General features: G+C 55.6%; 39 protein-coding genes and 1 tRNA gene. 17 read left to right on the forward strand and 23 right to left on the reverse strand.

Annotation, left to right across the window (positions count from 1 at the left end):
* Positions 1-110: 110 nt before the first annotated feature.
* The 18 genes from HQL65_10100 to HQL65_10185 form a co-directional block, all read right to left on the reverse strand.
* On the reverse strand, positions 111-902 hold the full coding sequence (locus HQL65_10100) for an enoyl-ACP reductase (protein ID MBF0136581.1): 792 nt from the start codon (positions 900-902) through the stop codon (positions 111-113).
* A gap of 86 nt (positions 903-988) precedes the next feature.
* Positions 989-2,155: an SAM-dependent methyltransferase gene (locus HQL65_10105; GenBank protein ID MBF0136582.1), complete on the reverse strand. Its 1,167-nt coding sequence runs from the start codon at positions 2,153-2,155 to the stop codon at positions 989-991.
* A 97-nt stretch (positions 2,156-2,252) separates the two neighbouring features.
* A complete protein-coding gene (locus tag HQL65_10110; GenBank protein ID MBF0136583.1) occupies positions 2,253-3,140 on the reverse strand; it encodes a HEPN domain-containing protein in 888 nt (295 codons plus the stop codon).
* Positions 3,141-3,244: 104 nt separating this feature from the next.
* Positions 3,245-4,696 carry an NADH-quinone oxidoreductase subunit NuoN gene (gene nuoN, locus HQL65_10115; GenBank protein ID MBF0136584.1) on the reverse strand — a complete coding sequence of 484 codons (1,452 nt, stop codon included), beginning with the start codon at positions 4,694-4,696 and terminating at the stop codon, positions 3,245-3,247.
* 92 nt (positions 4,697-4,788) lie between these two features.
* Entirely contained in the window at positions 4,789-6,276 is a 1,488-nt protein-coding gene (locus tag HQL65_10120; protein ID MBF0136585.1) for an NADH-quinone oxidoreductase subunit M, read from the reverse strand.
* Positions 6,277-6,343: 67 nt separating this feature from the next.
* Positions 6,344-8,254, reverse strand: a complete 1,911-nt coding sequence (nuoL, locus tag HQL65_10125) for an NADH-quinone oxidoreductase subunit L (protein MBF0136586.1) — start codon at positions 8,252-8,254, stop codon at positions 6,344-6,346.
* 27 nt (positions 8,255-8,281) lie between these two features.
* The gene (gene nuoK / locus HQL65_10130) at positions 8,282-8,587 is read right to left on the reverse strand and encodes an NADH-quinone oxidoreductase subunit NuoK (protein MBF0136587.1); all 306 of its coding nucleotides are present in this window, start codon (positions 8,585-8,587) and stop codon (positions 8,282-8,284) included.
* Between the two features lie 2 nt (positions 8,588-8,589).
* Positions 8,590-9,183 carry an NADH-quinone oxidoreductase subunit J gene (locus tag HQL65_10135; GenBank protein MBF0136588.1) on the reverse strand — a complete coding sequence of 198 codons (594 nt, stop codon included), beginning with the start codon at positions 9,181-9,183 and terminating at the stop codon, positions 8,590-8,592.
* Between the two features lie 15 nt (positions 9,184-9,198).
* Positions 9,199-9,711 (reverse strand): NADH-quinone oxidoreductase subunit NuoI, encoded by a 513-nt coding sequence (nuoI, locus tag HQL65_10140; protein ID MBF0136589.1) that lies wholly within the window; start codon positions 9,709-9,711, stop codon positions 9,199-9,201.
* Complete coding sequence (nuoH, locus tag HQL65_10145) at positions 9,708-10,742, reverse strand: NADH-quinone oxidoreductase subunit NuoH (protein ID MBF0136590.1); 1,035 nt, start codon at positions 10,740-10,742, stop codon at positions 9,708-9,710. The genes nuoI and nuoH overlap by 4 nt, the downstream gene beginning before the upstream one ends.
* Before the next feature lie 50 nt (positions 10,743-10,792).
* Positions 10,793-13,195: an NADH-quinone oxidoreductase subunit NuoG gene (nuoG, locus tag HQL65_10150; GenBank protein ID MBF0136591.1), complete on the reverse strand. Its 2,403-nt coding sequence runs from the start codon at positions 13,193-13,195 to the stop codon at positions 10,793-10,795.
* Positions 13,196-13,210: 15 nt separating this feature from the next.
* Positions 13,211-14,497: an NADH-quinone oxidoreductase subunit NuoF gene (nuoF, locus tag HQL65_10155; protein MBF0136592.1), complete on the reverse strand. Its 1,287-nt coding sequence runs from the start codon at positions 14,495-14,497 to the stop codon at positions 13,211-13,213.
* 23 nt (positions 14,498-14,520) lie between these two features.
* A complete protein-coding gene (gene nuoE, locus HQL65_10160; protein MBF0136593.1) occupies positions 14,521-15,036 on the reverse strand; it encodes an NADH-quinone oxidoreductase subunit NuoE in 516 nt (171 codons plus the stop codon).
* A gap of 40 nt (positions 15,037-15,076) precedes the next feature.
* A complete protein-coding gene (locus tag HQL65_10165) occupies positions 15,077-16,258 on the reverse strand; it encodes an NADH-quinone oxidoreductase subunit D (GenBank protein MBF0136594.1) in 1,182 nt (393 codons plus the stop codon).
* Positions 16,259-16,270: 12 nt separating this feature from the next.
* The gene (locus tag HQL65_10170) at positions 16,271-16,867 is read right to left on the reverse strand and encodes an NADH-quinone oxidoreductase subunit C (GenBank protein MBF0136595.1); all 597 of its coding nucleotides are present in this window, start codon (positions 16,865-16,867) and stop codon (positions 16,271-16,273) included.
* Positions 16,864-17,367: an NADH-quinone oxidoreductase subunit B gene (locus HQL65_10175; GenBank protein MBF0136596.1), complete on the reverse strand. Its 504-nt coding sequence runs from the start codon at positions 17,365-17,367 to the stop codon at positions 16,864-16,866. Before HQL65_10175 ends, HQL65_10170 begins: the two co-directional genes overlap by 4 nt.
* Positions 17,364-17,720 carry an NADH-quinone oxidoreductase subunit A gene (gene ndhC, locus HQL65_10180; protein MBF0136597.1) on the reverse strand — a complete coding sequence of 119 codons (357 nt, stop codon included), beginning with the start codon at positions 17,718-17,720 and terminating at the stop codon, positions 17,364-17,366. The genes HQL65_10175 and ndhC overlap by 4 nt, the downstream gene beginning before the upstream one ends.
* Positions 17,721-18,043: 323 nt before the next feature.
* Positions 18,044-18,235: a hypothetical protein gene (locus tag HQL65_10185; GenBank protein MBF0136598.1), complete on the reverse strand. Its 192-nt coding sequence runs from the start codon at positions 18,233-18,235 to the stop codon at positions 18,044-18,046.
* 133 nt (positions 18,236-18,368) lie between these two features.
* Between HQL65_10185 and HQL65_10190 the strand changes: the two genes are divergently transcribed.
* From HQL65_10190 to HQL65_10220, 7 genes are all read left to right on the forward strand, one after another.
* On the forward strand, positions 18,369-19,562 hold the full coding sequence (locus tag HQL65_10190; protein MBF0136599.1) for a response regulator: 1,194 nt from the start codon (positions 18,369-18,371) through the stop codon (positions 19,560-19,562).
* A 124-nt stretch (positions 19,563-19,686) separates the two neighbouring features.
* Entirely contained in the window at positions 19,687-20,511 is an 825-nt protein-coding gene (locus HQL65_10195) for a response regulator (GenBank protein MBF0136600.1), read from the forward strand.
* A 408-nt stretch (positions 20,512-20,919) separates the two neighbouring features.
* Positions 20,920-21,945: a substrate-binding domain-containing protein gene (locus tag HQL65_10200; protein ID MBF0136601.1), complete on the forward strand. Its 1,026-nt coding sequence runs from the start codon at positions 20,920-20,922 to the stop codon at positions 21,943-21,945.
* Entirely contained in the window at positions 21,942-25,817 is a 3,876-nt protein-coding gene (locus HQL65_10205; protein MBF0136602.1) for a response regulator, read from the forward strand. The genes HQL65_10200 and HQL65_10205 overlap by 4 nt, the downstream gene beginning before the upstream one ends.
* A complete protein-coding gene (locus tag HQL65_10210; GenBank protein MBF0136603.1) occupies positions 25,814-26,983 on the forward strand; it encodes a response regulator in 1,170 nt (389 codons plus the stop codon). Before HQL65_10205 ends, HQL65_10210 begins: the two co-directional genes overlap by 4 nt.
* 176 nt (positions 26,984-27,159) lie before the next feature.
* A complete protein-coding gene (locus tag HQL65_10215; protein MBF0136604.1) occupies positions 27,160-27,357 on the forward strand; it encodes a type II toxin-antitoxin system HicA family toxin in 198 nt (65 codons plus the stop codon).
* 274 nt (positions 27,358-27,631) lie between these two features.
* Entirely contained in the window at positions 27,632-27,808 is a 177-nt protein-coding gene (locus HQL65_10220) for a hypothetical protein (protein MBF0136605.1), read from the forward strand.
* A gap of 17 nt (positions 27,809-27,825) precedes the next feature.
* On the opposite strand, the gene HQL65_10225 is transcribed toward HQL65_10220, so the two are convergent.
* A tRNA-Pro gene (locus HQL65_10225) sits at positions 27,826-27,902 on the reverse strand.
* Between HQL65_10225 and HQL65_10230 the strand changes: the two genes are divergently transcribed.
* Complete coding sequence (locus HQL65_10230; GenBank protein MBF0136606.1) at positions 27,869-28,291, forward strand: hypothetical protein; 423 nt, start codon at positions 27,869-27,871, stop codon at positions 28,289-28,291. The two genes, HQL65_10225 and HQL65_10230, sit on opposite strands and share 34 nt — an antisense overlap.
* Positions 28,292-28,331: 40 nt before the next feature.
* Here the strand turns inward: HQL65_10230 and HQL65_10235 are convergent, their stop codons facing one another.
* Both HQL65_10235 and HQL65_10240 read right to left on the reverse strand, forming a co-directional pair.
* Complete coding sequence (locus tag HQL65_10235) at positions 28,332-28,550, reverse strand: hypothetical protein (protein MBF0136607.1); 219 nt, start codon at positions 28,548-28,550, stop codon at positions 28,332-28,334.
* 263 nt (positions 28,551-28,813) lie between these two features.
* The gene (locus tag HQL65_10240; protein MBF0136608.1) at positions 28,814-29,089 is read right to left on the reverse strand and encodes an integration host factor subunit beta; all 276 of its coding nucleotides are present in this window, start codon (positions 29,087-29,089) and stop codon (positions 28,814-28,816) included.
* Positions 29,090-29,306: 217 nt separating this feature from the next.
* On the opposite strand from HQL65_10240, the gene HQL65_10245 reads away from it, so the two are divergent.
* The 5 genes from HQL65_10245 (at position 29,307) to HQL65_10265 (ending at position 37,146) form a co-directional block, all read left to right on the forward strand.
* On the forward strand, positions 29,307-30,350 hold the full coding sequence (locus HQL65_10245) for an SUMF1/EgtB/PvdO family nonheme iron enzyme (protein ID MBF0136609.1): 1,044 nt from the start codon (positions 29,307-29,309) through the stop codon (positions 30,348-30,350).
* A 64-nt stretch (positions 30,351-30,414) separates the two neighbouring features.
* The gene (locus HQL65_10250; GenBank protein ID MBF0136610.1) at positions 30,415-33,126 is read left to right on the forward strand and encodes a hypothetical protein; all 2,712 of its coding nucleotides are present in this window, start codon (positions 30,415-30,417) and stop codon (positions 33,124-33,126) included.
* Positions 33,123-33,923, forward strand: coding sequence for an ATP-binding cassette domain-containing protein (locus tag HQL65_10255; protein MBF0136611.1), 801 nt, complete (start codon positions 33,123-33,125; stop codon positions 33,921-33,923). Before HQL65_10250 ends, HQL65_10255 begins: the two co-directional genes overlap by 4 nt.
* On the forward strand, positions 33,920-35,821 hold the full coding sequence (locus tag HQL65_10260; GenBank protein MBF0136612.1) for a hypothetical protein: 1,902 nt from the start codon (positions 33,920-33,922) through the stop codon (positions 35,819-35,821). Before HQL65_10255 ends, HQL65_10260 begins: the two co-directional genes overlap by 4 nt.
* 59 nt (positions 35,822-35,880) lie before the next feature.
* A complete protein-coding gene (locus HQL65_10265; GenBank protein ID MBF0136613.1) occupies positions 35,881-37,146 on the forward strand; it encodes a formylglycine-generating enzyme family protein in 1,266 nt (421 codons plus the stop codon).
* A 15-nt stretch (positions 37,147-37,161) separates the two neighbouring features.
* Here HQL65_10265 and HQL65_10270 read toward each other — a convergent pair whose 3' ends face one another.
* Complete coding sequence (locus HQL65_10270) at positions 37,162-37,920, reverse strand: Fic family protein (GenBank protein ID MBF0136614.1); 759 nt, start codon at positions 37,918-37,920, stop codon at positions 37,162-37,164.
* Positions 37,910-38,698, reverse strand: coding sequence for a toll/interleukin-1 receptor domain-containing protein (locus HQL65_10275; GenBank protein ID MBF0136615.1), 789 nt, complete (start codon positions 38,696-38,698; stop codon positions 37,910-37,912). Before HQL65_10275 ends, HQL65_10270 begins: the two co-directional genes overlap by 11 nt.
* A 158-nt stretch (positions 38,699-38,856) precedes the next feature.
* Here HQL65_10275 and HQL65_10280 point away from each other — a divergent pair, with 158 nt between their 5' ends.
* The 4 genes from HQL65_10280 (at position 38,857) to HQL65_10295 (ending at position 41,288) form a co-directional block, all read left to right on the forward strand.
* On the forward strand, positions 38,857-38,994 hold the full coding sequence (locus HQL65_10280) for a hypothetical protein (protein MBF0136616.1): 138 nt from the start codon (positions 38,857-38,859) through the stop codon (positions 38,992-38,994).
* A gap of 419 nt (positions 38,995-39,413) precedes the next feature.
* On the forward strand, positions 39,414-40,355 hold the full coding sequence (gene era / locus HQL65_10285; protein MBF0136617.1) for a GTPase Era: 942 nt from the start codon (positions 39,414-39,416) through the stop codon (positions 40,353-40,355).
* Positions 40,342-41,100 carry a DNA repair protein RecO gene (recO, locus tag HQL65_10290; protein ID MBF0136618.1) on the forward strand — a complete coding sequence of 253 codons (759 nt, stop codon included), beginning with the start codon at positions 40,342-40,344 and terminating at the stop codon, positions 41,098-41,100. Before era ends, recO begins: the two co-directional genes overlap by 14 nt.
* 14 nt (positions 41,101-41,114) lie before the next feature.
* A complete protein-coding gene (locus HQL65_10295; GenBank protein ID MBF0136619.1) occupies positions 41,115-41,288 on the forward strand; it encodes a Trm112 family protein in 174 nt (57 codons plus the stop codon).
* The last annotated feature ends 5 nt before the right edge of the window (positions 41,289-41,293 follow it).

Genomic DNA, 41,293 nt, shown 5'->3' on the forward strand with positions numbered 1-41,293 from the left:
CTTCCTCCTGGCGGGGTTTGGGGCGGAGCCCCAATAAAATCTTCCTTTCCAATTTCTTTTCCAAGAGTTAATGGACAGCCTCTCAGGAAAAAGAATGCGTACTGAAACGATCAATCATCCGGAATATCTTCGGCCCGCATGCCTACGACATGGTATCCCGCATCGACATGCAACACTTCGCCCGTCACGCCCCGTCCCATGGAGGAGAGCAAAAAAACGGCGGCTTCTGCCACTTCGGTGGTATCGACGTTGCGGCGCATGGGGGCATTGTCCCGGTTCCAATTGAGGATTTCCTTGAAGTCGCCGATGCCCGAAGCGGCCAGGGTTTTGATGGGACCTGCCGAGATGGCATTGACCCGGATCTGGCGGGGACCCAGATCCACGGCCAGATAGCGGACACTGGCTTCCAGGGCCGCCTTGGCCACGCCCATGACGTTATAATGGGGCATCACCCGTTCGGCTCCGAGATAGGAGAGGGTCAACACGCTGCCCCCTGCCGACATCAGGGGGGCCGCATGGCGGCACATGCTGACCAGTGAATAGACCGAGGTCTCCATGGCGATCCGAAATCCCTCGGCGGTGGTTTGGTAAAAATGTCCTTTCAGTTCTTCCTTGCGGGCGAAGGCCACCGAGTGAACCAGGTAGTCGATGCCGCCCCACTCTTCCCGCACCCGGGCGAAGACGGCCGCCATTTCCTCTTCGACCGTCACGTTGCAGGGCACGACAAATTGCGAGCCCAACCCGTCGGCCAGAGGCCGCACCCGTTTTTCCAGGGCACTGCCCAGATAGGTAAACCCCTGAATGGCCCCTTCCCGATGGCAGGCCTGGGCAATGCCCCAGGCAATACTCCGTTCATTGGCCACGCCGAATATCAAGCCCCGTTTTCCATCCAGAATGCCCATGCCCACCCTCATCCATCTGATGCAACCGTCCACCCTTCAGGCAGAGACCCCTGCCCAAACCTGGTCGAAAAATCAAACCGGGTATTCTATAGGCGTTGGCACTGATCATTCAACCTGAAACCTGCCAAAAGCGACCCGGGGGGCAACCCGGTCCCCTGGGCCAACACCTTGAACCGCTCACCCATGGCATCAGGCATGACCAGGCGTTGCACGGCACCTGGCAACTGTTTCTTGATTGCGGGCGGCACCTTGTCGCCTGCCAGCAATTTTTCCAGGCGGGTCAGAATACCCAACCCCATCAGAAACCATCCCTGACTCGTAAAACCCAAGGTTTCCAACCCGGAGGCCCTGCCCATTCTGGCCAGGGCCGAAAAATCCACATGGGCAGTCAAATCCATCTCCCCCGGAAAGGCCAGGGGATCATCCACCCGCTCATGGTGCCGATGACCGACCAGACGTCCGGCTGGCCGGTGCGGATGGTGGTATTCCCGTTCCGGATATCCGTAGTCAATAGTCAGGATCACACCCCGTCGCAGCATTTTGCCCAGACGCTGCATCCAGGCCTGCCCTTCCAGACCAAGCTCGGTGCGATACCCTGCCGTCACCTGCAATCCGCGTCGGGAAAAATAGTCCGGATCCACTGCCGGAGTCAGGGGAATTGTGACCGCCTGCCAGGCGTCACCCGTCCATGCGGCACCCAATTCGCGCCATCCGTCCGCCGTCATTTCCAACCAGTGGACCGGCAGGGCATCAAAAAATTCATTGGACAAAATGCCCCCCACCAACCCCTGCTCCAGAGAGGCCGATAACGACTCTAACGATGCCTGCCAGGAGACCTGACCCTGTGCACCGGCACGGGTCAGCATGCGTTCCTGCACGGCCTGAAAATCCGGGCTGCGTTCCACGATGACATAGTGCAAGGCACGGGCAAACCCTGGAATGTGTCTGGCGGTGGTCAACAAATCAACGGCCAGTTGTCCGGTTCCCGCCCCCAACTCCACCAGGTCGAACCGTTCCGGACAACCCAGAAGTTCCCACACCTCAAACCACTGCAAGGCCAGCAGTTCGCCAAAGAGGGAGGTCACCTCCGGGGCAGTCACAAAATCCCCACTCCGGCCAATGCGGGACCGCTGCTGCATGTAATATCCCTGTTCCGGATGGTACAGGGCCAATTCCATGAACCGGACAAACGGCAACGCACCCCCGGCCTCGGCTGCCGCACGCAGCAGGATTGTATGCATGGACTCAATCAAGAATACTACCTGGATTTGCGACCAAATTGAGGATTATTCATTTGCACTTCCCGGACATGCGCGTCAATCTCTTCAGCAGAAGGACCTGATAACCCTCTCACTTTCGAGGTACATTGGCCAAAATGCGGTCCACATGTTCAAGAAACCGCCCCACCAAAACAACAACCTGGTTCCGATCCATCTCATCCTCCAATTCAGGGCAGGAATCATAACGAAACATGGAGGCAAAATTAGTATATTCCATCAAAGGCATATATTCATCCGGAACCGTCGCACCATTCTGCTTCAAAAGAGAAGCCAGTTCGCCAAGATCATGTTTTTTTGGGAACTGCACATTCAGGATACTCAACCACGCCTTCACTCCTTTCTCGACGGCTTGCTGCACATGAAACCCGAAAATTTCCACATCAAACTGCATAGGATCCTGCATTCTCAGAAGGGCGCGGTAATCCTTGTCCGCCATACGCCGCAACATCTCTGACTGGTCTCCGGTGTTCATTGCATGAGCCACTTCAAAATAGTTTATAGCAGGTTGAAATTGGTGAAAACCGAGCCTGCGATATGTTGATTCCAAATGGTTCGCATGTTCCAGAAGCAGTCGATTTGAATTTATTGCAGGAGACTCATAGAGCAACACCCCCTCCCGCACAGCCTCGGCAACGACGTGATTCAAGGCATCTTTCCAGTGCATCACCTCGTCATGACTGTACAGTAAAATGTCCTTTGACATGGGAAACCCGGCCAGAAGCTCTCGAATCCGCACCAACTCCCGCCAGCGGCTCCGCTCCTTCGAAAACCCTTCCTTCTCTACCACCAGCAGGTCGATATCGGAATCTGCGGTCGCTTCGCCACGCGCCATGGAACCAAAGAGGATGATCTGCTCCGGCTGCACGGCATCCACCAGGACGTGGACCATGGCATCCAGAATCTCCGGGGTCATGGGAACCACACTGTCTTTCAGAAACCCTGGCGTGATGGGAACCATAGTGTCACCAGGCAGGTTTCAAAAATACTGGAGATGAAGATTTTGCAACAAAGGCAGAATCGTTGTCTACAGGAACGGCGTGATCAAAGCCGCAGAATCGTTGTCTACAGGAACGGCGTGATCGATGCCTCGGCCCAGGCCAGCAATCTGCCCGGCTGGATCCCCCAGAGCAGAATGAGGAACGTACTGAGGGCGAGGACCACACCACTGAACCCCCCCACCTGCATCCGGAATCCGGCTTCGGGTTGCTCGAAGTACATCACCTTGACGACCCGCAGATAGTAGTAGGCAGCGATGGCTGAAAAGAGAACGCCCACCAGGGCCACACCGACATATCCCCCCCGCACGGCGGCCATGAAAACCTGCAATTTGCCGATAAACCCGGCCAGGGGTGGAATGCCGGCCATGGAAAACATGCAGAGGGCCATGACAGCGGCCAGAACGGGCCGTTTATGGGCAAGGCCGCGATAATCCTGGATGGATTCACCGATGCCATCCCGTCCGAGAACCAGGATCAGGGCGAAGGTTCCCATGTTCATGAACAGGTAGATGGCCAGATAGATCAGGATACTCCGATAGCCCATGGCCGTGCCGGGAACCAGACCGATCAGGGCATACCCCACATGGCCGACCGAGGAGTAGGCCAGCATGCGCTTGATATTGGTTTGCGGGATGGCGGCAAAAGCCCCAACCGCCATGGAGAGGATACCCAGAAATTGCACAACCGGTCCCCACTGCCCGTGCAGGGATTCAAACGCCCCGGGCAGAATCCGAAACAGGGCAGCAAATCCGGCAATCTTGGGCAGGGAGGTCATGAACGCGGTTACGGGCGTCGGGGAGCCTTCATAAACATCCGGAGACCACATGTGGAACGGGGCCGCTGCCACCTTGAAAGCCAGGCCGGAAATGACCAGAATCACCCCCAACCGGATTCCCAGATGCTCTTTCCCGCCAACCGCCATGGCCTCCTGCACTCCGGTGAAGGTGATCCCACCCGTTCCTCCATAGATCAGGCTGACACCATACAAGAACAGCCCCGAAGCCATGGAACCCAGGACGAAATATTTCAAACCGGCCTCATTGGACAAGGTATCGTCGCGACGATAGCCCGCCAGCACATAGATGGCCAGCGACATCATTTCCAGACCGAGGTAGAGGGAGAGGAAATCCCCACTGGAGGCCATGATCATGCCGCCCAGGAGGGCAAACAGGATCAGGACAAAATATTCGCCACTCAGCAAGCCAAGGCGCTGGATGGCATCCCAGGCCATGAGGATGGGAAACAACGCCCCCACATACATGAGCATTTTCATGAAGGAGGCAAATGCATCCCCGACAAACATGCCGCCGAACGTTTCGACCGGATCATCACCCATGCCGCTCCAGGTAATGTAGGCGGCCAGGAGGATGGCCAGCAGGGATCCGTAACCGACCAGACTGCCGCCATCCAGTTTGTCACGCCAGGCTCCGGCGAGCAGCAGACCCAGGGCTGCAAGGGCAATGACGATTTCCGGCAACAGTGGAACCAGGTTGATCTCCGGCATGGGAACGGACATGGGCTCAACGTCTCCGATTCAATCCAGGGAACACAAAGCACAGGCGGACCAACCAAAACTCCAATCCCCTGTGGACCGGAGCCGGTGCATGGTCAATGCATGGCCAGGGTCGTATGACCCCCTACCGCCTTGCCGGCAGACACTTGCGTCAGCAAATTTTCCACAGAAGCATGCATCACTTTCAGGAACGGGTCCGGATTGAAGCCGATCCAGAAGACCAGGATCAGCAAGGGGACAAAGAGGGCCAGTTCCCGGGGAGTGACATCGGTCATGGTCTGGACATCGGCATGCCGGATGTCGCCGAACAGGACCTTTTTGAACATCCATAACATATAGGCCGCACCCAGGACCACGCCGGTTGCCGCCACCACCGTCACACCCTTGCTGGTGGCAAACATGCCCAGCAGGATGAGAAATTCGCCGACGAAACCATTGGTCCCCGGCAGCCCCACCGAGGCCATGGTAAAGACCATGAAGAGGGTCGCATAGACCGGCATGCGCAGGGCCAGGCCGCCAAACCGGGCAATTTCCCGGGTGTGCAGTCGGTCATACACCACGCCGACCAGCAGGAAGAGCGCTCCAGAGACCAGACCATGATTGACCATTTGCAGGATGCCCCCTTCAATACCCAGTTGATTGAAGGCAAACAATCCCAGGGTCACAAAACCCATATGGGAGACCGAGGAATAGGCAATCAATTTTTTCAGGTCGGTCTGCATCAGGGCCACCAGGGCGGTATAGACCACCGCCACCAGGGAAAGGCCATAGATGAACGGCGCAAAATAATGGGCAGCATCCGGCAGCATGGGGAGCGAAAAGCGCAAAAACCCATAAGCCCCCATTTTCAACAAAACCCCGGCCAGGATCACTGAACCCGCAGTCGGGGCTTCCACGTGAGCATCCGGCAGCCAGGTATGGACCGGCCACATGGGCACCTTGACGGCAAAGGAGATCATGAATCCCAGAAAGATCCATATTTGCATCTCCACGGGGAGGTGCAGTTTCATCAGTTCCGGAATGCTGAAAGTCTGTCCCTTGGTGGCCAGGACCAGCACGGCGATGAGCATGACCACGGATCCGGCCAGGGTGTACAGGAAAAACTTCAAGGCCGCATACACCCGGCGGGGACCACCCCACACGCCGATGATCAGAAACATCGGGATCAGCATGGCCTCCCACAGAATGTAGAAGAGCATGAAATCCAGGGCGCAGAACACGCCGACGACAAAGCTTTCCAGGGCCAGAAAGGCCATCATGTACTCGCGGACACGAATCTTGACCGATTCCCAGGAGGCCAGGATGCAGATGGGGGTCAACAGGGTGGTCAGCAGCACCAGGGGCAGACTGATCCCATCCACGCCCATCCGGTAGGCGATACCGAGTTCCGGCAGCCAGACGGACTCTTCGAGAAACTGGAATTGCGCTGTGGTGATGTCAAAGCCGGCATAGAGGCGCAGGCTTAACAGGAAGGTCACCAGGGAGACACCGAGGGCGATGAGTTTTGCGGACGCATCACTCCGGATCACCAGCAATATGGCTACGGCACCTGCCAGGGGAAGAAAGGTCACCAGACTCAACATTGCCACGATCCCCGCTCTTGTCTCCTGCGTTTTGCCAACTGACACGCCATCCGGAAGGAGATCCGGATCAGACGTACCAGGTCACCAGGACCACCACACCGATCAACATGGCGAAGGCATAGTGATAGATATAACCCGTTTGCAACTGCCGCACCCAGCCAGCCATCCGTTCCACGAGCCCGGCCAGGCCATTGACTCCATAACCATCGATGATGGTCTCATCCCCGGTCCGCCACAACCCTGCACCGATCAGGCGGGCCGGTTGCACGAACAGGCGGTCATAGAGCCGGTCGAAATACCAGGCATTGACCAGAAACTGGTAAAGTTTTTGCCATTTTCCTGCCAGACGGGCCGGCAGATCCGGCTGTTGGACGTACATTTTCCAGGCCAGACCGAGGCCCAGCAGAAACATGCCAAAGGGCAGCCATTTGATCACCCCGCCGACATGGTGGGCATTGGCCAGGGCATGATGGTTGGGAGCGACGAACACGGCATCCTTGAACCATCCCGCTTCCACCATGGGTGATCCCACGTAACCGGCGATGACGGCACCAACCGCCAGCAACATCAGAGGTCCGCGCATGCTCCAGGAAGGATCATGGGCATGCTCCCAGGCATGATGATCGACCGGGTGGCCATGAAACGTCATGAAGAGCAGTCGGAAGGAATAAAACGTCGTCATGGCTGCCGACAGGATGCCCAATGCCCAGGCCAGGGTTCCGGTCAGGGTATGCGCGGCATAGGCCGACTCCAGGATGACATCCTTGGAGTAGAATCCGGCCAGGAACGGAAAGCCTGTCAGGGCCAGGGTGCCGATCATCATCAGGCCATAGGTGAGAGGAATTTTGCTTTTCAGACCACCCATGCGCCGCATGTCCTGTTCATGGTGCATGGCGCTGATGACCGCGCCGCACCCCAAAAAGAGCAGGGCCTTGAAAAAGGCGTGGGTCATCAAATGAAACATGGATGCCGCATAGGCTGAAACACCGGCGGCAAAAAACATGTACCCCAACTGCGAACAGGTGGAGTAGGCCACCACCCGCTTGATATCGTTTTGGACCAGGCCGACGCTGGCGGCAAAGAAGGCCGTGACGGCCCCCACCACCGTGACCACGGTCAGGGCCGTTTCCGACAGTTCGAACAGGGGCGAGGCGCGACAGACCATGAAGACTCCGGCTGTCACCATGGTGGCGGCATGGATCAAGGCCGAAACGGGTGTCGGACCTTCCATGGCATCCGGCAGCCAGGTATGCAACCCGAGCTGGGCCGACTTGCCCATGGCACCGATAAAGAGCAGCAGGCAGATCAGGGTCATGGTATCGACCGGACCCCAGAAGAGAAACTCCACCGTCCGGACGAACTGCCCGGTTCCGGCCAGATGGAACACCTTCTGGTAATCCAGGGTACCGAACACCATGTAGATGGTGAAAATACCCAGGGCAAAGCCGAAATCGCCCACCCGGTTGACCAGAAACGCCTTGATGGCAGCGTTGCAGGCCGACTCTTTCTTGAACCAGAAACCGATCAGGAGATACGAGGCCAATCCCACCCCTTCCCAGCCGAAGAAGAGCTGCAAAAAATTGTCTCCGGTCACCAGCATGAGCATGGCAAAGGTGAAGAAGGAGAGGTAGCTGAAAAAGCGGGAGTGATCCGGATCCTCTTCCATGTAGCCGATGGAGTAGATGTGGACCATGCAGGAGACGCCGGTCACCACGATCAACATGACGGCGGTCAGGCGGTCGATCAGCAGGGCAAAGCTCACGTGAAAATTGCCGGCCACGATCCAGGAGATGATCTGGGTATGTTCCGTGGCTCCATCGCCGACGGCCACCCGGAAGAATGCCGAGATTGACAGAAGCAGGGCAATGGCCACGCCCAGGATGGTCACCTGCTGGCTCAAATGTTTGCCGATCCGGTGTCCGAACAAACCGGCAATCAGGGCACCGGCCAGGGGTGCGAGGAGAATCAACAGGTTCATGCTCATGGTGCAAATACCGTCCGCATATCATCCCTTCAGGGAGTCGATTTTTTCCACATCGATGGTGGCACGATTGCGGAAAAAAGTGACCAACAAGGCCAGACCAATGGCCGCCTCCGCCGCTGCCACCGTCATCACAAAAAAGGTGAACACCTGTCCGGTTTCTCCGCCCAGAAATCTGGAGAAGGCCACGAAATTGATGTTGACCGCCAGCAGGATCAATTCAATGCTCATGAGAATGATGATGACATTTTTCCGGTTCAGAAAAATGCCGAACAGTCCAATGATGAAGAGAATGGCACCCAGGACCAGATAATGGTTCAGACCGACCACGGTTACGCTCCTTCGCCGGGGGATTTCTTGATGAGAGTCACGGCTTCCTCGCGGGTACGCGCCACCTGACTGGAGATGCATTGTTTTTTGATCATGCGCCGCTGACGCAGGGTCAGGACGATGGCCCCCACCATGGCCATCAACAGCAGCAGGGAGGCGATTTCGAACGGATAGAGATACCGGGTATACAACACCCGCCCCAGGACCTGGGTATTGGACACGCCACCCAAACCGGCGACGACTGCTGCGGGATGGAAGGTCAGCAGGATGGCCACCAGTTCCACCAGGATGACGGCCCCGATGGCCAGACCCAGAGGAAGATGGGCCAGCGCCCCCCGGCGCAGCTCGGCAAAATCCACATCCAGCATCATCACCACGAACAGGAACAGGACCGCCACGGCCCCCATATAGACCATCACCACCACAGCGGCCAGAAACTCCGCTCCCAGCAACACGAAGAGGCCGGCTGCCGAAAAAAAGGTCAATACCAGAAACAGGGCCGAATGCACCGGATTGCGGGCCGTAATGACCCGCGTGGCAGCGACCAGCAGTATGGCTGCAAACAGGTAGAATACAAAATCCGCCACCGAAGACATGGATTCCTTACCCCGCTAGCGATATTTGGCATTGATTCCAAGGTTGTCATCGACCTGCCGTTTCCAGATTTCCCCGTTGGCAAGCAATTTTTTCTTGTTGAAAATCATCTCATGGCGCTGCTCGGCATGAAACTCGAAATTCGGACCCATGACGATGGCATCCACGGGGCAGGCCTCCTGGCAGAATCCGCAATAGATGCATTTGGCCATGTCGATATCATACACCCGGGTCAGTCGTTGCGTCGCCGAGGAGGTCGGGTCGATCTCGATGTAGATCGCCTGCGCCGGGCAGACGGCTTCACACAATTTGCAAGCCACGCACCGCTCCGAACCGTCGGCATGTCGCCGCAGCACATGTTCTCCCCGGAAGCGGGGGGAGAGTGGCGTGCGTTGCTCGGGATACTGCACAGTAATCTTCGGCTTGAACATATACTTCAGGGTCACGCCCATCCCGGCAAAGAGTTCCAGGAGGGCAAAGTTGGCAAGCAACTCTTTTATGTTCAGATTCAAGCCCATGATCATCCTCATCCAGGAATCTGTCCGGTCAGGTGCAGCACGACCCCGGTCAGGAATATCCAGAACAGGGACAACGGCAGGAACACCTTCCACCCCAATCGCATCAATTGGTCATAGCGGTAACGGGGAAAGGTGGCCCGGATCCAGAGAAATATGAACAGCAGCAGGCCGATTTTCAAGATCAACCAGACAATGCCGGGCACGAATCCCAGGATGCCCAGCGGCGGCAACCATCCCCCGAGAAACAGGAGGGCACCCAGGGCCGAGACCAGGATCATGTTGGCATATTCCCCAAGGAAAAACATGCCATAGGCCATGGCTGAATAGTCCGTGGCGAAGCCTGACACCAGCTCTGCTTCCGCCTCCACCATGTCGAACGGGGCGCGGTTGGTTTCGGCCACCCCGGAGATGAAATAGATGACGAACAGGGGCAACAGGGGAATCACATTCCACATGTCGCTCTGGGAGGCCACCACATCCTTGATGCTGAGGCTGCCAGCCAGCATGATGACCGGGATCAGGGTGAAGCCGAGAGAAATTTCGTAGGAGACCATTTGCGCGGCGGCGCGCATGGAACCCAGGAACGCATAGCGGGAATTGGATGCCCAGCCGGACATCAGAACCCCGTAGACCCCCAGGGAAGAGATGGCCAGAATGTAGAGGATGCCAATGTTGACATCGGCCAGGATCAGCTCCGGCGAAAACGGCACCACGGCCCAGGCTGCCAGCGCCGTGCCGAGGGTGATGATCGGGGCCAACAGAAAGACCGGCGTATCGGCACCGGTTGGAATCATGGTCTCCTTGACGAACAGCTTGACGGCATCGGCGAGGGGTTGCAGCAGGCCGAAGATGCCCACCCGATTGGGTCCCGGACGCACCTGCATGGCACCGATGATCCGCCGTTCGGCCCAGGTCAGATAGGTGACGCAAAACATGACAGGGGCCAGCAGAACAGCAATCTTGATCACTGTCCACACCAGTGGCCACACCATGCCGAACAGATCCTGCCCGTTACTTTGTATCCACTCCAAAATTCCAGCCATGCCCTGTCCCGGTTCCCATCAACCCTTGCCGTTTCACGCCCCCATGAATACTACAGCGCCGTCACATTCACGGTGGGAAAACTCTCTTCCCCGTCACACAGATTCTGCACCTCGCCTTCTCCCAGACCATAATGGCCAAAGAGAATTCCTGCCGGAATGGTCGCATCCGACACCGCGATCATATCCACATTTTTTTCGCCGCAGGTCAGACGCACCTTGTTCCCTTTGCCAACCCCCAACCGCTCCGCATCCTGGGGATTGATCCGGACTGTCTGGCCTTTTGACAATTTTCCCATAAGGGCCGACACCCGTGCCACCCCATCGTTGTGCCAGAGAGACGGCTCCAACACCAGGATCAATCCCGTGTTACTGGACGCCGACGGCGGGTTGTACTTTGCAGGCAGTCCGCACGTCACTGGCGGATGGGTACAGGCCTCGGTCATGGCACCATCGATCCGGTTGCGCAAATCGTAGCACGGATCGGCCATGGCCAGGGCATGCCGCAAGGCGTCGAGAGAGTTGTACGGCAGGGGCCGCATCGTATGATCGCTCAGGGCACGCAGGATACGCCATGCCGGTCGTGCATCACCCGGGGGAGGAATGGCCTGTTGACTCCGTTGCACCCGGCCTTCGCCATTGGTGCTGATGGCATCCTGCTCCGACATCGCCACGGCCCCGGGCAACACGACCGCTGCCCGTTCGCTCATGGCTGACCGGTGGGTGCCGATCCAGATCACCTGTGCCCGACCCAGAGCTGCCCGGGCCAGGTCGGCATCGCCACCTTCCAGAACTGGATCCGTCCCCAGCAACACCAGGACCTTGACCTTGCCAGCCGCTGCCTGGCGCAAAATGTCCCGGGCATTGTAACCCGCCTTGTCCAGGCGTCGGTAACCGGGTCCACGCTGCGGCACAATTCCCAAATCCTGGGCTGCGGCATTGCCTGTTCCTGGCAGACAATTGTATCCATTCCATGTGTCGCTCAGAGCGCCGCAACCATCGAGAATGGCCACGACCTGCCGCCGCAAAACTTCCGCCTGGGGATGTTGACTGGCATAGGCTCCCAGGAGCATGACGGGACGTTGGGCATTTTTGAGGGCACTGGCCAGGCGGGCCGGCGGGGTGGTTCCAGGCTTCTTGGCTTTTTGGGCCTTCAATACCTGTTCCAGAAACACGCCTTCCTGACCCGGGAATTGGATGAACTCTTCCAGACCCGGCAACGTCGCCTGTAAACGGCGGGGATTGAGGGCAAAAATGCGTGCCCCGGCCAATGCGGCCTGACGCAGCCGCCAATTCAGGATGGGCACCTCCTGGCGTGGGTCACACCCCACGAGGACGATGCAATCCGCCCGGGGCAGATCGGCCAGGGGGGTATTCAACAACAGGTCACCCCGCGTCAGCGGCACCCCATCACCACTGAAATCCCTCTGACGCAGTCGGTGATCCAGATGAGGCGTGCCGATGCTGTTGCGTAAAAAATCCTGGAATGCAAAGTAATCTTCGGCCCCCAGATGGTGCCCGCCTGCCAAACCGGCCACCTCTTCCGGGGCCACACTCTGCAAGATGTCACCAGCCTGGGCAAGGGCCTGTTTCCAGGTTGCGGTGACCAGGACATCATCCTTGCGCACCATGGGCATGGTCAGGCGGGCCGCGTTCAAGCCATCGAAGGCAAACCGGCCCTTGTCGCAAATCCAATTGCCGTTGATGGCCGCGCATGCCTCGGCCCGGACGCGCAGCAGACGACCCTGCATAGGCTGCCACCGCACCCGGCATCCCACCGGGCAGTGTCCGCACACGCCGGCAATGCTCTGCAACTCCCAGCTTCTGGCCTGGAAATGGAACGGCTTGTCGTTCAGGGCACCGACCGGGCAGATTTCCGCCATGTTGCCGGCCAGTTCCGAACTCAGGGTTCCTTCCACCCAGGGGCCGACCTCCATATGGTCACCCCGATATATGGCCCCCATCTCTTCGACACCGGCCACTTCCTCCGAAAAACGGATGCAACGGGTACAGTGGATGCAGCGGTCCATTTCGGTTTCGATCAGAACGCCCAGATCCTTGTTGCGAACCTGGCGTTTTTCGACGGTGTACCGGCTCCGATCCGGGCCATATTTCAGGGCCAGATCCTGGAGGTCACACGCGCCTCCCTGGTCGCAGACCGGACAATCGAGGGGGTGATTGATGAGCAGGAGTTCCATCACCCCACGCCGGGCCTGAAGGGCCAGGGGACCTTCGGTCCGCACCACCATGCCTTCGGTGACCGGCATGGCGCAGGAGGCCACGGGGCGTGGCATCTTCTCCACCTCCACCATGCACATCCGGCAGTTCCCCGCCACCGACAGACCGGGGTGGTAACAAAAACGGGGAATATGGATTTCCAGTCGCCGGGCGGCTTCCATGATGGTTGTCCCCGGTTCGACCGTGATTTCCTTACCGTTGATGATCAGGGTAGGCATCGTTTCCGTTGCTCCTCATCCCACCATGCACCGACCGTGCTTGATATGATACGCAAACTCTTCCGGAAAAGCCCGAATGGCCCCGGCCACCGGCATGGCGGCAGCATCTCCCAGGGCGCAGATGGTTTTCCCTGAAATGTTGTTGCAGATATCCTGCAACAATTCAATGTCGCCGACACTCCCCTGCCCGGCTTCGAGACGATTCATGATTTTTGCCAGCCAGCCTGTCCCTTCCCGGCACGGCGTGCATTGCCCGCACGACTCATGGCGATAAAACCGTGACAGGCGGGAAATGGCCCGCACAATACAGACCGACTTGTCGAGGACGATGACCGATCCGGCTCCCAGCATGCTGCCCGCCTTGGCCAGGGCATCGTAATCCATGGTGATCGTGGCGCACACTTCGGCTGTCAGGACGGGCGTGGACGAACCTCCGGGAATCACCCCTTTCAGATTTTCCCACCCCCCCCGGACACCGCCGGCGTAATCATCGAGGAGTGTACGCAGGGGAATGCCCAGGGGAACCTCATAGTTGCCGGGACGCACGACATGGCCAGAGACACTGAACACCTTGGTCCCGCTCGACTTGGGCACTCCCAGTCCGGCATACCAGGCACCACCCCGCTCCAGGATGGCGGGCACGGCGGAGAGGGTTTCCACATTGTTGATGACGGTCGGGCAATTATAGAGTCCCACGTTGGCCGGAAAGGGCGGTTTGAGGCGCGGCTGGCCTTTTTTTCCCTCCAGGGATTCGATCAGGGCGGTCTCTTCGCCACAGACATAGGCCCCGGCCCCCCGATGCACGGCCAGATGAAACCGGAAGCCGCTGCCCATGACATCATCACCCAGCAGCCCGGCGGCGTAGGCATCATCCACAGCCTGCTGCAACCGCTCGGCCTCCCGGACAAACTCACCGCGAATGTAGACATAACCGCGTTCGGCCCGCACGGCATAGGCAGCAATGATCATCCCTTCGATCAGAAGATGGGGATCATGGCGCAAAATCTCCCGGTCCTTGCAGGTTCCCGGTTCCCCTTCATCGGCATTGCAGATCAGATAGTGTGGCCGGCTGTTGTCCTTGGGAATGAAGGACCACTTCATGCCAGCCGGAAAGCCGGCCCCGCCCCGTCCGCGCAGATTGGATTGCTTGACCTCTTCGATCACCTCTTCGCTGCTCATACCAAGGGCTTTGCGTGCCGCTGCATAGGCACCATGTTCCCGGGCCACGGCCAGCAGATGGCTGTCTTGCAGCTCGATATTGCGGTAGACGACTTTCTCCCCGGGAATCTCACGCATGCCCATACCTTCCACGCTACCGGAGGCCTTCAAGGCAACCGGTCAATGATTTCAACCACCTTCTCCGGCGTCAGGTCTTCATGATAATCATCGTTGATTTGCAGGGTGGGAGCATTGACACAGGCACCCAGACACTCCACCTCGGTCAAGGTAAACCGGCCATCTGCGCTCGTTTCTCCCCAACCCAGGCGCAACTTCTCCTGCAAGGCTTTGACCACCAGATCCGACCCGCACAACCAGCAGGAAATATTGGTACAGACCTGTACATGATATTTTCCCACGGGCCGCAGATTGTACATCGTATAAAACGTCGCCACCTCATGAACCCGGACCGGGGGAATACCTGTCAGCTCGGCGACATATTCCAGGGTTTCCCGGGAGAGCCAGCCGCCAAACTCCCGCTGGGCCAGATGCAGGATGGGCAGCAGGGCCGAACGCCGATACTCGGGTGGATAGCGGGTATAGATTGTCTCCACCTCACGCATGGCCGCCGCTGAAAAACGGGGCATGGGATCTTTCCGGGTCTCTGTGTGCGATTCATTCATGGATGCGTGTCCCACATCTCAAAAAATCCGCGGCGGCTCATCAACGGTCTATTTCGCCAAAAACAATGTCAATCGTTCCCAGACAGGTGGTCACATCGGCCAGCAGATGCCCTTTGATCATGGGTTCGATCCCTTGCAGATGGTTGAACCCGGCAGCCCGGATCTTGACCCGGTAGGGTTTGTTGGTCCCATCGGCGATCAGGTAGACGCCCATTTCCCCTTTGGGAGTCTCCACGGCACAATAAATTTCCCCAGCCGGGACGACAAAACCTTCGGAGTACAGCTTGAAATGGTGGATCAGCGACTCCATCCCCTCTCGCATCTCGGCACGATACGGGGTGGAAACCTTGAAATTCTCGTGTTTGACCGGGCCACCCGGCATCTGTTCCAGACATTGACGGATGATGCGGACACTTTGCCGCAGCTCGTCCACCCGGACCAGATAGCGATCATAGCAATCGCCGTTTTTTCCCACCGGAATGTCGAAGTCGAGTCGATCATAGACATCGTAGGGTTCGGCCTTGCGCAAATCCCAGGCAATTCCCGAGCCACGCAGCATGGGACCGACGAATCCCAGATCGAGGGCCTGTTCCGGGGTCACCACGCCGATGTCCACCAGGCGTTGTTTCCAGATGCGGTTGCCGGTGAGCAGGGTCTCATATTCGTCGATCTTGCCTGGAAAATCGTCGCAGAACTCCATGATTTTTTCGGCCAGGCCATCCGGCAGATCCATGGCCACGCCGCCGGGACGGAAATAGGCGGCATGGATGCGCGCCCCGCAAACCGCCTCGGACATGTCAAGAATGCGTTCCCGTTCCCGGAAGGCATAGATGAACATGGTCATGGCACCCACATCCAGCCCGTGGGCACCCAGAAACAGCAGGTGATTCAAGATGCGTGTCAATTCGGCAAAAATGACCCGGATGTACTGGGCACGTTCCGGCGCCCGGATTCCCAGCAGCCGTTCCACGGCCAAAACCCAAGGGTACTCTTGCGCCATGGGCGACATGTAATCCAGGCGGTCGAAATAGGGCAGCCCCTGGAGGTAGGTTTTGTGTTCGAGGAGTTTTTCCGTGCCCCGATGCAGAAAACCGATATGGGGATCGGCCCGCACCACCATTTCGCCATCCAGTTCCAGGACCAGGCGCAGCACACCGTGGGCCGCCGGATGTTGGGGTCCGAAGTTGAGCGTGTAATTCTGGATCTGTTCGGCATCAGGCATCGGACTTTCCCCTCACCCTCCCACCTTGCGGTCAGGATCTGTTTGGCTCCTGCCGGACCCGTTTTCCCGCCCGTAGTATTCCCGGGCCGGGATGCTCAATCGCGTCGGTTCGCGCACCACCCGTGCCCGATTCGCATCGTACCTGACCTCGAAATGGCCCGTCACCGGAAACTCCTTGCGCAAGGGGTACCCTGAAAAATCATACTCCGTCAACAGCCGGCGTAAATCAGGATGTCCGGAAAAAAGGATGCCAAACATTTCGTAGGCTTCCCGTTCGTACCAGTTGGCGCTGCTCCAGACCCCGATCACCGAGGGGACCGGTTCCTCCTCACGCACGGCCACCTTGACCCGCAGGCGGTGATTGCGATGCACGGAGAGCAGTTGGTAGACCACTTCCAGGGGTTTTTCCCGGTCGGGATAGTGGACCCCGGCCAAATCCACCAGCAGGCGAAAATCAAGATCAGGATCATCCCGCAACCGGGTCATGGTGGTCACCAGAGTGTCCGGGGTGACCCGGATGACCAGGGCTTCCCCGGCCCGTTCCCGAGGCAAACCGGGAAACTTTTCGCCCACGACCCCCTCCAGATGGGCAAGCTTTTCTGGCGTCATGTCTTGGCACCCCAGCCCGTTGCAAACGTATTGGTGCGATGAATTTTCCGGTGCAGTTGCAGGATGCCGTACAGCAGGGCCTCGGCGGTGGGCGGGCACCCTGGAATATAGATATCCACCGGCACGATGCGTCCGCAACCCCGCACGACCGAATAAGAATAATGGTAATAACCGCCCCCATTGGCGCAGGACCCCATGGAGATGACCCAGCGGGGTTCCGGCATCTGGTCATAGAGCTTGCGCAGGACCGGGGCCATTTTGTTGGTCAGGGTACCTGCCACGATCATGACATCCGACTGTCGGGGGCTGCCACGGGGTACCATGCCGAAGCGGTCCAGATCATAGCGGCTTCCTCCGGCCTGCATGAACTCCACAGCACAGCAGGCAAGGCCGAAAGTCATCGGCCACATGGAAGAGGTGCGCGCCCAGTTGACCAGTTTGTCCACCCCGGTGAGCAGAAAGCCGCGTGTGTCCAGTTCCTGGCGAACTTCCTCGATCATTCCCATTCCAAGGCCCCCTTTTTCCAGGCGTAGGCATACCCGACCAGAAGCACGACCAGAAACAGCACCATTTCGACAAAGCCGGTCAGGCCGATATCCCGAAAGGCCACCGCCCAGGGAAACATGAAGGCCGTTTCAATATCGAACACGATGAACAGGATGGCCAGCAGATAGTAGCGGACATCAAACTGGAGCCGGATCCGTTCCATGGGACCGAAGCCGCACTCGTACTGGCTCTCTTTTTCCGCATCGGGGCGTTTGAACCCCAGAAAGTAGGAGCCGGCCAGCATGAAGAGGCCCAGGCCGCCCGCCACGAAGAGAAAGACCAGGATCGGAAAATAATTTTCCAACATTGTTGCCCTTTCGTTGCGCTCACCTGCTTCAGATCGCACCCCCAAAAAACAATGTCGAGGAGGAGTACCATCATTGCGCCGGACAAGTCAAGCCGACTCTTTCCTCATCGGTGCAATAAAAATTTCGCCCGGTGAAATCCGCCCCGGCCAGGGCATTATTTCCTTGGAAATATTCCTTTAAAATCAATCTTATTCGCAATCCAGCCCTGCCTGCCGGATCCGCAGCAATCCAGGACAGGACCTGTCGCGCAGCTCCTGTCATTCATTTTATTCGCGATCCAGATCCGCAGCAATCCAGGACAGTGCCTATTGCACATGCCCTGTCATTGCCGACTGACTGCCAGACCACACCTGCGCAAGGCTTCGCGCACAATCTCTCGCGGCTCCCCTGCCGGAATACAGGCCAGCAGAAAACGCTCAGGATCATGATTGATGTACCACCCCACCCGGGATAAGGGTTGTGCGGACTGTCCGAAAAAATTGCGGCAAGGCAAGGTTGCCTGCTGGCCTGACAAGAGTTGCCTCTTTGACTTGCCGCGCAACTCGGATTATCGTTTTAATGTCATTCATGCTGTCGTTTGCCCTTTTGAACTCATGGCCCGGTATGCCTGACCAGGCACTTTTTGTCCGGTATGGAAGGGGGAATCGATGTCCCGTTGCGAAAAATCCTCGGAATCAGAAGCGACAGTGTTTGCAGGCTCACTGGCCATCGAAACGGATGAGGATGTACAGGTCATCTCGGAGGGCGAGGCGCGGATGGACCGGATCAACTCCTTGATCCTCAATGACCTGCAATCCCCCCTGACTGCCATGACCGGTTTGCTGGATCTGGTTTTGCGCGAGGCGGTCACCCTGCGCCCGGACCAGGCTGCCCTGATTCAGAGGGCGTATTCGATCACGCAAAGTCTGAATCGCTCCAGTCAGAGACTCTTTCACCTGTACGGGGCCAACCATGCAGGCCTCTCGCCAAATTCCAGATTCATGTATGGCCGGGAACTTGTCAATGCGACGATTGCCGAGTTGGAATCCCAAGCCAAATGGCGGCAGGTCACGATTGTTGCCAAGGTCATGGATGATCTGCGCCTGTATGTCGATCCGGTACTTCTGAAAGAGGTTTTGCATGAATTGCTTCTGAATGCCATCAATGTCAGCCAGGCCCAGGGTCAGGTGACACTGGAAGCTGCCGTGGAAGAAGGGGAATCCAAAATTCTCCTGTCGGTTCGGGACCAGGGAAGCGGCATTCCGGCAGTTGAACTGGATGAACTGTTCAAAGAGAAGGGGGCCGTGACCGGCAAATCCTCATTCGGCGGTCGCCGCAAACGGGGTACCAGTCTGGGGCTGCCCCTCTCTTCGCGGATTGTGCAAGCCCATGGCGGCACCCTGGAGGTGGAATCCGCAGTGGGGGTCGGGAGTGTCTTTCGTATTCGCCTGCCCAATCCGAGGCCACGTATCTTGGTCGTGGATGACCAGCAGATGGACATCGACTACCTGGCCATGATCCTCGACTCCCTGAATGTTGAAATCATCAAGGCCAGGAATGGCCCCCTGGCTCTGGTCGCTTTGGGAGAGGGGGCGCGGGACAGCACAGGGGGTTCGGGTATCGATCTGGTCATTACCGACATTGCCATGCCGGGCATGAACGGTTTCGAATTGCTGGAACAAATCGTCCAGGATCCCCTCACGGCGGCCATCCCTGTGGTCCTGTTGACCGGGGAAGCTTCCATGGCCCAAAGGGTCAAGGGCTTTCGCATGGGGGCTGCCGATTTTGTCATGAAACCCATCCATCCACCCGATTTTCTTCTGTGTATCCGTCGCCTGATGGGATGTGTGCCCGGTTTTTGATCCCTCTGCCCAGCACTGGCATGGGGGCCTGTCCCGTTCCTGGTCAAGGCCGGCCTGTTGCCGGCCAGAGCCGTCCGAACCTGTTCGTACATTTTGATTGATTCTGGTTTCAGGGAGTGGTTCATTGACAACCTTGAAGCATGAAACCGTTCGAGTCACCTTCCCGGAAGGGACCCGTGTCCTGGTGGTGGAAGACGAAACTATCAATCGCCAGGTTGCCAAGGCCATGTTGCGTAATCTTGGAATTGTCGCCGACGAGGCCGAAAATGGCCAGGAGGCGTTGACTTTGATGCAAAACAACCATTACGACCTGGTTCTGATGGACTGTCAGATGCCATGCATGGATGGCTTTGATGCCACACGGGAATATCGTATTCTTGAAAGCCGGCGTTCCACCTATCTGCCCCTGCCCATCATTGCCCTGACCTCCCATTCCACACAGAAGAATCGGGAGCTTTGTCTGGCAGCGGGCATGGATGATTGTCTCATCAAGCCGGTCAATATGCGGGATTTCACCAATAAACTCCTGCTTTGGTTGGGTTTGCAATCTTCCATGCCAGCAACAGGACCGGTCAGTGACCATCTGTCATCCGACCCGGCCCAACCGGTTGATCTGCAACGCCTGAGCGAATTACAACAAGCGCTGCGCAACGCTCCCGGTGGGTTCGCCCGACTGCTTGATCAATTCATCCGTGGGATGGAATTCCAGCTTGCCGAGATTCATACGGCCTTGCCTGCCGCCGAGTTTGACCTGGCCCAGCGCCGCACACACAATTTGAAATCCCAAAGCGCCATCTTTGGGGCCATGGTTCTTTCCGGACTGCTGAAACAGTTGGACATTCAAATACGTGCCCAGGCCTTATCCAAGTCCATGGAGCTGCTGGACCTGGTTCAACTGGAATTTTCCCGGGTCAAGCCAATCCTGGAAAAGGCACATCTGTCGCAGTGAATTTTTTTTGTACTAACAAAAATAATTAATTAAACTAAAAATCAGACTCATGGTCAAATCCGCTGTATGACTCAATTGCAAGGTGGGTGAAACCGGAAACATCGCCATTTTCACAGTAAAAAAATAAATTATTTTCAACAATTTGTGATTATACAAAGCAGGCAAGGAAGCATGGGAAGTGGAATTTTCAATCACCTCATATATTAATACTTGTTAATAATCTGGAGGACACTCTGAACGAAGGTCTTTTGGATGTCAACCCACAGTTCCAATCCGTTTCCGATGGTATCAAACGAGAAATTGCTTCATACTGCAAAGTGGGTGAGAAGGTGGGTGAGTGTAAAAGGGGTGGGCATATCCGATGCTGAACGCTGTTCCATCTAAAATGCGGCAGACAAGGAAATGAAAATGAAAGTAAAATTTCGGGGGCACCTTGCGACGATATTGGTGGCATTGACGACCGGCTTGTCGGTTGCTGTGTCAGGGTTTGGTGAACAATCGGACGTGGAGTTCGCTCTTCGGGGACCGGCGTTCACGCCTGGCGCACCCGATCCAGCCCTGGTGTCACCCGAATGGATCCATAAAAAGATCAGTTATCCAAAAGCTGTCGGGCATCTGGATCTCCGAATTCAAATGGACCAGAATTTATTCGATGCCTTGACCCCGATCATTGAAAACTACGCCAAAGAAAAAAATCTGCGGGTGCAGATCGAAAAAGGAACATGTGGGACCAGCTCCGGTCCGATTGAACGCAAGGAAGCGGACATGGCCGGGTTTTGTTGTCCTCCAGCCCCTTATGATCGTTTGCCCGGCATAGTCTTTCATACCATTGGTATCGTGCCGACCGTGTTGATTACCCATCCAGACAATCCGGTCGGCAGTGTGAGTTTTGGCGAAGTCCAGAAAATCTATGCCGGCAAGATTCGTTCCTGGAAAGAGTTAAGCGATCCCAAAAGCAAATCCATGACCGGCTCCATTCAACCGGTGGCACGGTTGCATTGTGAAACACGACCCGGACACTGGCGGGATATTCTGGATAATAAAAACCTGTTTTTTCAGCAAACCATTTTTGTTGCCTCCATTCCGGACATGGTGGATGCCGTGGCCGCCAATCCGAATGCATTCGGTTGGGTTTCGCGCTGGGTGGTGGAGAACCAGGCCAACAAAGGTCGAGTCAAATTTGTCAAGCTGGGTGGGGTGGACCCGGACGACACCCAGGCCGTGGCTCAGGGCAGGTATCCCTACTTCAAGGTCATGAACCTGACCACCTGGGAAGGTGCCGCGGCCAAACCCCAGGCCAACCAGGTCATCGACTACCTGCTGAATCAGTTCAATCAGGTCAAGCAACAGGCTTTTATCGTTCATGCCAGTCAACTGCGCCAGAATAAATGGATCTTTTCCGGCAATGAACTGATCGGGATGCCTGCAAAATGAAACGGTTCGTTCCTGGATTGCCACTGGCAATCAAGACGGTACTGTTTGGAATACTGTTCAGTATCCTGGCCAGTGTCGCCCTGGATCACTTTCTTTCGATCCAGTTTCTGGAACAAACCTCGCTGGCACTCAATGAAGAACTGGGCCGGGATATTCGCTCGGTTCGTTATCGCCTGAATGCGTTCAAGAACAGAATTTCATCCACCATGACCCTGCTGGCTGAAAATACTCGGCTTGTCGCTTATGCTTCCGACCCGGATTTTCAAGGCCGGGAGCGGATCGTTCATCAGCAGGCACCTCCCTGGCTGCCATCGCCACGCAACCTGGAAGAGATGCACGCCATCCATTTTGTCCTGCTCGACAAGGCAGGCAAGATTCGAAATTTTTATGACATGCACGAGCAGGGTCGCTTGATTCCACCCTGGTTGGAAAATTCCCTGCCCCTGTTGTTTGCCAAAAGCCGGGATCAGCTCCTGACCAGAGAGCAGGATGGTCTGCCCCATCTCATCTACACGACCGCTGTGCGTGACCTGGCGGGAACAAGCGTTGCCCATCTGATGATGGTGACCCGTTATGATTCGACCTTGTTGGAAAGCGTGTTTCCGGTCACGGGAGTCAACGATCTGGGTGTGGCCGTCAGCGCGGGAACACCCCAGCGCCTGATTGCCAGCAATATACGGTCAACCCTTTATGACAGTTCAGGATTGTTGGACATTCACGACAAAAACGGAAAATATTTCATCATCGGAAAAGATTATGAAGATGACGGATCCAGCGAGGTTCCCATCAATATTTCGGTATTCGTCGAAAAGGAGCGGGCCAGGGCGTTCAGCAGGCGGTTGCTGAGCGTGGAACGGATGATGCAATTGGCCCTGGGATCGACCCTGGTACTCGCTTTTCTGGGAATGGCCCTGCTCGCTGTCAGACGGATCCGGGCCATCATTCAACGCCTCGTCAAGGCAGCCCGGGAGGAGTTGGCTTTTGCTCTGAATGTCCAGATTCGGGGCGATGAGCTGGCCGTTCTTGACAGTGTCATGGCGGAACTCCTGGAAAAAAATCGCCGGACCCACCAGACCAGGACCAACATCAACAAAATATTGCGTTCCGGCCTGGAGATACGCTCTTTGCAGGAAGAACTGCAAATCGATCTGCAACTGGCGATGGAAGGAATTGCGCAGTTCGCAACTGCACGTGGGGCCATTTTTCTGGTGGACAGGGATGATAACGCCATCCTGGTTGCAAGTAGCGGCTTTTCTCCAGAACAAATGCAAAAATGCGGAAAAATAGAACCAGGTCAATGTGATTGTGGTCGGGTACTCCAGGAAAAAAAGCTTGTTTTCGCAGACCATCCAGATGCGTACCATGATGACATGCTCGCTACCGGCATTTTTCCGCATGGATGTTATTGTCTGCCTATCCTGTCGCAGGGAAAGGCCATCGGTATCCTGGCCGCCTGTGCGATGAATGGCAATTCCCGTCAGGTGGACATTGAAGAGTATCTCTGGACCGTTGCGCACACCCTGGCCGGCATCATCGAACGACACAAGAAGGAAGAGGAGCTGGCCCGGGCCAAGGAAATGGCCGAGCAGGCAAGCCGTTTCAAAAGCGACTTTCTGGCCAACATGAGCCATGAAATCCGGACCCCGATGAATGCGATCATCGGCATGGGACACCTGATGGGGCGAACCGAACTCAACACCCGGCAAAAAGATTATCTGCAAAAAATCGCCTCATCCTCACGAACATTGCTGGGCATCATCAACGATATTCTGGATTTTTCAAAAATCGAGGCCAACAAGCTCCAACTGGAATTCGCCCCATTCCAACTGGAAGAAGTGTTGCGCAACGTGACCGACCTGATCATTACCAAAACCGAAGAAAAAGGGCTGGAATTCATTTTTCACATGGCCCCGGAAACACCCAATTTGTTGATCGGTGACGCCTTGCGCCTTGGACAGGTCTTGATCAACCTGGCGACCAACGCCGTCAAGTTCACCTCTGCCGGGGAAGTGGTCATCATGGTCACCCCGGAACATGTGGGACCTGGATTTGTCTGGTTGAAATTTGCAGTACGGGATACGGGCATTGGCCTGACAGCAGAGCAGATCCACAAACTGTTCCAGGCCTTCAGCCAGGCAGAAACATCCACGACCCGCAAATATGGCGGTACCGGTCTGGGCCTGGTCATCTGTGAACGCCTGGTTGGCATGATGGGCGGTAAAATCGAGGTGGCCAGTACACCGGGGGTGGGCAGCACCTTCAGTTTCCGGGTGGCATTTTTTCTCCAGGAACATAAACCGAAACGCTTGCCGGTCACCCTGGACCGGTTCCGGAATGCCCGTGCCCTGCTGGTGGATGACAACCAGTCATTTCGCATGCTGTTCCGGGAGCTATTGGCACCCATTGTCCGGGAACTCGTGATGGTTCCATCCGGAGAGTCTGCACTGCGGGAAATTCAACAGTCGGTCGCGCAGGACAAACAAAACGGTTTTGATCTGTTTTTTGTCGATTGGAAAATGCCGGAGATGGATGGCATCGAGACCATTCGCCGGATGCAGGCCGAAGTGCATCCAGACGCCAGGCCAGCCACGATCCTGGTGACGGCGCACGTCCGGGAAGATGTGCTGAATCAAGCGGAAGGCATCGCCCTGGACGCCCTGCTCTTCAAGCCTGTCAGTCAATCGACTCTCATCAATGTGCTGCTTGAACTGTATGGAGAAAAATTCAGCCGCGAATCGGAACAGGTTGCCAAGGATCCCCTGACCGAGGAACGTTTGCAAAAAACGCTGGGTGGTGCCCAGGTGCTGCTCGTTGATGACAATCATATCAATCAACAGGTTGCCCAGGAAATATTGGAAAGCGTTGGCCTGGTCGTGACGTTGGCAGGCAACGGACAGGAGGCCATCCAGATTCTTGAATCCGCCGGGCCGGGCAATATCGAACTGATTTTCATGGATTTGCAAATGCCGGTCATGGATGGGTTCACCGCAACCATGCACATCCGGAAACATGCCCGCTATTCGGATCTGCCCATCATTGCCATGACCGCCAACGCCATGGCCGGTGACCGGGAAAAATCCCGGCTTGCCGGCATGAATGATCATGTCACCAAACCGATCGATATCGTTGAACTGTTTGTGACCCTGGAAAAATGGTTGCCACCTCGCAGTCGGCTGACACCCGTTCAGAGCGGCAAAGAGGAAGCTGTCACCTCCCCGGAAAAGTACGGCTTCATTCTCCCCCCGGCACTGCCCGGTATCGATCTCCCCTCCGCTTTGCACCGGGTCAGGGGCAACGAACATTTGTTGGCCCAGCTCGTGATTGGTTTCTGTCTGGAAAACGCGCAAATCATACCGCAACTGCGCGAAATGCTTGACAACAATGATCTGGATCAGGCCATCCGCCACGCGCATGCCATCAAGGGTGCCTCGGGCAATCTGGGGGCCACGGAATTTTGTGCCGCCGCAGGCAACCTTGAACAGGCCATCCGTGACCATGCCGCCATCCCCCTGTTGCAGGATGCCCTGAATCGCCTGCAGCACCATTGGATGCCTCTGCTCCAGTCATCCCAAATGTTGCAGGATGCCCTGAAAAAATCCGCGGATTCTGCCCCCTCCAATGATCAGATCACCCTGAAAGACTCAAGACTCCTGGAAATATTACGGATCCTGAAAGACCTTCTTGCCGCCAATGACATGGCAGCCAAATCCCAGGCAGAGTCATTGCTGTCTGTTGCCGGTGATGAAATTTGGCAACAAACGCTCCAGGCCATGATGAGCAGTATCGACAATCTGGACTATGCGATGGCTTCGACCCAACTCCATCTTCTCATTCAACAGGCGGAATCGTGCCAAGAGGAGAAAACAGGATGAATTCCGACACGGACAGTTTGTCAATCTTGATTATTGATGATCAGGCGATCAATATTAAGGTATTGAATGAGCTTCTCAGGGAAGAATATCGTGTTTATTTCGCAACCAAAGGCCAGAATGGCTTGGACATTGCCAATGAACGTCTGCCGGATTTGATTTTGCTGGATGTCATCATGCCGGAGATGGATGGGCATGAAGTGTGCAGAATTCTCAAGGAAAACCCAAAAACCTGCAAAATTCCCATCATATTCATTACTTCATTGCAGGTACAGGATTTCGAAGCCAGGGGTTTGCAGTTGGGAGCGGTTGACTATATCACAAAACCGTTCAATGCGGATATTGTCAAGCTCAGAATAAAAAACCAATTGGAATTAAAACGCCATCGGGATAAATTGGAAGAGATGGTCGCGGAGCAGACAGCCCAGTTGCGCCTGGCCAAGGAAAACGCCGAGGCGAGCGACCGGGCCAAAAGTGATTTGTTGTTGATATTCAGCCACGAATTGCGTACACCCCTGAACAGTATTCTGGGATTTCTGGACATTCTTGAAGGTTCAGGATTGAATTCCGAACAAGCGGGGTGGCTTGAAATTGTTAAAAATTCATCAAATTCACTCAATGAACTGCTGGATGATATTCTTGATCTGACCAGGATTGATCTAGGGGATGGCTGCAATTCGTCAGTTCCTTTTGATTTGCAACGCTTGGTCGATGGTGTTGTGCATGATCTGTCCGTGTCCGCCCGGAGCAAGGGTTTGGACTTGCAGATCCATGCCGATTTTTCTGACATACGGAATGTGTTTGGCCAGGAAAAATATCTGGAAAAAATCATCCGGCATCTGCTTGGCAATGCCATCAAATTTACAGAAAAAGGGTCGATTGTTCTTGGAATTCAGAAACAGGAGGGGAGTGATGAACACAACTTTGTCCACTTTTTTGTCGAGGATACGGGCATCGGTATAGACGAAGGGCATGCCGAATTTATTTTTCAATACTTTACCCAGGTCGAGCAAGCCATCACGCGCAAGCAAGGGGGCATTGGCCTGGGATTGGCTTATTGTAAAAAAATCGTTGCCAAATTGTTTGATGGGCGCATCTGGGTGGAAAGCAAACCCGGCAAGGGAAGCACATTCCATTTTACGGCCAGGTTGTTGAATGCGACAGGTTGACTTTAGTTTTTAATAAGGCTGCATTTCCTCCAACAAATGGACACTGAGAGGTGTCCATGACAGGTCAGCGTATACGGAAAAGAACCTGGACAGTTACAGGTTTTAACAGACCGGATCCCAGCATTCTGGCTGGATTTTCTTGACAGGCTAACAAAAATGTTAGAGGATGGCCTTGCATGACTGGTGGTGAATTCAAACGAAAGCTGCAAGCATTGGGAGCGAAAATTGAAACACGTCAGGGAAAGGGCAGTCACATGAAAATTCGACTAGGCGACCGGGTGACATTTGCGCCTGACCACGGGAAAAAAGAGGTTCCGATAGGTACTTTTCGTGCAATTTGTCGCCAACTCGGCATCAAGCCTACCGACATTTGACATTCAAGAGGTCACCATGCGCATTGAATACTCGTACCCCGTTGATATTGATCAGGATGAAAATGGGGTTTTTATTTTGACTTTTCCTGATTTCGGCGTTGGTGTCACAGACGGTATCACCAGAAATGAGGCCCTGCAAAATGCTGAGGAACTCCTGGAAACCATGGTCCTTTCTTACCTGGAGGACGGAAAAAGCCTCCCCTCGCCAACCCATGCGCATGGCAGGGCCTTGGTGTCCCTTCGACCGATGGTTTCCTTGAAGGCAGGACTTCATATGGCCATGCAGGAACTGGGAGTTTCACAAGCCGACCTTGGGCGTCGCTTGGGGTGGCACCCCCCCCAGGTGGTCAGGATTCTTGATCCGAGGCACAACAGCAGTATGAACCAGATCGAACTGGCGCTGGCCGCTCTTGGCAAGCGCATGACGATTTCAATCCAGGATGCGGCTTGATCACCGCCTTGCCAAATTGGTCGGGGCGAGAGGATTCGAACCTCCGACCCCTAGCACCCCATGCTAGTGCGCTACCAGGCTGCGCCACGCCCCGTCCGACCAAGTGGTGAACTGCGTTTCATCCGGCAACGTCGCAGTCACCCGTGCATCTTGCTGGACCCCGGACTCTTTGTCAAGCTGCCCCGATGGCTCAGGGGAACAAAAGTGGATTATTTATTATTGGGCACGGGGATGGAAGCGACCGTGGACGGATTTACTGCGATGGGCCTGAGCCTGGCGGTCCAGATTCTGCACCCAGAGCTTCAGGTCGTGGCGTGTCAGCATGACCATCGTTTGACGGCTCTCCGTCAAAAATTCTGCGGTCGTGGCATCGGTGACTTTTTGCGGGGAATTCATGGTGTGGCTCCTGCGAATAACGTTTGCACGGCATCCTGTCAGGCCATGAGCGCAACCGGCACCGGCCCGGCAGACAGGCGGATCTGACCGAATGCGCCCTGCATGAAACAGGATCGATTTTATTGACTTATTGCCAAACCATATCCGGGATGGCACACCACCGTTTTTCCAGGGAGGGGAGCATATCTTCATCCTGGGAATGGGAACGTGGCCGGCCAGCACCGGGTTGAGGAATGGCCACACCGATGGGTTCGCCTTCCAGGAAGTATTCAAGGATGGGAAGGCTGGGATCGATCTGAAACGGCAAACCAACAAGACTTTGGGCGGAAACCGAATGTTGCAGCATGTCTGAATCTCCTGTTTCTGGCAGGGTGATTTCAAAACCAAAACCACCGTCGCCAACCTTGGGCGCTTCAGGCTCGCCCGTTGCGATTGGCATTCTACATGCAAATAATTTGCCAGTTTTGGATTCGTGCTGCTGGAAATGAGACCGACAGAAACCCATTCCCATTCCCATGCTGAATACATCAGCATGGGAATGATTTTGGAATGGATCCGGCAAGGCGCAATTTCAGGCGGAAGTGGTGTATCGGGTGCCTGAAAGGCGAATCAGGAGTCCACCCGGCGGCGCATTTCTTTGCCAGCTTTGAAAAACGGCGTGCGCTTTTCAGGGATGGAGACCAGATCGCCTGTTTTGGGATTGCGACCTTCCCGTGCCGGACGCAGACGGACACTGAAGGCACCGAAACCGCGTAATTCAACGCGATCCCCGCGCTCCAGGGCCTGGGTGATGTTGCCGAATACGGCAGACACCACGGTTTCTGCTTCCTGACGGGTCAAATTGTGTTGTTCCGCGACGGACTGGATAAGTTGGGATTTTGTCAACTTCATTCCCCCTTCAGACTGGCTGGCTTGACGGAAAGGGATTCTTCGGAGAGGATTTTTTTGCAAATCATGCCCGAAAGCAAGGGATTTTCGCCATGGATGATACGGATTTTTCTTGCAATGGGTCTTGACAGGGGTCAACTCTGTCAACCGGAGAGCGCATCTGTTATCATGACCATGAGATGCGCTTCAGGCAGGGGCATTGGGAGCTTGTCAGATGGACAGGCACGAAAAGTGTGGCGAGGAAAACAGGGTGTTCAAAAAGTCGGGCAGAGAGAACAATCGCCATTCCAGTCACAGGTCATTGTCTCCTCTGACAAAGGGACAATTTGCCACCATGGCACACCCGGTGCGTCAAGGACGGCGCAAACGCCGTCTCATCCTGCTCCTTTTCCTGGCGGTGTTCCTGGGTATTGGCCTGGCCAGATATCGTGGACCCGAACGAACCCCGAAAGAGACGATCCCCAGCCGCAGCACAGCAGATTGGCAGACATGTCTGACGCCAGGCAAGGGAGATCAACCGAAACCGGAAATGATCGAAATTCCCGACGGTGAGTACAACATGGGTCGATTGTCGCCATCATCGACCATCCAAACATTGTTGGTTGCTGCCGATCTGACCCGGATTCTGGTCAAAAAACCCTACTTCATCCAGAAACGCACGGTGACTCAGGAAGAGTTTGCCCTCTATGTCGCCACTGTGAAAACCTTGCCGGATGGAGAAGAAAAATCGCGACTCATGATCCAGATCGGCCTGCATTGGCAAAAACCAACCTCAGCCCCGTCCGATCACTCTTTTCTGACCGGCAGACTCTTTGGCAGCAAAACAGAAACCCCGTTGCAAACGGTTTCCTGGGAAGCCGCGCAGGGATATGCCGAGTGGATCAGCAATCGCTCCGGATGTAAATTTCATCTCCCCAGCCGCGAGGAGTGGGCGGCGGCGCTGATGTACCTGCATGAATCACCGATGCAGGAAGAGGCAGGTGTTCCCAATGCCGATGCCGTGCGGCACAATCTCCTCCGCGGGGTGCAGGAGTGGACCCGCTCACCATGTTCTGGAGGGTATTATCTGGCAGGTGGGGATGCGACCCGGCAAACAAACGATGGAACAGGAGGATGGGGATGCATGCCAGCCATGGTCTCCATCGCCGGATTCCGATTGGTCCTGAAAATCAATGCCCCGACAGACCGGCAAACCACCCCTCCAACCCCTGTCAAACCAGAAAACAGGTTGCAAGGCACACAAGAGTCGATCCGGTGATCATGAACAGCGACAACAGCCTGGCTGGGATTGGTCACTTGTCAGGTAGAAAATCAAGGTCAGCATGAAAGGCAGAATGACCGTGAACATGAAATCCAGACGCATGAAAGAAAAAAGGTGTCGCATGTTGGGACGGTGGGGAGTTTTGGGCGGTGCCGTGTGCCTGTGGATGGTTTCTCTTCCGGTCGGAGCCGCCCCGCCGGTCAAGGGAGGAACCGGAAGTTGTGCCAGCGTGGATTTTGCCCCCTACCACCAGAACAAGGTGTTGAAATGGACCGGTCCGGTGGTGCGGGTATCGCGTGGCTGGGCACCCATGTTCGTCAATCCCCAGGCCGGTGCCAAAATGGCCGATCTGGCCTTCAATCAAACCGTTGAAATTCTCGAAGAGTCCGGTGAACGCCTCAAGGTCCGCTCGGCCCGCTTTCAGGACCGCGCCTCCCAGACCGGTTGGGTCCACAAGGCAGATCTTCTCTGTCGTGACCTGCCCATCAAAGGCGAGTCCGGCCTGGAAACCAAATTTTTCATCCGCACGTCCACCATGGCCCGGGAAGAGGGCAAGGGAGACCCCACCGTGCGGGTCTTTCAGGATCCGGAACTGGTCGAATGCGTCGGTGGCAAGGATCACTGCCGGGAAGGAGCCTCCCGTTTTCACATGTATTACGTCATGGACCAGCGGGACAAATCCCTGCTTCTGGCAGATCGTTACCGCCTGAAAGAAGATGACATTCTGGTTGGCTGGGTCAATGAGAACAATGGTTTCCAGTGGGATAATGCCTTTGGTCTGCGACCCCGTGAAGAGATCAAGGCACCGGATGGACAGGGTCCCGGAACCGTCTGCACCTACGAACGTCTGGAAGATGCCGTCGCCCGCTCGGCAGCTGCCTGCAACCCGGTGGAAGGCAGCAACAAGTGGTTCAAATCCTCCCTGCGCATTCCGGTATTGGACATGGTCGATGCCCAGGGTCGCCATGTGGAACCCGGTGATCTGGCCACCCCGGCCCGGGAAGAGGGGCGACGCTTCTTCAAGGTGGCCCTGGCCCGACCCGGCCTGGTGGGACGCCCGGTCGGAGATGGCAAGTTTGCCATCTCGCCAACCCTGGCCCAACGCATCATGCCCGAATTCAAGTCCCTCTCCTCGAAAAAAAATGTGGACATATTTTTCGTCCTGGATGCCACCGCCAGCATGGACGAAGCAATCGATGCGGTGCGCGGTACCGCAACCAAACCCGGAGTCATCCAGGAAATCATCCATGGCCTGAAAAATACCCCCGGCTTCAAGGAGACACAATTCCGCTTCGGTTTTCGTGTGTTCCGTGACAATTACGCAGACAGACTCATTCCCAACTCCCCAGGAGACGGGGTCGGCGAGGGATACCCCCTGCCGGCAACCTGCCAGTTGAGTCCAGAACAACAGACCAAAACCTATGAGGATTTCCAGAAAGCCATTGCCCAGGTCAAGGTGACCAGCGACGACCAGGACGATTACGAGGAAAATGTGTACGGCGGCCTCTTCCAGGCCTTGAAACAGGATATCCAATCCTGCCCGGATCACCTGAAACTCATGTTTCTGATCGGTGACAATGGCTACCGCAGTGGCCAACTGTACGTGAACGGCAAAGGCAAACGGTTTGAACGGTCCAAATACCGGAATCCAGTGGAAACGGAAACCCTGGTTGCCTTGTTGCGGGGCGGTAACAAACCCGGCGTCAAGGGCAACAACATTCTGCCCTTTGTGATCCAAACCCCTTCACGATCCGAAAGGACCAAACATCCGGAACTCTACAATGCCGCCTATGCCAAATTCGAATTGCAGATGCGCCAGATTCTCCAGCAAAGTCTGCCCGGCGACAGCTCCGACAATGAACATTTCTTCCGCATGGGTGAAGAAAAACTGCTGTCCCGGTTGGTGGGTACGGTAGAAAAACTCGGCGGCAGCACCCTGATCAATGAAATCATCCTGGATATTCACGGCGGAGCCGCCCTCAATACGGTCATTGAACGGCTGCGGCGGGAACGGGTGGATATTCCCGGCGTCTACTGGCACATCCTGAAGCAGGGGGCCTGCGGTGATCTGGGTGAACAGTGCGAACGTCGGGTGTTTGACACCACGTCGGTCGGCTATGTCGAAGCCAATGACAAAGTGGTGGAAGATTTGTGGGTGGACAGCAATGCGCTCACTTCCTGGATTCGCATCCTGAAAGGCTTCGAAGGCTACCATGAACTCCCCGAACCTCAACTGCGACGGGCGCTGATCAGTGCCCTGGTGCTGGGCATGCAACAGGAAATGCGTCTGCCGCCTCTGGAAGTTTCCGGCGAAACACCCGCCGAATATGTCCAACGCCGGGGCGGTCTGCCGGTGCGGCGGCACAGTCCCCTCCTGAGCTATCAGGTATCGGCGCTCTCCGTGGAAAAAACGTTGCGCGACAAGGATAAGCGCCTCATCGTCGCCGATGCCTCCGGCAAACCGATCCTCGACAAGGCCAAACGCCCCATCCAGGCCGTCACCTACTGCGAGTTGAAACGTCTGGCCATGTGGGCCATCCATTCGCGACAAATGCTCGAAATCATCGAACGCGGCCAGCAAAAGCCCAGCTTCCAGGTGCTTCCCGCCAACAAGGTCCAAAATTGCCCGGACGCCACGGACAATGGTCTGGCCATGCCCCAGGTTGCAGGCAATGTCACAGGGGTTCCCCTCGGGCCGGACAAGAATTATCGCTTTGGCCACGAACTTGGCGGTCGGCGAGGCTACTGGATTCCCCAGGACTATCTGCCATGACCTGGGGAGTGGAAATCACCGAGGCCGAGGTGGGATGGGGCGATACCTTCCGTCTGACCGTGGATGACATCCATGTAGAGGCCGAAACCATCTCCCGGCGTCTGCCAGTCCTGGGACGCAGCGGCAGCGGCAAGAGTACCTTGTTGTATCTCTTAACCTTCTTGAAAAAACCCCGCCGGGGAACCGTGCGCTGGGTTTTTCCCAACGGTGCCCAGGCCCAGTGGGGTCCGAAAGGGCTGGAACGACGCCACTCGGATGTGGACATGACCGAATTGCGGCGACGCTATTTCGGCTTTGCCTACCAGCGCAGTACCCTGACACCCTATCTGAATGTCGGAGAAAATTTGCGCTATCCCCTGCAATTGCACGGCGGTTTGCCCAATCATGAAATCGAGGATCAGGTCCAGATGGCCGTGCAACAGGTCCTGATCTGTGGTCAGGGAGAGGACATGTATCACAGCGACAGTCAGGATGTGGTCGGCGCTTTCTTGAAGCGTTATCCCAACCAGCTCTCGGGTGGACAACTGCAACGTGTGGCCCTGGCCCAGGCCATGATTCACAATCCGAATGTCCTGTTTGCCGATGAACCCACGGGCAATCTCGATGCGGCCACCCGGAAAGAAGTGATGGCCGTCGTGGATCGCTGGCTGGATCAGGGGGATCGCTTGTTGATCTGGGTGACACATCATGTGTCCGACGCCGTGGATCCCCGGGTGACGCATCGGATTCTTGTGTCACACGGGCATTGTCAGCTCCAGGGGCGCACCCGTCCCCCAGCTCCGGAAAGCAGCGCATGAGTGAACAAAGCGGTTCTGCCTATATCAAACCCTCACGGCGACGGCGTTCCGGTTTCGTGCCGGTCTGGATTTCTTTGGGGTTGCGGGCCTTTCGGCGCTCCTTCTGGTGTGGATGTTTCGGATGTGACTCGGGTGGAAGGGATTTTGTCTGGCTGTCCCTGCTGCTGACCCTGGTCATGACCATGTCCCTGGTGTTTGCAGGAACCCGGGTCGGTTTCCTCGACCGGCTGGCGGACACCCTGATCGGCAATATCGAACCCAACGGTGTCCCGGTCTGGGTGACTTCCCACTGGGAAAATCAGCAGGGCATCGACGTCGATCTGTTGCACAAATTGACCACCCTGAAACCTTCCGTGCCGCTCACCGTCCATCCTTTTCGACGCCTGGGTGACACACAGCCCGGTGTGCATCTGCCAACTCCGCAAAGCTGGAAAGGCAGTGTTCCCTTTGCCGGTTGGGCAGTCTATCCCAATGATCCCCTCTGGAAGCTGGCCACATCCGGCACGACCCGGCTGGGCATCCCCTCCACCGATGAGAGCTATCCCTGGCTGGGGCTGCCTCTGGAAGTGGTGTTGAATACCGCCCAGTTCCGGCGTCATTTCGACTATACGGCCTACCGGGATGCCGTCAATCCGGTTTTGACCGAACAAAAACGACCGGCACTCCCCTTCACGCTGGATTGGGACAATCCTGCCCGGGCACTGGAGTCGCTCTGGTTGCGGGTCACCGTCTCCCAGGAAGAGCGGTTGATTCCGTTCAAGGTGCGTTGGGTAAGCCATGTGCCGGCCATGGAACCGGTCGCCTTTTTGTTTCCACTCAATACCTATCATGCCTTGTTGGCCGCATACCATCTGCCGGACCTTCGTTACCAGCCGGAAAACGAAGGGCGGGGGGATTCGATCAGCGATTATCGCCTGTTGACACAACCCACCTATCCTCGGGAGACCATCAGCCAGTTTGCAGCCTGTGTGCAAAAGGAGTTGCAAAATACCGGTGTCGAGGATCTGCCAAGTGTATCCAGGCAAAAATGCCCCCCACCAGCGCTCCTTGCCAAAGAGGAAGAAACCAAAAAGGGAGGAGAGAACAATGCCCCAGCCTGGAAAAGTCAATGGGACACCCTCAACCATGACCGTCATCATCAGGTTTGGGTTCCCTGTCTGAGACTTTCCCAGAGTGATGCATTGCGTCATACCCTCTGTCCCGACCCGGATGGAGAAACGACCGGAAATGCCAGATTGTTCGTCCCCTGGAATTTGACCCAGGCCGGTCTGGCTTTTTCCACCGTGCATGTGTTCATTCCCAATGCGAGCCATCTGGCCCAGATGATCGAGCTGATCCAGGAGGTGAAACGTGCGGATGGCCGGCGGGCCTTCAACATCCATCCCACCTATCTGGATGCCATGAGTCGCTTCAACCTGTTGAGTGACATGCTGGGATCCTTGATCCCGGCATTTGCCGGTTCGTTTCTGTTGTTGTTGACGGCTTTGCTGTTTGCCCAGATCGGAGGCGTGATCGACCGGCGGCGCAATCATTTCGGCATCCTGATGAGCCGAGGGGTTTCCTGGGCGTCCATCTATGCCAAGGTGATCCTGCAAATGGTTTTAGCGACGATGGGTGGCAGTCTGGTGGCAGTTTTTGGGTTGGTGCCGGCGTTGCGCTGGTTCATGATGCGCGATTTCAATGTGGTCCTCTCGCATTATCGGGAGTTGCTCCCTCCAGACCATGGTCTGGAAATCATGCCCCTCTCCTGGCAACCCATCGCCATGACCGTGGGAGGCGTTGCCTTGGCAGTCATCCTGGTGGCCGTGATCCTTCTGTTGCGGGTCCCACTCTGGTGGAAAACCACCCCCTCCGATCTCCTGCATGGCAATTACAGCACCCGGCAAAATTCAGATTGACGTGTCGTATTGAACATCATATGCGCATTTACCCTTATTTCATGCCAGGGAAGACAACAATGCAACGAATCCTATCCTGTTTCTCGGGTTGTCTGGCCTTGTTCATTCTGTATGGCTACGGTATGGAAGAGGCTTGGGCAGGAAAATACAAATATACCGAAGCCGATTTGCGCGCCCAATGTCGCGAAGATGCGGCGAGTGATCGTATTCCGGCTGACGAATTGGAAGAGTATCTGCGAGGGTGCCTGCAAAATCTCGTGCAGCAGGCCGGCTTGTCCCTGAGTGACACCCAGATTGCGGCAGCGAGTCGAGCGGATGCACGCAATCCCGGTGCAGGTCGTGCCCCGGATTCCGGGCGTGATCAGGGCCTTGACGCATCCGCGCCCCAATCCAGGACCAAGCCGTCCGGCAAGACGGCCAAGGGCAAACATACCGAGGCGGATTTGCGCCGGCAGTGCCGGGAAGATGCCGTGGAAGACAGGGTGACCGACGACGAAATGACGGATTATTTGCAGGGATGCCTGAAAAATCTGGCCCGACAGGCAGGCGTGTCCCTGACGGGTGAAGAGGAGTCTCCGGTTCAGGAAAAGCCGGTGCAGGCACCCCAGGCACGGGTCAGGAAAGGCAGCGAGTCGGTTCTTGCAGGTGCCCAGGGAATCGAATTTGTCAAAATTCCGGCTGGCACCTTTGAAATCGGCTGTGGAACCTGGCAGTCAAACTGTTTCAATTCAGAAAAACCAGCGCAACAGGCCAGGGTGGAACAGTTTGAATTGGGCCGATATGAGGTGACGCAGGGGCAGTGGCAGGCAGTCATGGGAAAAAATCCCGCCAAGTATAAATCCTGCGGGGAAAATTGTCCGGTTGAACAGGTCTCCTGGAACGATGTTCAGGAGCTGATCAATCAATTGAATGCGCAAGGGGGCAATTGCCGGTATCGCCTGCCAACCGAAGCTGAATGGGAGTTTGCCTGCCGTTCCGGAGGGGATCCAGAAAAATTTTGCGGCGGTCACGATATCGACCTGGTGGCGTGGCATGAAGGCAATGCCGAGGGAAAAACACATCCTGTCGGCAAGAAAGCCAAAAATGGTTTGGGATTGTACGACATGAGCGGCAATGTATGGGAATGGACCTGTTCCGAAATGGGGCGCTATGGTGACCCCGACAAGAGCCATACCCGCTGCGGCAGCGGCGATGCCAATCGGGTCTTGCGGGGCGGCAGTTGGTACTACACCGAGACACGGGTGCGTTCCACCAATCGCTTCGACTACGATCCGGGATATCGGAATGGGGATATCGGCGTGCGTCTGGCCAGAACCTGCCCTTAAAAATGATTCACGCCCCTATTCCTCTTCCGGGGGCAGCGCTTCCCGGACAACCTGCACATACTCTTCCAGCGTGGCAAGCAGCCGCTCATGCATGAAGGTCTGGAAGGGGTACGGGTCATCCGTGAGAGAAGATTTTTCCAGGGCATCGAGATAGAGTTTGCGTTCAACGGGTCGAATGGCAATGGGAGGATAACCATGGCGGATCAGCAGTAGATTCATCAAGAGCCGTGCCGTGCGACCGTTACCATCGCTGAACGGGTGGATGGCGGTCAGGCGGAAATGACCTGTAAATGCACTTTCCGGCGTGGGTGGTGCCTGCGCAAGCCAATCACCCAACTCCTGCATCAAGTGTGGAATTCTGGCCGGATTGGGAAAGATGACCGGTGATCCGGCAATGCGTCTGGGATGCCGACTGTATATTCCGGCAATTTCCGGATGGCTACGGGCCACAATGCGGCGATGCAGCTCACACACAATCTGTTCACCGACAGGTGTGCTTGTAGTCGCCAGGGTGCGCATCCATTGCAAGGTCGCATAATGGTCCACCGCCTCCAAATGTTCCCGCAGCGACTTTCCCCCAACCGTGATGCCGTGTTCAATGACCTCGGCGGTTTCCCGATGGGTGAGGGTGTTTCCTTCGATGGCATTCGACGTATAGGTCAGATCGACATCGTAATATTTTTGCAGGTTGGCCAACACTTCCAACGATAAAGGTCGCCAACTGTCAAGCAGCTTTTTTTTTTCGGCAATGTTATTGAGCAAGTCAGCAGGCATGGCTGGTTGGTTCTGCTCTTCCCCCTTTGAATTCATGCTGAATATCAGGGTTGACCACTGCGGAGTTTTCAAGATTGAGCTGCAAGCCTGTCAAGCGCGACAAGCCCCTGAGAATCTGCTTTTCAGCATCGGGTGATCTCATGTCGGCCCATTGAATATGCTCTAATATATCCGGAACAGGTGTGTCATCCAGCCGCACAGGGATAATGGGGATATCAACATCACCTCGCGATTTAAACAGCTTGATTGCAAATGCAATCTCGCGCTTGAGGTGATCACTGTTGACAGAGTTCTTTGAGAGAAAAACAACAGCGGAACTGCACTCTTCGAGCGCATGTTCGATAGTTGCCATGATGTTTTGACCAGGAACGATTTGTTCCACGTCCAACCAGGGATTCAGACCTGCATTGCGCACAGATTCAACAATCTTTTTGGCGGTCAATAAATCCTCGTGGGCGTAACTAATAAAAACGTTGGGGGATCGACGAATCCGCATTCTTTTATGAAGATCCTTGACGTTTAATAATGCCAGAAACGCAAGAAGGATTGTTGCAAGAATCATAATAATATATTGAGAATAGTCAGAAATTTTTTTCACATCCATAAATAAATTACAATACCCCATGGAATAAAGAAATTCCACAAAATTATTAGTCATTTTATTAGAAGAAATCATCGGAAGAATCGCAAGAATCGCAAGAATCGCAAGAATAAAGAATATTCTCAACTCCGATGCTGCTTTTTGAAAAGCAATTATTATTTCTAATGCTTTTCTCAATTTAGACTCCTTTTATGAATATAATAAAAAAAGCCATAAGACAAACGCCTATCAGGTTAGACAAGAATCCGAGGATGGAAATTTGTATAACCTGATTTGCATGACGTTGTTCCCAATCCTGATGCAATGACATGACAGCAAAAAGAAAAACAAAACAGATGACAATAAATACAGATGTCTTGATAATCTGTAGCGGCGGCATCAACGTGGAACTGGCCAACGCCGGCCTGCTCAAATCCAAAAGGTGCAGGAGACCGGATGCCATCGCCGTCAGGGACAATTCCACCCCCAGGTAAAAATCGCTCCAACGCCATGCGGAACCTCGCACAAGCTTTTTCGTAAACGCACTACAAAAAATCAGCACAATCGGCACAATGACCGCCGTAACATAAGGATTTGTCAGCACAACGCACCTCTCGACGTTGCACATCAATCTAGACTATTTTTTCTCTCCCGTCCAGAAATTTTTGCATGGCGTCCGGCTTGCGGCTACGGCCATGTCCCCCTGAATGACTCTTCTCAACATATAACTTTGATGGTCCAATCATATGTTATGCAGAATATGCTGACCAACATCTTTTCATTCATTTCATCCGGAAAAATGTAGCCAAAAAAGAATTCACCATGTCTTGACGATATCCTGTAGAATAGTGGACAATGTATTTCACGGGGCTTTTCACTTCTTGCTTGCATATCAGGTAATCGGAGCCATTGGATGTCTGAACCTGGAGGAACGGTTTATCGTTCCGGATTTATCGCCATTGTCGGGCGGCCCAACATGGGAAAATCGACTTTTTTGAACCAGGTATTGGGTCACAAGGCAGCAATTGTGACGCCCAAGCCCCAGACCACCCGTACCCGCATCCTGGGGGTCCACCATCTTCCTGATGGACAGATGATTTTTTTGGATACCCCGGGGATTCATCGGGAAGAGAACGATACCCTGGAGCGGGTCATGGAGCAGACAGCTTTTGGGGCTTGTGACGATGCCGATCTGATTCTGTATTTCGTTACCGCCACTGCGGGAGTGACCGACGCAGATTGGGACAACCTCACCCGTCTTTCCGAGAAGAATCAGGATATTTTCCTGGTCATCAACAAGGTGGATCGTGTATCACGCCCCCTCCTGCTCCCCCTGGCAGCCGCATGTGAAACCAGGGCCGGTCAATTGGGACTCTCCATTCAGGAATTTGCCATGATCTCGGCCTTGACGGGTGACAATGTCCTGCATCTGATCAGCCGGATTTTTCCCCGCCTGCCGGAAGGACCCCGCTATTTTTCCGAGGACCAATGGACCGATCAACCCGAACGTTTCATTGCCGCCGAAATCATACGGGAAAAACTGTTTCTGCATCTGCATCAGGAGTTACCCTACCATGTGGCCGTCCAGGTAGAGAGCTTTCAGGAAACCGGAAGTCGGCTGCATATCGTGGCCCTCATTCTGGTGGAGCGGGATTCACAAAAGGGAATCGTCATTGGTCGGGGAGGCAGCATGCTCAAAAAAACCGGTGCCGCAGCCCGGCATGACCTGGAACGCTTTTTTGCCTGTGGCGTTTATCTGGAACTTCAGGTCATGGTTCGTAAAGGATGGCGTGAGGATGCACGTTTGTTGAATACACTGGGTTACCGGGAAGGATCTGACCATGCAGTTTCGTGATTTGGCTTTGGTATTGCGTCGCACTCCCTACCGGGATACCTCGCTTGTCATCCACTATCTTGCCCGTGATCGCGGGGTTCAATCGGTCGTGGCCCGTGGAATTCGTACCCGCAAAGGCGCGGAACGAGCCACGTTGGCGGGGTTCCATACGGTCAACCTTCTGGGCGTCAGCCGCCAATCGCAAACCATGGGGACCCTCACCCAGGCCGAAATCATCCGCGGTCGCCACCATTTGCGGGAAGTTCCCCTGGCCATGGTCGCCGCCCAGGTCATTCAGGAAATCATCTATCGCTCCATCCCCCCAGGCGCTCCCCATCCGGAATATTTTGACCAGGTAGAAACCATTCTGGATCAACTGGATACTGATCAGGATCCCCTCGGAATTCTGGCTTTCTTCCAGGGAGTGACCTTGCGGGAAACGGGTTATGGTTGGCGTACTGACATCTGCGTTGGTTGCGCAACCGATACGCAACTGGCCTATTACTCCGTGCGACAAGCACAGACAGTTTGCCAGGCCTGCGGGGCACCTCATGCCGACCACCTTTTTTCTCTCAACGCCGCCGAACGACAAGCCATGACCACCCTGAACTGGTCCGATCATTTTGTGCCGTTGACACCCGCAGAACGGTTGAATCTGTTTCGTATCGGTAGTGCCTGTCTGAAACGCTTCGGCGGTCATGCCCTCAATGCCGAACTGCACTTTTACCATCTGCTCGGTCAGAGCGCATCTCCAGACAACCAATAGGAAAGATACACGTCATGATTGACAAAGAGCTGTTGGAAATTCTGGTCTGCCCCCAATGCAAAGGATCCCTGGAATACAAGCCGGAGGTCCAGGAACTGGTTTGTCGTCCGGAACAGTTGGCGTTTCCGATTCGGGACGACATTCCCATCATGCTGATTGATGAAGCCCGGCGCTTGAATGCAGCCTGAGAAGC

This window comes from Magnetococcales bacterium (genome assembly GCA_015228935.1).
Classification (GTDB): domain Bacteria; phylum Pseudomonadota; class Magnetococcia; order Magnetococcales; family DC0425bin3; genus HA3dbin3.

Coding starts and splice junctions, on each gene's coding strand:
- HQL65_10100 (MBF0136581.1), bottom strand. CDS start 902: ATGGGCATTCTGGATGGAAAACGGGGCTTGATATTCGGCGTGGCCAAT.
- HQL65_10110 (MBF0136583.1), bottom strand. CDS start 3,140: ATGGTTCCCATCACGCCAGGGTTTCTGAAAGACAGTGTGGTTCCCATG.
- nuoN (MBF0136584.1), bottom strand. CDS start 4,696: ATGTCCGTTCCCATGCCGGAGATCAACCTGGTTCCACTGTTGCCGGAA.
- HQL65_10120 (MBF0136585.1), bottom strand. CDS start 6,276: ATGTTGAGTCTGGTGACCTTTCTTCCCCTGGCAGGTGCCGTAGCCATA.
- nuoL (MBF0136586.1), bottom strand. CDS start 8,254: ATGAACCTGTTGATTCTCCTCGCACCCCTGGCCGGTGCCCTGATTGCC.
- HQL65_10135 (MBF0136588.1), bottom strand. CDS start 9,183: ATGTCTTCGGTGGCGGATTTTGTATTCTACCTGTTTGCAGCCATACTG.
- nuoI (MBF0136589.1), bottom strand. CDS start 9,711: ATGAGGATGATCATGGGCTTGAATCTGAACATAAAAGAGTTGCTTGCC.
- nuoH (MBF0136590.1), bottom strand. CDS start 10,742: ATGGCTGGAATTTTGGAGTGGATACAAAGTAACGGGCAGGATCTGTTC.
- nuoG (MBF0136591.1), bottom strand. CDS start 13,195: ATGCCTACCCTGATCATCAACGGTAAGGAAATCACGGTCGAACCGGGG.
- nuoF (MBF0136592.1), bottom strand. CDS start 14,497: ATGGGCATGCGTGAGATTCCCGGGGAGAAAGTCGTCTACCGCAATATC.
- nuoE (MBF0136593.1), bottom strand. CDS start 15,036: ATGAATGAATCGCACACAGAGACCCGGAAAGATCCCATGCCCCGTTTT.
- HQL65_10165 (MBF0136594.1), bottom strand. CDS start 16,258: ATGCCTGATGCCGAACAGATCCAGAATTACACGCTCAACTTCGGACCC.
- HQL65_10170 (MBF0136595.1), bottom strand. CDS start 16,867: ATGACGCCAGAAAAGCTTGCCCATCTGGAGGGGGTCGTGGGCGAAAAG.
- HQL65_10175 (MBF0136596.1), bottom strand. CDS start 17,367: ATGATCGAGGAAGTTCGCCAGGAACTGGACACACGCGGCTTTCTGCTC.
- ndhC (MBF0136597.1), bottom strand. CDS start 17,720: ATGTTGGAAAATTATTTTCCGATCCTGGTCTTTCTCTTCGTGGCGGGC.
- HQL65_10190 (MBF0136599.1), top strand. CDS start 18,369: ATGTCCCGTTGCGAAAAATCCTCGGAATCAGAAGCGACAGTGTTTGCA.
- HQL65_10200 (MBF0136601.1), top strand. CDS start 20,920: ATGAAAGTAAAATTTCGGGGGCACCTTGCGACGATATTGGTGGCATTG.
- HQL65_10205 (MBF0136602.1), top strand. CDS start 21,942: ATGAAACGGTTCGTTCCTGGATTGCCACTGGCAATCAAGACGGTACTG.
- HQL65_10210 (MBF0136603.1), top strand. CDS start 25,814: ATGAATTCCGACACGGACAGTTTGTCAATCTTGATTATTGATGATCAG.
- HQL65_10215 (MBF0136604.1), top strand. CDS start 27,160: ATGACTGGTGGTGAATTCAAACGAAAGCTGCAAGCATTGGGAGCGAAA.
- HQL65_10220 (MBF0136605.1), top strand. CDS start 27,632: ATGGCCATGCAGGAACTGGGAGTTTCACAAGCCGACCTTGGGCGTCGC.
- HQL65_10230 (MBF0136606.1), top strand. CDS start 27,869: ATGCTAGTGCGCTACCAGGCTGCGCCACGCCCCGTCCGACCAAGTGGT.
- HQL65_10235 (MBF0136607.1), bottom strand. CDS start 28,550: ATGCTGCAACATTCGGTTTCCGCCCAAAGTCTTGTTGGTTTGCCGTTT.
- HQL65_10245 (MBF0136609.1), top strand. CDS start 29,307: ATGGACAGGCACGAAAAGTGTGGCGAGGAAAACAGGGTGTTCAAAAAG.
- HQL65_10250 (MBF0136610.1), top strand. CDS start 30,415: ATGAAAGGCAGAATGACCGTGAACATGAAATCCAGACGCATGAAAGAA.
- HQL65_10255 (MBF0136611.1), top strand. CDS start 33,123: ATGACCTGGGGAGTGGAAATCACCGAGGCCGAGGTGGGATGGGGCGAT.
- HQL65_10260 (MBF0136612.1), top strand. CDS start 33,920: ATGAGTGAACAAAGCGGTTCTGCCTATATCAAACCCTCACGGCGACGG.
- HQL65_10265 (MBF0136613.1), top strand. CDS start 35,881: ATGCAACGAATCCTATCCTGTTTCTCGGGTTGTCTGGCCTTGTTCATT.
- HQL65_10270 (MBF0136614.1), bottom strand. CDS start 37,920: ATGCCTGCTGACTTGCTCAATAACATTGCCGAAAAAAAAAAGCTGCTT.
- HQL65_10280 (MBF0136616.1), top strand. CDS start 38,857: ATGACAATAAATACAGATGTCTTGATAATCTGTAGCGGCGGCATCAAC.
- era (MBF0136617.1), top strand. CDS start 39,414: ATGTCTGAACCTGGAGGAACGGTTTATCGTTCCGGATTTATCGCCATT.
- recO (MBF0136618.1), top strand. CDS start 40,342: ATGCAGTTTCGTGATTTGGCTTTGGTATTGCGTCGCACTCCCTACCGG.
- HQL65_10295 (MBF0136619.1), top strand. CDS start 41,115: ATGATTGACAAAGAGCTGTTGGAAATTCTGGTCTGCCCCCAATGCAAA.